The sequence below is a fragment of the Aeromonas sp. R4-1 genome, assembly GCF_040908325.1.
GTDB lineage: Bacteria > Pseudomonadota > Gammaproteobacteria > Enterobacterales > Aeromonadaceae > Aeromonas > Aeromonas veronii.
In genome coordinates this window covers 184152-226103 of the sequence record NZ_JBFODM010000060.1, presented here as the reverse complement: position 1 = coordinate 226103, position 41952 = coordinate 184152, and the positions used below count along the sequence as shown (strand labels likewise).

Here is a 41952-nt window from a genome sequence, read left to right as displayed (position 1 = left end):
CTGATCCCATGCCGAACTCAGAAGTGAAACGCGGTAGCGCCGATGGTAGTGTGGCATTCGCCATGCGAGAGTAGGACACTGCCAGGCACCCAATTAAACGGTGATGTGAAAACACATAGCCGGCTGCGAGGATGACAACTCACTGACGCGGCAAACAATTTAGCGCAAGCTAACCGAATGCGGAGCGGTAGTTCAGTCGGTTAGAATACCGGCCTGTCACGCCGGGGGTCGCGGGTTCGAGTCCCGTCCGCTCCGCCACTAATTTGAAGGCCTTCCCGATTGGGAAGGCCTTTTTGCTATGGGCTGTTTTTGCCAATTGACCCCGATGGTTGCACACCGGAACCAACACAAAGCCCGGCTTCATGACCGGGTTTTGGTATTTTTAGCCTGCTGGTGAGCTGCCGACATCCCACCACGATGCCAATACCTTCCCCTATTGGCGTTCTTGCTACTGTTTCCACCTCTGTATCGCAGCACATCCCATCTTGCGACGGTACGTCATCGCTTCCACTTGTTTGTATAATCCCCTTTTTTACTTATGGATTTATTCCATTAAAACAGTCTCTTATCAAGAATTCGCGATTCTGTGGCAGGAATACCACACGAATCAAATGATAATGATTACTGTTTGAATGATCCCGTCGGGGTCGTTACAATGCGGGCTGATTAATAAAGTGCTTTTCAAATGAGCCTTTTCTAATGCTGCGCCTGGCCGGATGCCAGGGCGTTGTAATGAGTGAAGTAAGGGAATACGTCACCTTCCTACCAAAAATGTTCAGGCTAAAACATGATAACAGTGAAACCGAACAAGTTTGCCTTGATGATCTGCTCCCTTCTTGCGAGCCAGGCCTATGCTGCCGAACAAGAGGTGATGGTCGTCACCGCTTCCGGCTTCCAGCAGAAGATTGAAGACTCTGCCGCCTCTATCTCCGTGATTACCCGTGAGCAGCTGGAGAAGCGTGCCTATCGCGATGTGACTGACGCCCTGAAGGATGTTCCCGGTGTTGTGGTGACTGGCGGTGGCAGCAGCAGTGATATCAGCATTCGCGGTATGGGATCGAAATACACCCTGATGCTGGTTGATGGCAAAAAGGTGGATAGTCGTGGTACTCGCCCCAATAGCGATGAAGCTGGTATCGAGCAAGGCTGGCTGCCGCCACTGCAGGCGATCGAGCGCATTGAGGTCGTCCGTGGTCCCATGTCATCCCGTTATGGTTCTGATGCCATGGGTGGCGTGATTAACGTGATTACCCGCAAGACCACCGGTCTGGCCTGGCAGGGCTCGGTTCACGCTGATTCCACCTTCCAGGAGAACAAGCATGCTGGCAACAGCTTCCAGACCAATGCCTATACCGCAGGTTCACTGATCGATGGCGTGTTGGGATTGCGTGTCAACGGTCAGCTTGCCCATCGTGGTGAAGACAAATTTATCCAGGGTTTTGCCGAGCAGGAGACTCGCAGTGGCACGGCGGTGCTCAGTTTCAAGCCTGATGAACAGAATCGCTTCGATCTGGAAGCCAGTCGTAGTCTGCAGGACCGGGATCGCACAGCCGGCAATTCGCTGGCTGCCAAGGCGAAAGATAGCCTTTATCGCTACGAGCGTACCAACTATGCGCTGACCCATGATGGTCAGTATGATTTCGGCTCCTCCAGCAGCTATCTTCAGCAGGAGACCAACACCAACCCCGTTCGCAAGATAGAGCTTACCAACACCATCGCCGATACCCACACCCAGTTTATTCTGGGGGATCACTACCTGAGCGTCGGTGGTCAGTATCGTTATGAGGAGTTGCACGATCAGCGCAATGCCCTGACAGTGGCCAACCCTGCCGAGCAGCTGACCCGCTGGAGCTGGGCAATGTTTGTCGAGGATGAGTGGTCACTCACCGACAGCTTTGCCCTGACCGGCGGCGCCCGCATGGATCGGGACCAGAACTACGGCTCTCACTGGAGCCCACGACTCTATGGCGTCTGGCATCTGGATGATAGCTGGACCCTGAAAGGGGGCGTATCGACCGGCTACCGCTCCCCGGACTTGCGGATGTCGGCGGCCAACTGGGGCCAGGCCACCGGCGGTAGCAGCCAGGATGGCATGCTGGTCGGCAACCCGGCTCTCAAACCCGAGACCAGCGTGAGTGAAGAGATTGGCCTGCTATGGAACGGTCATCAGGGTTTCAACGCCGGGGTGACCCTGTTCAACACCGACTTCAAGAACAAGATCTCCGAAGTGCGTCGCTGCACCAGCAAGAGTGATCCCGCCTGTACCCTCAATGGTCACAGTTATGACTTCATCAGTGATCGGGTCAACGTCGACAAGGCGAACATGCGCGGTGTCGAGGGGATGATGGATTGGGCCATCAATGAGGATTGGTCGGTCAGCTCCAGCTACACCTTTACCCAGTCCGAGCAGAAGAGTGGTCCACTGGCGGGTCACGCCCTCAACCAGATGCCCCGTCACATGTTCAACGGCAGTGTTGACTGGCAAACCACCGAGGATCTCAGCCTCTGGTCACGGGTAAACTTCCGTGGCGAGACCTCCGAGTACCTGAGCCGGGTCAAGATGGCGGAGGGGACTCCTTCCTACACCTTCTTTGACATGGGCCTGGTCTACAAGGCCAACAAGCATCTGGATCTTACCGCCGGGGTCTACAACATGTTCGACAAGACGGTGGATTACAGCAGCTATGGCACTGTACTGGATGGTCGCCACTACAACCTGGGCGTGACCTACAACTTCTGATAGGGAACCTGTCATGCGGCCGCCATCTTCCGATGGTGGCCGTTTTTATTGCGCGTCCGTTAGGGGGCTATACCTGATAGGAGGCGGCTTGCCAGGTATTGCGCCCCCGTCCCTTGGCCTGATACATGAGGGCATCAGCCTGCCGTAGTAGTTGGTCGGCATCAGCCTCTCTCTCTGCGGCTACCCAGACTGCCCCGGTGCTGATGGAGAGGGTCACCTCGCCGCTGCTGGTGTGCAGGGTTTGCCGGTTGCTCTCCAGGCAGATACGCTCGGCCCATTGTTCTGTCTCTGCCAGTGTGGCCAGCGGCAGCAGCAGGCAAAACTCCTCGCCGCCGATGCGGGCCAGCAGAGCCTCTTCGGGCAACAGGTTGGTCACAGTCGTGGCCAGCTTTTCCAGCAACAGATCCCCGATGCCATGACCAAAGCGGTCATTGGTCTCCTTGAAGTGATCCACATCGAACAGCAACAGGGCACAGGGCTCCCCGCTTGCCAGCCGCTGCTCCATGGCAGGCATGAATGCCCGTCGGTTGAGCAGGCCGGTCAGGGGATCGGTACTGGCCTGCTTCTCCAGTCTGGCGTTGGCGCGGCTTAACTCGGTGGTACGGCTGGCAACGGCGCGGCGCAATTGCACTATGTAGGCCACCATGATCAATGCACCGACCAGCAGTAGCCAGGGACCGAGATGGATGGGGTAGACGGTTTCGACATGCATCCATTTGCGGATGATCCGCTCCCGATCGCTCTCTTTGAGCTTGGCGAACCCCTCTTCCAGCCGGTTTAACAGGGCAAGGTCGCCCTTTTTCACTGCAAAGCGGATCTGGTCGGTATAGAGGTGGCGAACCGGAATAAAGCGGGTGGGATCGTCGGAGGTATAGATGTAGAAGTTGGCGACCTGCAGATCGGCGATAAAGGCTTTTATGTCACCCCGAAAGGCCGCCGCCAGCAGGGTGTCATTGTCATCGAAGGTCTGCAGTCTGGTGCCGGGGAAGTATCGTGTGGCGTAATACTCCTCGTAGCCACCGGCTACCACACCGACCGTTTCATGGAGCAGGTAGTAATGTACATCGGTGCCGCGCAGTTCGCTCGAGAAGAAGAGTTGGGAGTCGAGCTGGGCGAGAGGCCCGCCATAGTCGAACAGTTTGTCCCGCTCCGGTGACCAGAGCAGTCCGGCGTGAACGTCCGCTTTCCCCTCATGGAGCAGGTCGAGGGAGCCTTGCCAGTCGACCAGCCTGAACTCGATCTTCTGGCCGGTCACCCGGGCATATTCACGCCACAAATCGATCAGCAGGCCATCCGGCTGGCCCGACTCATTGATATAGGAGAAGGGCTGCCAGGCTTTGGAGTTGGTAATGATGATCGGCTCTTCCGGGGCTTTGGCCCAGGCAGGCAGGGCAAGGGCGAGTAGCAGGAGCCCCCATCCGATACTGACTATGACTCCTGTCCTGGAAGAGGCCATCCTTGCTCCAATCCGTTGCCGTATACCGTCCCGTGGTCACCGATTATCACCACCTTTCTCATCGAAGAACAAGCGCTCAAATGATGAAGTTTGCATGATGCAAACGGCGCCATGACAAGGCTGGCGGATAGAGTGACTACTTACAGCGGCAGGCTGATCCGCGCCTCCAGTCCCCCTTGTGGCCGATTGAGCAGGGTCAGTTCGCCACCGTGTTGATGCACCAGGGTACGGGCAATGGAGAGCCCCAACCCCACACTGCCCGACTCGGTATTGCGCGCTTCATCGAGCCGCACGAACGGTTTGAACACATCCTCGAGCCGCGCCGGATCGATCCCCGGCCCGTTATCGCAGACCCGGATCAACAGCTCCTCCTTGCGCCGCTCCAGCGACACTTCGGCGCTGCCGGCATATTTGATAGCGTTTCCGATCAGGTTCTGCAGCACTCGGCGCAGGGTGTTGGCCCGGCAGGCGTAGACCTCTTTGCCTTCCGCCAGACAGGTGACCGGCTGGCCGGTATCGGCATAGTCATCGCACAGGCTGACCAGCAGGCTGACCAGATCCAGCTCGCGGGTAGCCTCCTGCTGCCCCTCCTCGCGAGCAAAGCTGAGGGTGGCTGCCAGCATCTGCTCCATCTGTTGCAGGGTCTGCTGGATGCGCTCCTTGTCCTCGCTATCGGCCAGAAATTCGGTACGCAGCCGCAGGCTGGTGATGGGGGTGCGCAGATCGTGGGAGATGGCCGCCAGCATCCGGGTTCTGTCCTGCACGAAGCGGTCGAGCCGGGTGTGCATCCGGTTGAAGGCCTGAATCGATTCGCGGATCTCGGTCGGCCCCTCCTCTTTCAAGGGCTCGATATCCTCGCCCCGTCCGAGCCGATCTGCGTTGCCTGCCAGCTGCTTGAGCGGGCGAGTGGCACGGCGAAACAGCAGCACCATCAGCCCGATCACCAGACTGGCAACCAGCATAAGATTGAGGGTGGTTTGCCACGACCAGCTGCCGGCCTCCTTGTCGACCAGCGAGCTGAACTGCAGCCAGCCCCCCTGGGGCAGTTCGATGGAGCCATAGAGCCGCATGTCGCGTGATGGGGGCGGTGGCCCCTTGCGATCCCGCATCATGCGGGCGTGATGCTCCCAGGCTTTGCTGCGCTGGGCATCCTCTTTCAGTTCAGCGCTGATCTCTATGGTGAGACCCTGCGGGTAGCCGAGCCGAGAGCGCACCAGCTGCTCGAAGCGGGGGCTGCGATTATCCGGTTGCAGCGGTTCGTCTGAGAGGCGCAGCAGCAGGGTTTCGCTGCGGCTCGCCTTGAGGATCTCGTCATAGAGAGATGGGGGTGATAGAGAGAGCAGCCTGACCACAGAGATGATCCGCTGCATGGCGTTGCGGCTGTTGACGAAGCCGAGCGCCTCCTCCCGATCCGAGCGGTAGATCTGGATACTGAGCAGCTGGATCAGGATCAGCCCTGCCAGCGCCACCAGAATGATCTGGCCTGTCAGCCCCTTGGGCCATATTTTTGCCCACAGTCGTTTCAAAAAGGTCACCGCTTATGCCTGCGTCACGTCGGCGGAGAACATATAGCCGCCACCCCAGATGGTCTTGATCAGCTCCGGATTCTTGGGATCCCGCTCCAGCTTGCGGCGCAGGCGGCTCACCAGGGTATCGATGGCGCGATCGAAGGCTACCGCCTCGCGGCCACGGGCCAGATCCAGCAGTTGATCCCGGCTCAGCACCCGTTGCGGGCGTTCGAGAAACACCTTGAGCAGATCGAACTCGGCGGTGGAGAGGCTCAGGCCCACCCCATCCTCATCGACCAGCTCCCGGCGATTGACGTCGAGCAGCCAGCGATCGAAGCGCAGATCCCGGGTCAGGGTCTCGGTGGCGGGTTGGGTGTCGGCCTGGGTGCGGCGCATCACCGCCTTGATGCGCGCCAGCAGCTCGCGCGGGTTGAAGGGCTTGGCCAGATAGTCGTCGGCCCCCATCTCCAATCCGATGATGCGGTCGGTTTCTTCCCCCATGGCAGTGAGCATGATGATGGGCAGGTTCGATTTGACCCGCAGCTCGCGGCAGAGGGTCAGACCATCTTCACCCGGCATCATCAGATCCAGCACCAGCAGGTCGAACTCCCGCTCCTCCAGCAGTCGCTTCATCTCTTTGCCATCCCGGGCGCAGCTGACCCGCAGGCCGTGCTGTTCGAGAAAGCGCTTCAACAGATCGCGGATCTCGCTGTGGTCGTCGACCACCAGAATGTGGGTGTTGCCCTGGTTCATGAATACCTCCCCTGCTTGGCGTTGGCACGAGTATACGAAAATCCGCCCGGCGGTTTGTGTCAAAGTGTGCCAGATCCGCACGATGCCACACTCTGCTACAAAAAAGGGCGATGCTGGCAAAGTTCAGACACCGATAGGGTGTTTACTTGAGGGCAAGGCAAGAGCGCCGAACCAGAATCATCCCTACAGGAGATAGACCATGAAAAAGCTGACCAAAACCCTGCTGACCGCCACCCTGATCCTTGGCCTGCCGCTGGGTGCCTATGCAGCCAGTGAAGCAGCCCCCACCGGCCAGTCCGGTGCCATGGTGGATTGCCCGATGGACGGCGGCGGCATGATGGGTGGCAAACACCACGGTGGTCGCCACGACAAGATGGCCCGCATGCAGAACATGACCCCGGAGCAGATCCAAGCCAACTTGCAGCAACGTTATGATCGCATCGAGGATCCTGCCAAGAAGGCGGAGTTCATCAAAAAGCTCAACGAGCGTGCCGCCGGTATGACCAAGCACGCCGAAGCGATGAAGCAGTTCGCCGAAGCGAACCAGTAACAGCGCCAGCTGTTATCAACCCAAGGGTGGCCGAGGCCACCCTTTTTGTGTTTACTGCGTTGAGTAGCAGATTGGTTAAACGCTGGAGATTGCCAATAAAAGAGGGGAGCCTGATGCTCCCCCTCTTGCTATCTGTGCAACCGACTTCACCGGACGAGCGAACTTAGCCCTGAGCCTTGTCGGTCAGGTCTACTTTCTTGACGGTTTCGCCTTCGAACTTGATGACCACGTTTTTCTTGGCGGCGTCGGTATCTTTCAGCAGGGTTTTGGTGGTTTCTGCCAGCAGCGGAGAGGCCTTGTTCAGGGCATCCAGATCATAGGTCCACACTTCCAGACCGGATTCAGTCTTGGTGGTGGCAGGAGAGCCCAGCTTATCTTTGACTGCCTGCTTGTTGGAGCCGCCTTCCTTGATATCCAGTGCCTTTTTGATGGCTTCGTTGGATGCGCTGTCCATGGCACCGGATACGGCAGTGCTGGCCGCATCCTTGACGCTGCTGGTGACGCTGTCGGTCAGCGAGTCCATCAGGCCGGCATTGGCAAACAGGGGCAGGGTGGTGAGGGCAACCAGCAAACTCTTTTTCATTTTCTACAGCTTCCATGGGTTCAATGAGGCGGCTATGAAATCAGCAAAGATATTGGGCGTCAAGTGAGGCATGCAATTAACATTTCTGTTAACTGGATCTCATTTCTCACCAGTTGCAAATAGTTTTGGTATCTCCCGCACCAGCCAGCTTTTGGCCTTGCCCATGGTGTCTCGCCGCCAGGCCAGCACCACCTGCAATTGATGGCGATATTCGGGGCTGATCACCTTGAGTCGTCCGGCCCGGATGTCCTCCTCAATCCAGCTCTGTGGCATGGTGCCGACGCCGATCCCTGCCAGCAGGGCATCCCGTTTCTCCGTCATGGTGCTGACGGTGAGGCGCGGCTGCTTGTCCAGCAGGCGGTAGGTGAGCACCGGTTTGCGCAGGGCTGTGTCGGCCACCGCGATGGCGCGGTAGCGGCGCAGGGTCTCGTCGGCCAAGGGTTCGGGTTCCTGATGCAGCGGATGATCGGGATGGGCGACGTAGAGCATCACCTCGTCCTTGATCACCTGATGCTTGATGCCGGTCATCATGATGTCCGGGTTGATGGAGGAGATAAGCAGGTCGGCGCGACCATCTTCCAGACACTCCCAGCTACCCGCCAGCACCTCGGCCCGCAGCCGCAGTCGGGTATCGGTCTGCTCGGCCAGCTTCTCCACCAAGGGGTAGAGGGCCTGCACCGGGACCAGTGCATCGACGGCGACTGTGATGTCGGTCTCCCAGCCACGGGCCAGCGCCCGGGTCTCTCCCACCAGATGCTCGGCTGCCTCCAGCAGCACCCGACCGCGCTCCAGCAGCATGCGTCCCGCCGGGGTGAACTTGGTGCGGTGGCCGCTGCGGTCAAACAGCATGGCATCCAGTTCGTCTTCCAGCTTCTGCACCGTATAGCTCAATGCCGAGGGCACCTTGCCCAGCTCGTCGGCCGCCGCCGCAAAGCTGCCGCGGCGGTCGATGGCATCCAGTACCCGAATTGCCTCCAGGGTCAGCGCCCGCTCCTTGTTCGATTCTTTGGCCATTCCTCACCTTCAATTTTTTTGAATATGTTTGCCAGTTTATCTCGCTAACAAGTTAGGTCATGTCACTTTAATATTCAATCAACGCTTAGGCAGGAACGTCGAGCGGCCAAATATGCGGGTAGTTCCGCACTGTGACACACCAAATCGGTCTGTCTGATGTCGGTGAAAGAACAACACACTATTTGAATAACCTCTTGCATGGATGCATTGATTCTGGCCGAAAAGGCCTTGGCAATGACATATAAAACAAGAGAGTGAATGAACATGAAAAACGTAATCAAGATGCTGGCCGTTGCAGGCCTGATGACCACTGGTTTCGCCCAAGCTTCCGTACCGGCTGACTTCAATGCCATGCCCGGCGTGCTGTTTGTGAACTGGAACGCCACTGCCGCAATGGATGGCAAAGCCAATCCGATGCTGGAAGTGCGTGACGAGTCTGGCGATCTGCTGGCATCAGTCCACGCCAATCTGACAGGCACCCAGCAGGTGCGGATCCCGAGCCGTACCCAGGGCAACCTGACCGTCAGCCTGGCTGACCAGAGCAGCGAATACCGTATTCCGTTCGGTATCGGTAGCGGCAAACAGCGTTAATCAACCGTCCCGGTAGGTGAGGAGCAGACCATGATGCAATTGAGAGCCGCAGAAGCGCGGGGCAAGGCCAACTTCGGCTGGCTGGACGCGCGCCACAGTTTCTCCTTCGGTCACTACTATGACCCGGAGTGGATGGGGCACTCGGTACTGCGGGTGATCAATCAGGATCTGGTTGCGCCGGGTGGCGGATTCGCCACCCACCCTCACGCCAACATGGAGATCCTCACCTGCGTGCTGCAAGGCACCATAGAGCACAAGGACAGCCTCGGCCATGCCGAGCAGATCCCGGCAGGGGATTTCCAGCTGATGAGCGCAGGCAGCGGGATCCGCCACAGCGAGTACAACCCCTCGCAGACGGATCCTCTCTCCCTGTTGCAGATCTGGATCGAGCCGAACGAGTTCGGCACGCCACCCGGGTATCAGCAGAAGAAGATCGAGTCCAGACCGGGCATGACGCTGGTGGCGTCACCGGATGGCGAGGATGGATCGCTGCGGATCCGCCAACAGGCCCGCGTATGGCGGCTGGAACTGGCCCCGGGCGAGACGCTCGAATGGGCACTGGCTGGCCGACACGGTTACCTGCAGATGATTTCAGGGGAGTTGACCGCCAACGGTCTGGCTGCCCGACCCGGCGACGGGGTACTCAGTCGTGATGAATACCGGTGGGAGCTGGTTGCGACCAGTGCCAGCCAAGCTCTGTTATTTGACCTACCCTGAAGCAGTCAGCGGTGATGTGACACAAACGAGGAAGATGAAATGGACAAGATGAAAGATGTAGCGCTGCTGGCGGGTCGTGTACTGCTGGCGCTGATGTTCGTAATGGCGGGCTGGAGCAAGATCGGCGGCTATGCCGGTACTCAGGGCTATATGGAAGCGATGGGCGTGCCGGGCTTTATGTTGCCGCTGGTGATCCTGCTTGAGCTGGGTGGTGGCCTTGCCGTCGTGCTGGGTCTCTTTACCCGCAGCCTCTCCGTGCTGCTGGCCGGTTTCACCCTGATGGCTGCCTTTATTTTCCACTATCAGCCTGCCGAACAGATGCAGATGCTGATGTTTATGAAGAACGTCTCAGTGGCCGGTGGTTTCCTGGCGCTGGCGGCGGCCGGAGCAGGGGCTTTCAGTGTGGATGCCCGTCTCGGCAAAAACTGGTAATGCCCTGAAGAGTCAAGTTTTCCAATGCCTTTTGGCCGGTGCAACTGCACCGGCTTTTTTCTGTCTGCGTTTTCCGGATAGGTGAGGCGGTGCGTCAAATCTGCGGCGCCCCTCATGGTTCAGCGGTTTACCCGCCTGCTGGCCACAAGAGCCTTTTGCATCTTCCCCCCCGATCCCTGACAATTCCCTCTCTTGTGAAGTGACGGAAATGGCTCGCCTTTTCCCTCGCCCCCTCTCATCCACAGGCGGGAATTGCTCATGTTTACCCTCTACCACTCCAATCAGCTGGATCTGCTCAAAGAGCTGCTGGTGAGCCGCATCCGGCAGGCCCCTCTCTCTCACCCCTTAGATCGGGAGCAGATCCTGGTGCAGAGTCCGGGCATGGCCCAGTGGCTCAAGCTGGAGCTGGCCAAAGCGTTCGGCATCGCAGCCAATATCGACTTTCCGCTGCCCGCCAGCTTTATCTGGGAGATGTTCACCCGGGTGCTGGCGGATGTACCGCGCCAGAGCCCCTACAACAAGGGCTCAATGAGCTGGCAGCTGATGACCATTCTGCCCGCCTTGCTGGATCGCCCCGCCTTTGCCCCGCTCGCCGCCTATCTGGGCGGGGGAGATGAGGAGGAGCCTGCCAAGGAGCCCGAGCAGGTGCGGTTGTGGCAGCTCTGCCAGAAGGTAGCGGATCTCTTTGACCAATATCTGGTCTACCGGCCGGACTGGATCGCCCGTTGGGAAGAGGGGGAAGGATTGAGTCAGGAGCTGGCCGGGGTGAGCGGTCAGGATTGGCAGCCGGAGCTGTGGCGCGAGCTGGTGGCACGCACGTTGGCGCTCTCTCCGAGTGGCTACCACCGCGCCAACCTCTACGAGGAGTTTATCCACGAGCTGGAGCGCACCGCCGATCTGCCGGGCAAGCTGCCGCAACGGGTCTTTGTGTTCGGCATCTCGGCGCTGCCGCCGCGCTATGTGGAGGCGCTGCTGGCCCTCGGCAGCCGACCGGAGGTGGAGGTGCACCTGTTCGTCAGCAACCCCTGTCGCTACTACTGGGGGGATCTGTTGGATCGCAAGACGTTGGCACGGCTGGAGAACAAGCTCAAACCCGGCACCGATATCGAGACATTGCAGGGCCCCGCCAACCCGCTGCTCGCCTCCATGGGCAAGCTGGGGCGCGACTACCTGCATCAGCTGATGGAGCTGGAGGTGCCGCAAATCGAGGCTTTCGTCGATATCGACGAAGTGGATGGCAAGGGCAATGTCAGCCTGCTGCGCGCCATCCAGAAGGATGTGCTGGAGCTGGCAGAACGGGGCGCCGGTCAGTTCGATCTCGACAGCAGCCATCACAAGAGCCCGATCGATCCGGCGGATGGATCCTTGCAGATCCACGCCTGCCACGGTCCGATGCGCGAACTCGAGGTGCTGCACGACCGGCTGCTGGCGCTGTTCGAGCAGGACCCGTCCCTCACCCCGAAAGACGTGGTGGTGATGATGCCGGATGTGAACAGCTACGGCCCCTACATTCAGGCGGTGTTCGGGGCGCGCGGCCAGATCCCGTTTGCGGTCTCGGATCGGGCGGCGAGTCAGGAGAGCCCCCTGCTGCAGAGCTTCCTCGCCCTGCTCAGGCTGCCCAACGCCCGCTTCGGGGCAGGGGAGCTGCTCGCCATTCTCGAGGTGCCCGCCGTGCTGCGCCGCTTCGAGCTGGATGACGACGAGTTCAACCAGCTGCGGGTCTGGGTGCAGGAGACCGGCATTCGCTGGGGGCTGGATGACGGCTATCCCGTCCGTTTCGATCTTCCGCCCATGTCCGGCAACAGCTGGCTGTTCGGTCTGCGCCGCATGCTGCTCGGCTTTGCCATGGGGGATGGCGAGCCGGTGGCGGGCATTCTGCCCTATGCCGATATCGAGGGTCAGCAGGGCTTGGCGCTCGGCAAGCTAGCCTGGTTCGTCGATTCGCTGGCCGAGTTTTTGCCCCGCCTGCAACAGGCGCAGCCGCTGGCCGAGTGGAACGCCTGCCTGCTGGCGCTGCTGGAGCGCTTCTATCTGGCTGACGAGGATGAAGAGCGTCAGCTTCAGCTTATTCGCAGCCAGCTGGCCGAGTGGCAGACCCGGCTCGGCGAGGCCCGTTTCGAGCAGCCCATCACCGCCGATCTGCTGCAGGATTACCTCGGAAGCGTGCTGGGGGAGTCCCGCTCCAGCCAGCGCTTCCTCGCCGGTCAGGTCAACTTCTGCACCCTGATGCCGATGCGCTCCATCCCCTTCAAGCAGGTCTGCCTGCTCGGCATGAACGATGGCGTCTACCCGCGCACCCTGGCTCCCATGGGGTTCGACTTGATGGCGGTGGCGTCGCGGCGTGGGGATCGCTCCCGCCGAGATGATGACCGCTACCTCTTCCTCGAGGCGCTGCTCAGCGCCCAGCAGGGGCTCTATATCAGCTATCAGGGCTTCAGCGCGCAGGACAACAGCGACAAGGTGCCCTCGGTGCTGTTGGCGGAGCTGATCGACTATGTGCGGCAGGGCTTTGTGCTGGCGGGGGATGAGGATCTCGACGACGAAACCTCCGGCAAGCGGCTGCTCAACCACCTGATGGTGGCGCATCCGCTCACCCCCTACAGCCGCAACTACTTCTATCCAGAGGCGGGATCGCGCCTCTTTACCTATGCCGCCGACTGGCTGCCCGCCCTCAATCCGGTGCGCGGCGCGGCCAACTTCCAGAGTGGCGAGCTGCCTTTGCCCCCCGAATGGGGCAAGGAGCAGGGGCTGGAGCTGGCGGAGCTGCTGCGCTTCTATCGCCAGCCCACCAAATATTTCCTCAACCGTCGCCTCAAGGTGTGGTTTGAGCTGAACGAAGCCAACATCGAGGACAGCGAGCCGTTCGAGCTGGATGGCCTGCAACATTACCAGCTTAAAGATCTGCTGCTCGATGCCCATCTGGCAGAGGGGGATAGCCCAGAGCGGAGCCATAGCGTGAGCATACGGCGAGAGCGGTTACAGCTCACCGGCCTGCTGCCGCAAGGGTGGTTTGGCAGCCTGCTGCTGGACGATCTGGATGCCGAGATGGGCAAGCTGGCGGATCGGCTGCGGCCATGGGTTGCGGCCAATGAGACAGACAAGCAGGCGGTGGAGATCGATATCTCCCTGACTCAGGGTCAGCTGCAAGGGTGGATCGACACCCAGAAGGGGCGCTTGCTGGTGGTCAAACCCGGCAGCTTCAACGGCAAGGATCTGCTGCTGGGCTGGATCCAGCACCTCTGCCTCTCATTGAGCTGCGCCCCCGGCGACACCCTGCTGTTCGATGCCAAACAGAGTCTGCGACTGCCTGTACTCGCTGCCGACGAGGCGCGGCCCAAGCTGGCGGCGCTGGTGGCGTGCTGGGCGCAGGGGATGAAGCGGCCGCTGCCGTTTTTCCCCAACACCGCATGGGATTGGCTCAAGGCGATCGAGAAGGATCCCGACAAGCCGGAGGCGGCCGACAAGGCGGCTCTCACCCGTTTCAACGGCGGCTGGATGATCAATGGGGAGGGGCAAGATGTTTACGTCGCCCGCTGCTTCCCCGAACTCGATGACGAAGTGCTGGGGCAGTTGCAGGCGCTGGCCCGCGAACACCTGACCCCGCTGCTCAAGACCCTGGAGGAGCTGAAATAATGGCTAACCCGCTCAATACATTGCGTTTTCCCCTCCATGGTGAACGACTGATCGAAGCCTCCGCCGGTACCGGCAAGACCTACACCATCGCCGGTCTCTACCTGCGCCTGCTGCTGGGCCACGGCCCGCTCATTGAGGAGGGGGCCGATGCCGGTCAGCCGAGCGCCCATGAACGGCCGCTCTCGGTGACCGAAATTCTGGTGGTGACCTTTACCGAAGCGGCCACCGCCGAGCTGCGCGGGCGGATCCGCGGTCGCATCCACGAGGCTCGGCTCGCCTTTATGCGCGGCCATAGCAATGATGCCCTGCTGGCCCAGCTGCTGGCAGAGGTGGCGGATCACGAATTGGCGGCCCGCCGCCTGCTGGCCGCCGAGCGGCAGATGGACGAGGCGGCGGTCTTTACCATCCACGGTTTCTGCCAGCGGATGCTGAAACAGAACGCCTTCGAGTCGGGCGCCCTCTTTGAAACCGAATTTCTTACCGACGACAGCCAGCTCAGGCTGCAGGCGGTGAGCGACTACTGGCGCGCCGAGTTCTATCCGGTGGATAAAGCCCTCGCCAGCGCCGTGCGCGCGCTCTGGCCGAGCCCCGCCGCCCTGCTGCGGGAGATGGTCAGCTGGCTCGACAATAGCGAGCTGGAGATCCACCCCGTGCTGGGGGACGAGACCCTCGCCGCCCGCCATCAGGCCGCCATGAGTCGCATCGCGGCGGTGAAGAGTGAATGGCTGGCGCAGACGGACGAGATCCGCCGCCAGACCGACGGCCAGATCAGCCGCTACACCGGCAAGAACTACGAAGGGTGGCTTGCCAAGATAGCCGACTGGGCACAGGACGAGAGCAGTGGCTACGCCATCCCCAAGGAGCTGGAGCGCTTCGGCCAGACTGTGCTGGAGGAGAACCTCAAGAAGGGGGGCGCGGTGCCGACCCTGCCGCTGTTCAGCCAGATAGACGAGCTGCTGGCGAGCCGCCCCGGTATTCGGGATCTGATCCTGCAACGGGCCGCCAAAGTAGTGCGCAGCCGGATGCAGGCCAGCAAGCGCCAAGCCCATCAGCTCTCGTTCGATGACCTGCTCAAAGACCTCGACGGGGCGCTTGGCTCCAGCCTTGGCGAGCGGCTCTGCGAGCGCATTCGCGCCACCTACCGGGTGGCAATGATCGATGAATTTCAGGATACCGATCCCCAGCAGTACCGCATCTTCCATCGCCTCTACGGCGGCCACACAGACACGGCGCTGTTGATGATCGGTGACCCCAAGCAGGCCATCTACGGCTTTCGCGGCGCCGACATCTTTACCTACATTCAGGCGCGGCGAAATGTGAGCGCCCACTACACCCTCGGGCGCAACTGGCGCTCCAGCAGTGCGCTGGTGGGGGCGGTCAACGGCCTGTTCGAGCGGGCCAAGGATCCCTTTATCTACGAGGCGGATATCCCCTTCCTGCCGGTGGAGGCGCAGGGCAAGAGCAAGGCGCTGCTGCTCGATGGTGCTACCGCCCCTGTGCTCCACTGCTGGCAGCTGACCGGCCAGCCCACCTTCAACCGGGGGGATTACCAGAGCAAGATGGCGCGCGCCACCGCCGCCGAGATCCACCGTCTGCTGACCCTGGCCCGTGAGGGCAAGGCGCTGATCGGTGACAAGGCGGTGAAGGCCGGAGATATCGCCGTGCTGGTGCGAACCGGCGCCGAGGGCAAGCTGGTGCAGCAGGAGCTGGCGCGCCTCGCCATCGCCTCCGTCTATCTGTCGAACCGCGAGAGCGTGCTGGAGCAGACGGAGGCGCGGGAGATCCTGCTGATTTTGCACGCCTGCCAGAACCCGAGCGAGGAGCGCAGCCTGCGGGCGGCGCTGGCCACCGGGCTGTTTGATCTCGACGCCAAGGCGCTCGATGGGCTGGCCAGCGACGAGCGAGCGTGGGAGAGCGCGGTGCAGGAGTTTATGGAGTACCGCAAGATCTGGCACCGCCGCGGCGTGCTGGCGATGCTGCGGGCCCTGCTGCACCGGCGCAATCTCGCTTCTTCCCTGCTGGCGAGTCCCTATGGCGAGCGGCGGCTGACCAACTTCCTCCATCTCGGCGAGCTGCTGCAACAGGTGAGCAGCGAGCTGGATGGCGAATATGCCCTGCTGCGCTGGTTGGGGGAGGCGGTGAGCCGCCCCAACGGGCAAGATGCGGAGCAGGTACTGCGTCTCGAATCCGAGCGGAAATTGGTGCAGATCGTCACCATCCACAAATCCAAGGGGCTGGAGTACCCGCTGGTATTCCTGCCCTTTATCTGCAGCCACAGAACCGCCGAGACCCCGCTCTATCACGAGGCGGATGAGGCGGGCAATCGCACCATTCTCGATCTGACCGGCGCCGACTCGTCGCTCGCAGAAGCTGACAGGGAGCGCCTTGCCGAAGATTTGCGGCTGCTCTATGTGGCGCTGACCCGGGGCGTCTACGCCACCTGGCTGGGGCTGGCGCCGGTGCGGGCGGGAGCAGGCAAGTCGGAGAAGACTGACCTGCACCACACCGCCATCGGCTACCTGCTGCAAAAGGGCGAGGAGGGGGATGCGCAGACGCTGGCCACCGCCCTGACCGAGCTGGCACAGGCGCTGCCCGGGGTGGCCGTCGGTGAGCCCTCGCTCACTCGTCCGGCCCCGCTGCCGCCAGAGGAGGAGCAGCTGGGCGAGCCGCAGGTGCGCCATTTTAGCGGCTCCCTTGAGCGGGACTGGTGGATCAGCTCCTACTCCGGACTGGCGGCGCAGGGCCATGGTCACAGCAAAGGTGTCTTGGCCAACCCCGGCTTCGATGACGAGGTGGTGACCGAGGCGGCCGCATTGGCTTCCGAGCAACCGGAGGAGGCTCCCCAGCCCTCCATCTTCACCTTCCCGAAAGGGGCGCGCCCCGGCACCTTGCTGCACAGCCTGTTCGAGACCATCGACTTTCAAAGCGCCGCGGGCGACTCGCTGGCAGAGCATATCGCCGCGCTGTTGGCGCAGGATGGCTTCGACGAGAGCTGGGCCCAAGTGCTGCAACAGCAGGTGGAGGCGGTGCTCGATACCCCGCTGGAAACGGGCTTTGGTGAGCCGGTACGGCTGCGGGATCTGGCGCCCGAGCGCAAGCAGGTGGAGCTGGAGTTCTTCCTGCCCATGGGGCGGGTGACGGCACCGGCGCTGACCGCCCTCTGCCAGCAGTACGACCCGCTGTCGCGGGGCAACAAGCCGCTCAGCTTTGCCACCGTGCAGGGGATGCTCAAGGGCTTTATCGATCTGGTGTTCGAGTGGCAGGGGCGCTGGTATCTGCTCGACTACAAATCGAACCACCTCGGCATGAGCCCCGCCGATTACAGCCGTCCGGCGCTGGAGCGGGCGATGGCCGAGCACCGCTACGACCTGCAATACCAGCTCTACTCGCTGGCGCTGCACCGGCTGCTCACTTTGCGCCTGCCGGGCTACGACTTCGAGCAGCACTTTGGCGGGGTCTTCTATCTGTTCCTGCGCGGAATGCCGCAGGGGGGCATTTTCCATACCCGCCCGAGCCGTGAACTGGTGCTGGGGCTGGATAAGTTGTTTCGCGAAGGCAGTGAGCTGCCAGCAGCGGGATCCCAAGCATTGAACGAGGTAGAGGCATGAGCGGCACCATGATCAGCACCGCAACCAATGCAATGATGGTTGAACGGTTGAAAACACTGGCGCTGGCTGGCCGCATCCGCCAGCTGGATCTGCAATTTGCCCGGCTGGTGGCCGACCTTGGCGGCAGCCCCGAGCTGGTGCTGGGGGCGGCGCTCGCCTGCTTCGAGCTGGGGCGCGGCCATGTCTGTCTGCCGCTTGAAATGTTGACAGCCGGATCACTGCGCCCGTTCGGGCTGGATCCCCAGCAGAGCCGGGATCTGTTGGCTGATCTGGCGGATCCTTCCCGCTGGCCCGCCCTGTTTGCAGAGAGTCCCTTGGTGGGTACCGAACAGGATGAGGGGCTAGCCCCGCGCTGGCCGCTGCGGCTGTGGCGCGGGCGGCTCTATCTCACCCGCTACCACGATTTTGAACTGGGGGTGGCCCGCCATCTGCGCGCGTTGAGTGAACGTGCCGAATGGCCGGAGATTGCCCCGGCCCTGTCGCGGCTGTTTGCCCGCGACTACGCTCTGGTGTTCCGGGCGCTGCTCAACGCCCGCCTCGCCCCCGACTTCTCGGCCCGCCACTTTATCGAGAAGTATCTCGATCTGGTGTTCCCGAACGAGGTGGACTGGCCCGCCATCGAGGGGCTGCTGGCCAGTGCGCAGGCGGCGAGCGACTTGAGCAAACTGGATAAGCTGGTGCCCGAGGCGCTCTGCTGCAACGGCCAGAAGCTGGCGGCGGCCACGGCGGCGGCGCGCCCCTTTGCGGTGATCTCCGGCGGCCCCGGCACCGGCAAGACCACCACGGTCGCCAAACTGCTCGCCATTCTGGTGGAAACCGGGCTGCAAGCAGGCAAGGCACCGGCGATCCGGCTGGTGGCCCCCACCGGCAAGGCGGCGGCGCGCCTCACCGAGAGTATCGGCTCTGCCCTGCAGGCCCTCGATCTGCCCCCCGAGTGGGTCGAAGCGATCCCCACCGAGGCGGGCACTCTGCATCGGCTGCTCGGGGTCATTCCGGGGCGCAGTCAGTTCCGCCACCACGCGGGCAACCCGCTGCACCTCGACTTGCTGGTGGTGGATGAGGCCTCCATGGTCGATTTGCCGATGATGGCGCGCCTGCTCGATGCGTTGCCGAGCCACGCTCGCCTGATCCTGCTCGGCGACAAGGATCAGCTCGCCTCGGTGGAGGCGGGGGCCGTGCTCGGCGATATCTGCAGCTTTATCGAACAGGGCATCAGCCCGGCGCAGGCGGATTGGCTCTCCCGCCAGACCGGCTACCGTTTGCAGGGTACGCCCGCGGGGGCGCCGGTGCGCGACAGCCTCTGTTTGCTGGCCAAGAGCTGGCGCTTTGATCAGCATTCGGGCATCGGCCAGCTGGCACGCGCCTGCAACAGCGGCGATGCCACGGCGGTGGAATCAGTCTGGGGCATGGGCTTTAGGGATATCAGCCTGCACCCCTGGGCGGGGGAGGCCTACGACGCCCTGATTGCCCAGGGGGTGGCCGGTTATGGAGCCTATCTTAAGGCGGCCCGCGCGGGGGAAGCGCCCGCCGCCGTGTTCAAGGCATTCAACAGCTTCCAGATCCTCTGCGCCCTGCGCGATGGCCCGTTCGGGGTGCTGGGGCTTAACGAGCGGCTCGAACTCGCCTTGTCACGGGTCGGCCTGATTGCCCGCGATGGCGACTGGTATGCCGGTCGCCCGGTGATGGTGGTGCGCAACGATCACGGGGTCGGCCTCTACAACGGCGATATGGGGCTCTGCCTGCCCGATGAAACTGGGCGGCTCAAGGTCTGGTTTGAGCAGCCGGACGGCACCCTGCGGGCCCTGCTGCCAAGCCGTTTGCCGCCCGTTGATACGGTCTATGCCATGACCATCCACAAATCCCAGGGTTCCGAGTTTGCCCACACCGTGCTGGTGCTGCCCGACAGCCCCAGCCCACTGCTGACCCGCGAGCTGGTCTATACCGGTATCACCCGCGCCAAGGCGAAACTCGAGCTCTACGGCGATCGCGCCCTGCTGGCACAAGCGGTACGGAAAAAGACCGAGCGTTATTCCGGATTAGCGGAGAGGTTGGGGGAGTGAGCAATTGGACGGCGGTAAAGGGCGTTGCTGTTGACCCGTTACGCTGTGCTAATTGCACCAACAGTGTTGTGGCAATGAACGGTATGTTTTATGACCGTGACGCACGGTAATGGCGCTTGTCATTTTTGCTACTTAAGGTATTGATTTTTAAAGGGTGTTATCTCGGCGCGCTTTTTGTGGGTCGCTACATGTATTTTTGTTTTATAAATAGCGCAGCGTGACATGCCCAGTAGGGAGGAAGGTCGTGGTTGAAGAGGCACTTTCGTATAAGAATCTTGGCCCTTGTCTGAGCAGTGATTTGGCCGCATACCTTGTAGAGAAGCATGGATTAACACATGAAGCTGCTCGCCAACGGATCAGACGATCAAGTAATCGAGTAAAACAGCTAAGGAAGGTGCGAATAAGTCACCAAACATAAAAATGCGCCCTTGTAAGCATTTGAATTTAATAAACTAAATTTTTCAGTTTCGTTGTGGAGGGTGCTTATTCGCACCCTCCATAGGATGCGCGGTATGATTAATTTTGTTTGCTTATATATCCAAGCCATTTAAAAGATAGGTTTTTGGCGTTTTAAATAACTTTGCTATATTCGTTTTTATATTTTTCGAAGCTTTCCAAGCAAGCCATTTAAATATATTGAATGGCAATAACACGGTATTTATGATCGTTTAGGATACCTTGCCAGAGGGGGCGTGGTGGCTGGCGCATCAGTGGGCGGCGGGTGGCCGGTGACACTTCCCCTTGCCGGGGCCCTTGACCTGACCTGCGAATTCAGGGAAAAGAAAAGGGCGGTGCTATCAGCGCCGCCCAATGCCAGGAAAGAGAAAAAACCTTACGGTTTAAAAGATAAAAATTTGGAAGCAAACAATCGATTTCTCAACCAGGAAGGGTCTTGAATTCGATACGTTTCGATTATGCGCGATGTTCTATGCAGCACTAGCAAAATGTTTGCGGGTTGAAAGATATGCACTGTCTGGTGTCATATTTTGCGACCTCATCGTTCAACTGGTCTGTCCTGATGGGCGTTGTAGGCGATTTTTTCTCTAGGCTGTTTTTTCGGTGTCAATATCTGAGCCTTGAAGGTAAAAAACAGGTCAGAAGCTGACTCGGCATAACCATGCAATGAAAGTGCGATAACAAGGAAGAGTGGCATGACCTACAGCCAGACCCTGGCCAACAATATTCTCGACACCCTGAAGAAGACCCTGACCGACAAGGGGATCCGCTATCAGACCCTGGCAGAAGCCATGGGTGTCTCCATCGCGACCGTGAAACGGATGATGAACAAGCCCTCGCTGCCGTTCGATACCCTGCTGGAGATCTGCCATCTGGTGGGGCTCTCGTTCGAGGAGTTGCTGGATCGCACTCAGGACGCCCAGAGCCGCCGCGCCGTCTTTACCCAGGAGCAGGATGAGGCGTTTCACAACGAGCCGGGGCTCTACGCCTTTCTCGCTAATATCTTCTGGCGCGACAAGACGCTGATCGATCTCAAGCGGGAGTACGGCCTGACCGATGCCTCCTGCTACCTCTATCTGCGCAAGCTGGAGAAGCTTGGCATTTTGCAGCTCGGTATCGACAACAGTTACCACTTCCTGATCAGCGAGCGGATCAGCTTCGAGCAGCACAGTCGTTTCGCCCGCCAGCAGGCGCGGCAGGCGATGTCGGTGCTGGGGGAGTATCTGGTGGAGAACATGCACAAGTCGAACAACTATATGGCGCTCTGCCAGTTGCACCTCAACGAGGGGGAGGCGATGGCGCTGATCGACCGGATGAAGGAGTACTGGCATCAGGAGATCAAGCTCAACCGCCCCGCCATCGGCCAGCAGGAGCACGCCAAGACCTACACCATGTCGCTGCAACTGGCCGACTGCGGCTACCAGAGCTTCGACGACATGATCCCCAATATCGACAACTGATCCCGGCGGATCCTGCGGGATCCGCTCTGTTGGCTGGAGTCTAATCGGCGACCCGGGTTTGTTGCAGCTTGCCTGCGAGCGGCTGCAATGCTCGCGTATCCAGACAGATGCGGATCGCATCCGGCCGCCAGTGCTCGATATCGCAATCCACCAGAGCGCCCCGCTCGTCATAGTTGACCCGCACCAGCCGCAGTACCGCGCTCCCCTCCGCCAGATTGAGGGCGCGGGCGATGGCGCCCCGCGCCGCCGAGGGGGTGATCTCGAGACTCGCCCCGCCCTGGCCTATGCCATAGCGCTGCTGATAGAGCTCGGTGAGGGAGCTGGCCAGCGGCGCGCTGGCGATATCGGGAAAGCGGCTCGCCAGCAGGTGGTGGCTGACATGCAGCACCGGGCGGCCGTCGATCAGCCGCTGGCGGCGGATCTCATAAAGTGGAGTAAAGGGTTCCAGCCCCATCCAGCGGCACAGCTCGCTGCTGGCAAGCTCGCTGCCGTGGGCCAGCACCCGGGTTTCGGCGGTTCGTTGTTGTTCGCCGATCCACTGGTGAAAGTGAGTGTGGATGGCGGGATCGTAGGTGAGGCGGGGTGGTGCCACAAACCAGCCGCGCCGCTCGGCACGGTAGATAAGGCCGTCTGCTTCGAGGCTGGAGAGCGCCTCCTTGATGGTGATGCGGGTGGTGGCGAAACGCTCGCTCAGGGCCCGTTCGGCGGGCAGCTGCTGCCCGGCCCCCAATTGGCCGCTGCCGATATAGCGGCGCAGGGTCTGGCAAATCTGTTCGCACTTGGAGGCGCGGCCATCTGCCGCGACCCGTTCGCTCAATCTCGGTTCAATCACGATTATGTCCCTGTCACTCATTCTGGCTGTGCGGGCTGGCCTGGCCCTTGTTGGTTCAGTCCTTGCTGGAGTAGTCCAGCTTCACTTGGGTTCAGAGTTGTAACCGCAGTGGATGACAGCGACATGACAGGGAAATTGTCATCAAACTGCCATCAAAGCGCCCCGCGACCGTCATATTTCCCCTCTAGCATCCCTCTCGAACCTTAACTGACCTAGTCCAGAGGGATGGGATGATGAAAAGCGTGATCGCAAGTGCACTGGCTCTGGTGGCCATCAGTCAGCCACTGTTTGCCGCCGAAAATATCGCAGATCTTGAGAAGGCCGCTCGCGGCGAAGGGCAGCTCAGCAGTATCGGCATGCCCGACAGCTGGGCCAACTGGAAGGATACCTGGCAGCAGCTGGGCAACATCTACGGCATCAAGCATCAGGATACCGACATGAGCTCGGCGCAGGAGATCGCCAAGTTCGCCGCCGAGAAGGCCAACGCCACCGCCGACATCGGCGACGTGGGCGGCGCCTTCGGTCCGGTTGCGGTCAAGCAGGGGGTCACCCAACCCTACAAGCCCTCCACCTGGGCCGACATTCCCAACTGGGCCAAGGATGCGGATGGTCACTGGATGCTGGCCTATACCGGCACTATCGCCTTCCTGATCAACAAGGATCTGGTCAAGGCTGCCCCCACCAGCTGGCAATCCCTGCTGGGCGGCAACTACAAGGTGACCCTGGGTGACGTGGGCGTTGCCTCGCAAGCCAACAACGGCGTGCTGGCGGCGGCCTATGCCACCGGTGGCAGCGAGAAGAATCTCAAGCCCGCCCTGGAGTTGTTCGGCAAGCTGGCCCAGCAGGGGCGCCTGTCGCTGAACGACCCGACCATCGCCAACATCGAGAAGGGCGAGGTGGAAGTGGGTGTGCTGTGGGACTTCAACGCCCTCAACTACCGCGACCAGATCGACCCCAAGAAGTTTGAAGTGGTGATCCCGAGCGACGGCTCCGTCATCGCCGGTTACACCACCATCATCAACAAGTGGGCCAAGAACCCCAACGCCGCCAAGCTGGCGCGGGAATACATCCTCTCCGATGCCGGTCAGATCAACCTGGCCCGTGGCTACGCTCGCCCGATCCGCAGCAACGTTGCGCTGCCGGAGGACGTGAAGGCCAAGCTGCTGCCGGCCGAGCAGTACGCCAATGCCAAGCCGGTGCAGGATCACGCAGCCTGGGAGCAGAGCTCCAAGGCCCTGCCGCGTCAGTGGCAAGAGAACGTCATGATCTACATGCAGTAAGGAGCGGCCAGTGCAACACAAGGTGATAGTGGTACTTGTGGATGGCCTCTCTGCCGGGGTAGCCCATGGAATGGGCTACCTCGCAGGCATGGTGGAGGCGGAGCGCGGCCTCTATACGACCCTCAGCTGCGCCCTGCCATCCCTCTCCCGGCCTCTCTACGAGTGCATCCTGACCGGCGTACCGCCGGTGGCGAGCGGTATCACCCACAACGGGGTGAGTCGTCTCAGTCTGCATGACTCCATCTTCCATCTGGCCCGTGCCGCGGGTAAACGCACCGCAGCGGCGGCCTACTACTGGGTGAGCGAGCTTTACAACAAGAGCCCCTGGCTGGCGGCCCGTGATCGCTTTACTCACGACGAGCAACTGCCCATTCAGCACGGCTGCTTCTACTGGGATGACCACTATCCCGACAGTCATCTGCTGATGGATGGGGAATGGCTGCGCAGCCAGTACGATCCCGATTTTCTGCTGATCCACCCGATGGGGGTGGACGATGCGGGCCACAAGTTTGGCCTCGACTCCTGCCAGTACCGCAATCAGGCACGCCGGATGGACAGCCTGCTGGCCGATCTGCTGCCCCAGTGGCTGGCGGAGGGGTATCAGGTGGTGATCACCTCGGATCACGGCATGAACAACGACCTGAGCCACGGCGGCACCCTGCCGGAAGAGCGCACCGTGCCGCTCTGGCTGTTTGGCGATGCCTTTATCGAGCGCTGGCCGGATGGGGTGGCGATTGCCCAGACCCAGCTCTGCGCCCTGATGGCGGATCTGCTGGGGGTTTCCCACGACAAGCCGGCAGCGCCACCGCTGCTCAAGGCCGCCTTTATGCGCGAGGTGCACTGATGATGCCTGCAACCACCGAGATCCTCGTGGATCAACCCGTGGCAACCAAGCAGAAGGTGCGCCGTCACTGGCTGCCCGCGTTGGTGCTGCTGCCGTTTGTCCTGCTGATGATCCTGTTCCAGCTCGCCCCCATGGTGTGGGTGCTGGTGGGCAGTTTCCAGACCTCCGATGGCTGGAGCATCGACTACTACCGGGAGATTTTGAGCTCCCCCTTCTACCTGCAATCGTTCGGCAACTCGTTGCGCATTGCCGGTATCGCCAGTCTGGCGGGGCTTGTCATCGGCACCCTCGGGGCGGCGGCGCTGCGCCACAGCGGTGAGCGGGTCAAACGGCTGCTGCTGGCCTTTGTCACCATGACCGGCAACTTCAGCGGGGTGCCGCTGGCCTTCGCCTTTATCATCATTCTCGGCATCAATGGTGCGGTGACCCTGCTGCTGAAATCCTGGGGATTGATCGACGGCTTCAACCTCTACTCGGGCAGCGGCCTTATCCTCATCTACACCTACTTCCAGATCCCGCTCGCCCTGCTGCTGCTCTACCCGGCGTTTGATGCGCTGCAGGATGAGTGGCCGCAAGCGGCCGCGCTGCTCGGCGCGAGCAAGGGACAATATGTGTGGCATGTGGCGCTGCCGGTGCTGACGCCTGCGCTGCTCGGCACCCTGATCATCCTGTTTGCCAACGCGGTGGGGGCTTATGCCTCCGCCTACGCCCTCACCACCGGCAACTTCAATCTGGTGACCATCCGAGTGGCCAGTCTGGTCTCCGGCGATATCTTCCTCGAGCCCAATATGGCGGCGGCGCTGGCGGTGATCCTGATGGTGCTGCTGGGAGTGGTGACGGTCGCCAACCAGTGGCTGTTGAAAAAGAGCTATGTGAACAAGGGGCAATCCCATGCATGATTTGACGCCGCGCTGGCCCAAGTGGGTGCTGAGTGGGCTGGTTGCCACCCTGCTGCTGCCGCTGTTGGCTACCTTTCTCTACTCCATCTCCACCCGCTGGGGGGCGACCCTGCTGCCGGATGGCTTCACCCTCGACTGGTATCTCAAGCTGTGGGGTGACCCGCGCTTTTTGGCTGCATTTGGCCGCAGCCTCCTGGTCTGCTTCGCCACTCTGCTGCTGGGGACGCTGGTGCTGGTGCCGACCGTGCTGGTGGTGGCCTACTACTTCCCCAAGCTGGATCCCTGGATGAACCTGCTGATCCTGCTCCCCTTTGCGGTGCCGCCGGTGGTCTCGTCAGTGGGGCTGCTGCAGATCTACGCCGATGGTGTCCTGCCGATTATCGGCACGCCGTGGATCCTGATCGGCACCTGGTTCACCGTGGTGCTCCCCTTTATGTATCGGGCGCTGGCCAACAGCCTGCAAGGGGTACCGCTCAGGGATTTGATGGATGCCGCCCACCTGCTGGGGGCCAGTAGTCGGCGCGCCTTTCTGTTGGTGGTGATCCCCTGCCTGCGCAAGGGATTGCTGGCGGCGCTGTTTCTCTCCCTCTCCTTCCTGCTCGGCGAGTTCGTGTTTGCCAACATGCTGGTTGGCACCCGTTACGAGACCCTGCAGGTCTATCTCTACAACATGCGTTCAACCTCGGGCCACTTCACCAGCGCGCTGGTGATGAGCTACTTCCTGCTGACCCTGCTGCTCACCTGGGCGGCGAACAGATTTCATCGGTGAATCAACATGTTCCATCTAGAAGTGAATCAATTGCACAAATCCTACGGCGACACCAGAGTGTTCGAGGGGATTGAATTCGGCATCCGCAAGGGGGAGCTGGTGACCCTGCTTGGCCCCTCCGGCTGCGGCAAATCCACCCTGCTGCGGGCGCTGGCCGGGCTCACCCCGGTGGATGGCGGTCAGGTGCGGGTGGCCGGTGAAGAGATCACCTGGCAGGCGCCCCAGAAGCGGGGTATCGGCATGGTATTCCAGAGCTATGCGCTGTTCCCCAATATGACGGTGTGGGACAACGTCGCCTTCGGCCTCAAGATGAAACCCCAGCCGGGGCGGGAGCTGGCGGCCAGCGTGCAGGAGGCGCTTGAGCTGGTGGAGCTGACCGGTTTCGAGCGCCGCTATCCGGCCGAGCTCTCCGGTGGCCAGCGTCAGCGGGTAGCGCTGGCCCGGGCGCTGGTGGTGCAGCCGCGGATCCTGCTGCTGGACGAGCCGCTCTCGGCGCTGGATGCCCGTATCCGCCGCAGCCTGCGCCAGCAGATCCGCGAGATCCAGCAGCGCCTCGAGCTCACCACCATCTTCGTGACTCACGATCAGGAGGAGGCGCTCACCATGTCGGACAGGATCTTCCTGATGAACAAGGGATCCATCGTCCAGAGCGGGACGCCGGAGGAGATCTATACCCGTCCCGCCAGCGAGTTTGTGGCGAGCTTTATCGGCAACTACAACCTGCTCGGCGCAGAGCAGGGCAAGTCGCTGTTTGGCCCCCGTTTTCAGGGCAAGCTGGCGCTGCGGCCGGAGTCCATTACCCTGCTGCCCGCCGGGGCGAGCAGCAGCGAACCCAGCCTGCCCGGCATCGTTCGTCAGCAACAGCTGCTCGGCAACGTTATCCGCTATCAGGTGGAGTGCGAGGCGGGGCTGTTGACGGTGGATTGCCTCAACCGTTCGGCTGGCGATCTGCTGGCTACCGGCAGTGCCGTGACCCTGGCGGTGGCCCGGGATCAACTCTGTGAGGTAGCATGACGCCTCGTTTCATTTTCGTTGTTACCGCAAGGAGCCCTCATGGCACTGGCACTGTTTGATCTGGATGAGACCCTGATTGCCGGGGATTCCGCCAGCCTCTGGCTGGAGTACATGGTGGCCGAGGAGCTGGCCCCCGCCAGTATGATCGCCGAGGAGCAGGCCATGATGTCCCTCTACCATCAGGGCAAGATGGATATGCACCAGTACATGGCCTTCACCCTGCAACCGCTGGCGGGCAAGACGCGCCAGTGGCTCGACTCGCTCTGTGCCCGCTTTGCCGAGCAGGTGCTGCGCGAGCGCCTCTACCCCGAGGGGTTGGCGCGCATCGAATGGCATCGGGAGCGGGGCGACGAACTGGTGCTCATCTCCGCCTCCGGCGAGCATCTGGTGGCCCCCATGGCGAAGATGCTGGGGATGGATCACTGCGTCGCCATTTTGCTCGATGAGGAGGAGGGGATGCTGACCGGCCAGACCCGCGGCACCCTCAGCTTTCGCGAGGGCAAGGTGGCCCGCATCAACCAGCTCTTTGCCGGCAGGGACCACCTCTGGCAGGGGAGCTTTGGCTACAGCGACTCTCACAACGATCTGCCCATGCTGCGGGCGGTGAGCCATCCTCATGCGGTCAATCCCGCCCCCGCGCTGCGTCAGCAGGCCGGGGAGCTGGGTTGGCCGGTGTGGGAGTGGCAGCGCTGAGTCGTGCGTCACACAGGCTTAACGTGCGGCAAGAAGCACGTTAAACAAAGAGAGAGGCTGGAGCCTCTCTCTTTGTTTTTGCTGACGGCGTTGTGGTTGATGCTGGCGGCGGTGGCTACCCCTCGTTGGTTTGTTGCCGGGGCTCGCCAAAGGCGGGCACTTCCTCCTCGGCACTCTGGTGAGGGGCGTGGCGCAGCGGGAAGCAGATACGGTTTTTCCCCTCCCGCTTGGCCTGATAGACCCCCTTGTCGGCCAGCTCCACCAGCTCTTTGGCCGAGAGCCCGGAGCGGCTGAAGGCCACCCCGCCACTGATGGTGATGGTGAGGTCGGGTTCGCGCCACTCCAGCTGCTCCACCCCGAGCCGGAACGCTTCCAGCAGGGAGGGGAGCATCGGCTGCTCTTCGCCGTAACGGAAGATCAGCACCAGCTCCTCGCCGCCATAGCGGCAGAACCAGCCCCACTCGTGGAACAGATTCATGCCCAGCTTGCTCACCCGCTTGAGCACCACATCCCCCGCCTGATGGCCGTGGGTATCGTTGACCCGTTTGAAGTCATCCAGATCGAACATCACCACCCCGAAGGGAGCGCCACTGTTGAGCTGCTTCTGCAGGCACTCGTCGAAGAAGCGACGATTGTAGAGCCCGGTGAGCTTGTCCTGATGGGCTTGCAGGCGGATCTGGGCAAAGTCCTGGCTGGCGGCATCCATCTCTTCATAGACCTTGGCCAGCTCCAGCATGCGGCGGCCGTTGTAGGCGATACCGCCGGAGCGGCTGGCGCGGATCAGCAGGGTGATCTCCCCCAGCATGCGGCGGAAGTAGCGGGACCAGAGCAGGGCCAGCAGCAGATAGAGGATGCAGGCGACGGCAATCATCAGCTGCACGTTGATGGAGACGCTGTCGATCACCTGCTGCATGCTGGCAGTCGGCTCGACGCTGAGCAGGATCCAGCGCTGTTCGGGGATGCGGTAGTAGGAGACCATCAGGTCGCTGGCATTATCGAGGAAAAAGCCCTGCGGCAGTTGCATCCGGGCCAGCCAGTCGGGGTGAGCGAGGGGTTTGAATACCCGTTCGCGATCCGGATGGGCCAGCACCAGCCCGTCATGGTTGAGCAGGATCTGATAGCCATTGCCCAGATGGTGACTCTGATCATGCCGACTGTTTAGCCAGTTGGCGAGGGGGGTGAGCTGGGTATCCAGCGAGAGTACGCCAACCCGCTTGCCGTCAGGATCTTCAATTACCCGGGCCAGCGCCATGGTGAGGGTGCCCAAGGTGTAGTCGTAATAAGGATCGGTCCAGACAATCTGTCCGGGATGGCTGGATGCCAGCAGATACCAGGGGCGGGTTCTGGGATCGAACTTCTCGTCGGCCTGCCAGGAGGGGTGGATCAGCATCTTGCGATGCTCGGTGCCCACGTAGACGTAATCGAGCTCCATCACCTTGTGATAGGCCTGCCACTGTTGCAGGTAGCGCTCGCCGTTAAGGATCTCCGGGCCGCTGAAATCCTGATAATTTACCTGCTGATAAATGAGCGTAAACTGGCGTTTGAGGGTCGCCAGATAGGGTTCGATCAGGGTATGGAAATACTGGGTGTTGCGAGCAATCAGGTTCTGTTGCTGCTCGTGGCGCAGGGTGCGCTCCATATGCAGGTAGTAGATGCTGCCGAGCAGCAACACAGGGATAAAGAGCAAGAGGAGGCCCAGCCGCATGCGGGTGATCAAAGACCAAGTGTTCTTGGGCTTGGCGGGGGACATGAACAGATCCTTTTCGTCTCGGGTGACACCAGCATATATGATGCGGTGCGGCTCGTCTAAAGGCAGAAAATGAGATGTTTCCGATGCTGAACCACACTCTGCTCTCAATGATTCATTATGGCAGCATAGCGGTGCTGATCCTTGCCCTCTGTGTCGAGTATCTGATCTTTCGGCGCGGCCTGAACATGCTGCGAGTGCGCCGCCTGCTGCTGGCAGATGGGGTGGCGGCGCTGGCGCTCTTCTCCATCTTTGCGACCGGGTGTCTGCTGGCCCTCGAGCATGCCAGCTCGGTGGCAGAGATCTTTGCCCATCCTGCCCACGGCCTCAAGATGGGGCTGTTTCTGCTGATTGTTGGCTCCCTCGTTTATCCCAGCCGCCTCTTCTATCGCTGGCGTCGCGCCCTGCGTCTGGGCAAGGCGCCGATGATCTCCATTCAGCAGCACTTCCGGGTGGTGTGGATCCTGCGGGGCAATCTGCTACTGATTGCCCTGTTGGCCATGTTCACCAAGCCCTCGCTGCTGTAACACTCGCGGTGCTCAAAAGCAGTGCAATGCAGCGCGTGGAGAGCGAGAGCGAAGACAAAGAGTGGAGACAAGAGGATAGGGAGGCGGGTATCTTGGATCGGATAACCCGTCACGCGCCGATTTAAGGAAGAATCGCCATGCGCTCCAATCTGATGTTGCTGATGGCTGCCACCATCTGGGGTATGGGCTTTGTCGCCCAGCGCCTCGGGATGGATCACATGGGGCCCTATACCTTCAATGGCCTGCGCTTTCTGCTCGGCGCCCTCTCCCTGCTGCCGCTGCTCTGGTGGCTCAAATCCCGACAACCTGTTGCTATCTCGGGCGACCATCGCCAGCTGCTGATCGGTGGTGTGCTGGCCGGGTTGGTGCTGTTCTGTGCCGCCTCCCTGCAGCAGGTGGGGCTGCTCTATACCACGGCCGCCAAGGCCGGTTTCATCACCGGGCTCTACATCATTCTGGTGCCGGTACTGGGGCTACTGCTGCGCCACAAGAGCGGACTCAATACCTGGATCGGCGCCGTCATTGCGCTGGCCGGTCTCTATGTACTGAGCGTCACCGACGAGTTCACCATCGGCTTTGGCGATCTGTTGCAGGTAGTCGGCGCCCTGTTCTGGGCTGTGCATCTGCTGCTGGTGGATCACTACTCCAACCGTGTTGCTCCCATCAAGCTAGCCGGGGTGCAGTTTGTAGTCTGCGGCCTGCTCAGCCTCGCCAATGCTTTTGTCATCGAAACCCCGACTGTGGCTGGTGCAGTAGCCGGTTGGCAGGCGCTGCTCTATGCCGGGCTGGTGTCGGTCGGGGTCGGTTATACCCTGCAGGTGGTGGGGCAGCGGGGCGCTCATCCGGCCCACGCAGCCATCATCCTCAGTCTGGAGACCGTGTTTGCCGCCGTGGGTGGCGTGTTGCTGCTGGGGGAGACGCTGGACGAGCGCGCTATCGCCGGTTGCGCCCTGATGTTGGCGGGAATGCTTATCTCTCAAATCCGGCTGCGCTGGTGGTGGAAGTCGCGCCGAGACAAGGTGCCTGTGACCAAGTAAACCGCGCTCGCAGCATAACAAAACGCCCCGACTGTCGGGGCGTTTTGCATGGTGGCTGTTTGGATCAGGGGCGCTGATCCAGCTCGCGCTCCAGCTCTACCGCCTTCTGACGGGCCGGATGGGTATTGAGGCGCTGCCAATAGGCTTGCAGGTGCGGGAAGTGGGCCAGCTGACCACTTTGCGCCAGCAGATCCACCAGGAAGGAGTTCATGATGTCGGCGCCGGAGAGGCGATCCCCCACCAGATAGTGGCGACTCGCCAGTACCTCATTGAGGTAGCCCAGCACCTTGGCACACTCCGCCTTGGCGTAGTCCGGCAGGAAGCGCATCGGGCTGCCATCCTTGCGCACGAACATGTCGAGCAGCAGCGGCAGGATGCCGGAGCTCTCGGCAAAGTGGAGCCACTGCAGATATTCGGGATACTCCGGGCTATCTGGTGCCGGTGCCAGCCGCTCGGCGGCGTAGCGGGCAATCAGGTACTCGGTGATGGCGCCCGATTCCGCCAGCACCCGGCCGTCGAACTCGATGACCGGCGACTTGCCGAGGGGGTGGATGGCTTTTAGCTCGGGCGGTGCCAGAAAGGTGGCGGCATCGCGCTGATACGCCTTGATCTCATAGGGTTGACCCAGCTCTTCGAGCAGCCAGATGATGCGTTGGGAACGGGATTTGTTCAGGTGGTGCAGGACTATCATAACGACCTCGATTTGGTGGCAGGATGGGGTGTACGAACGGGCGAGGGGGGGCGGTTCACCGGCAGTAAAAAAAGAGCGGGCTGATGCCCGCTCCCTCGTTGACTGACTCAGGCCTCCAGCGCCTGATCCAGATCCGCCAGAATGTCCTCGATCGCCTCGATCCCGACCGACAGCCGGATCATCTCCGGTTTCACGCCTGCCTTGGCCTGCTCCTCCTCGCTCAACTGGCGATGGGTGGTGGAGGCTGGATGGCAGGCCAGCGACTTGGCGTCGCCAATGTTGACCAACCGCTTGAAGATCTTCAGCGCATCGTAGAAGCGCACACCCGCTTCATAACCATCCTTCAGACCGAACGAGAGAATGGCCGAGGGGCGGCCGGCCATGTACTTCTCTGCCAGCAGATAGTGAGGGTGACCCGGCAGACCGGCGTAGCTGACCCAGGCCACCTTGGGATGATGCTTGAGGTGGTTGGCGACCCGCAGGGCGTTGTCGACGTGGCGCTCCATGCGCAGGCTCAGGGTCTCCAACCCCTGCAGCAGCAGGAAGGCGTTCATCGGCGCCAGCGCTGCGCCGGTATTGCGCAGCGGCACTGTGCGTACCCGCCCGATAAAGGCGGCAGGGCCAAAGGCCTCGGTATAGACCACCCCGTGGTAGGAGGGTTCGGGTTTGGTCAGCTGGGGGAAGCGCTCGGGGTGATCCGCCCAGGGGAACTTGCCCGAGTCGACCACCACGCCACCCAGCGAGTTGCCGTGGCCGCCGACATATTTGGTCAGGCTGTGTACGACTATGTCAGCGCCGTGTTCGATGGGCTTGCAGAGTACCGGGGTGGCGACCGTGTTGTCGACGATGAGCGGCACACCACGGGCGTGGGCGGCCTTGGCCAGCGCGGCCAGATCGACGATGTTGCCCGCCGGGTTGCCGATGCTCTCGCAGTAGACTGCCTTGGTCTTGTCGTCGATAAGGGCGGCGATGGCCTCGGCGCTGTCATCCCTGGCGAAGCGCACCTCGACCCCGAAACTCGGCAGCATGTGGGCGAACAAGGTATAGGTGCCGCCATAGAGCTGGGGCGTGGAGACAATGTTGTCACCGGCGGCGGTCAGCGCCTGAATGGCGTAGGTGATGGCGGCGGAACCTGCCGAGACCACGAGCGCGGCAATCCCCCCTTCCAGCGCGGCCATCCGCTGCTCCAGCACATCATTGGTGGGGTTCATGATGCGGGTGTAGATGTTGCCCGGCACCGCCAGATTGAACAGATCCGCCCCGTGCTGGGCGCTCTCGAACTCGTAGGCCACCGTCTGGTAGATGGGCACGGCGACCGCTTTGGTGGTGGGGTCGTTGGAAAAGCCGTGGTGCAGGGCCAGGGTCGCATCTTTCATCACACACTCCTTGTTGGATGTTGCTTATGGCAGTTATAGATGGATAGACGTCCAATCTATCAGGCCCGTGGCCGATGTAAACAGCAAGATCCGGCAAAGCAGTGTCGCCCGCAGGGGATGCGCGTCCCGGGTGGTTGGCATGGCCCGCATTCAGAGGCGACGGCGATACTCCTTGTCATCGATCTGGTTCATGTCCCACTGCATCAGGCGGTTGAGCTGCTGCATGGGATCTTCGATAAGTGGCAAGGGGCGCGGCAGGATCCGCTTGAAGTAACGGCGCAAGGTCTGCTGGATCCGGTTCGGTTTGAGGGGGTTGGCGTGGATCATGATGGTGCTCCTCTACTGTGGTTCTCACGTTCATCAGCAGTATTGAGCTAAAATGCGGAAGTAAAAACTGATGACTTACAGCAACAGGATTTCCTCTTTTATGCCGACCGGCCGCCTCTACCAGCAATTTCAACGACTCGCCCAGCTGCTTGGCAGCGATGAGCGGGAGATCAGCCTCGCCGAGGTGGCGGATCTGCTCTGCTGCACCCCACGCAACGCCCGTCTGCTGCTGCGGCGGATGCAGGATCAGGGCTGGCTCAGCTGGTCGGCGGAAGCGGGGCGGGGGCGGCGCTCCCGGCTCACCCTGCTCGACAGTCAGGAGAGCCTGACCCGGCGCCGCTTGCGGGAGCTGCTCAGTCAGGGCCAGCTGGCGCAGGCGGTGCGGCTGGCCGAGGATCGCCTCGATCTGCTCACTCCGCTGCTGATTGAACAGCTCGGTCAGGCCACCCGCGAGGGACGCCAGATCCTGCGGGTGCCCTACTACCGGCCGCTGCCGCAGTTGCTGCCCACCGGCCCGATGCGCCGCTCCGAAATTCACCTGAGCCGCCAGATCTTCAACGGCCTCACCCGGCGAAATGAGGAAAATGGGGAAATCGAAGGGGATCTGGCCCACCACTGGGAGTGTCTGGGCCCCTGTCACTGGCGCTTCTATCTGCGCCCGGCGGTGCGCTTTCACCACGGCCGCGAGCTGGTGGTGGAGGATGTGATGGAGAGCCTGCTGGCCCTGCGGGATCGGCCGCTGTTTTCCCATCTGACCCGGCTGGAGAGCCCCTGGCCGCGCACCCTGGATCTCTATCTCGACAGCCCGGATCCCTGGCTGCCCCACCTGCTGGCGGAGCCGGTGGCGACCATTTTGCCGCGGGAGCTCAAGGGGGAGGCGGGCTTTGCCCTGCAACCTGTGGGCACTGGCCCTTACCGGGTGGCCGCCAACGATCCCCTGCATCTTTGCCTTGCGGCGTTTGACGACTACTTCGGCCTGCGCGCCCTGCTCGACGAGATCGATATCTGGATGCTGCCGGAGCTGGCGGAGCGGCTGGAGACCCACCTGCAGCTGGGGCGCGACAGCCCTGAGCTCGGCACCATGCGCGGCGAGTCGGAGCTGGAGTCGGGCTGCTATTTCTTGCTGCAGGACGATCGTTCCGGATCCTTGCAGGATCCCGCCCTGCGCCAGTGGCTGGGTCAACTGCTCAATCCGGTAGCCCTGATGGGACGGGTCGCCCCCGAGTTGCAACGGGGCTGGACCAGTGCCCTCGGCCTGTTGCCCCACTGGCGCGAAGCGTTGCCCGCGCCCTTGCCCACACCGGCGCAGTTGCCGACAACCTTGGTGCTTGGCTGCTTCAACCAGCATCTGGAGTTCAACGAGTGCGCCAACGCCATGAGCAGCCTGCTGGCCGAACAGGGGATCCGGCTCGAGGTGCGCACCCTCGATTACGGCCGCTGGGTGAGTGGCGATGATGAAGACGTGGATCTCTGGCTTGGCACCCTCAACCTCGAACATGCCGGCCCCTTTGCCCCCTACGCCTGGTTGCAGGGCACCCCGTTGCTGCGCAAGGTGTGGAGCAGTCAACGTGAGTTGTGGCAAGGGTTGATGCAGTGGCGCGCCAGCGGTGAGGAACCAGGCCCCCGCGCCCTGCTGGCAACCGTGCAGCAGCAGAGCTGGTTTGTGCCGCTGTTTCACCACTGGCTGGAGCTGGAGAGCCGGGTCGGCGTGCACGGGGTGCGGATGACGGCGCTCGGCTGGTTCGATTTTCGCAGCGCCTGGCTGCGGCCCGAGCCGACCCATCAACCCGCAGAGGCGCCATAGTTCGTCCAATTTCTGTCGCGGCTGACGAGTGCTCCGTGGCCGCTTGCGTGAAAGATCCGTAAATCGGCCGCTGCTGCACAGTTTGTGTCACGCCTCTGTGCCATGCTGTTTCAGGTTATGGACAGCAGAGCAAATGAGGAAAACGATGAGCAACAATTCAGACAGTTCCGCAGGAAAATGCCCGGTCATGCACGGGGGAACCACCTCCGTCGAGACGTCCAGAATGGAGTGGTGGCCGAAGAGCCTCAACCTCGACATTCTTCACCAACACGATACCAAGACCAATCCGCTGGGGGCCGGTTTCAACTATCGGGAAGCCTTGAAGGGGCTCGATATGGCGGCCCTCAAGCAGGATGTGACCGCCCTGATGACCGACAGTCAGGAGTGGTGGCCCGCCGACTGGGGCCACTACGGCGGCCTGATGATCCGCATGGCCTGGCACTCGGCCGGTACTTACCGCATCGCCGATGGCCGCGGCGGTGGCGGCAGCGGCAACCAGCGTTTTGCCCCCCTCAACTCCTGGCCGGATAACGCCAACCTCGACAAGGCCCGTCGCCTGTTGTGGCCCATCAAGAAGAAGTACGGCAACAAGATCAGCTGGGCCGATTTGATTATTCTGGCGGGCACCGTGGCTTATGAGTCCATGGGGCTCAAGACCTTCGGCTTCGCCTTTGGCCGCGAGGATATCTGGCATCCGGAGAAGGATATCTACTGGGGATCAGAGAAGGAATGGCTGGCGCCCAGCGGCAAGCCGGGCGGTCGTTACTCCGGCGAGCGGGATCTGGAAAACCCGCTGGCGGCGGTGATGATGGGGCTTATCTACGTCAACCCGGAAGGGGCGGATGGCCAGCCCGACCCCCTGAAAACTGCGCAGGATATGCGGGTCACCTTTGCCCGCATGGCGATGGATGATGAAGAGACGGTAGCGCTGACCGCCGGTGGCCACACCGTCGGCAAGGCCCACGGCAACGGCGACGCCAAACAGCTCGGGCCCGAGCCGGAAGGGGCCAGCCTCGAGGAGCAGGGGCTCGGCTGGATCAATCACCACAGCCGCGGCATCGGCCGCAACACTGTGACCAGCGGCATCGAGGGGGCCTGGACCACCCACCCGACCCAATGGGACAACGGTTACTTCGAGCTGCTGTTCAAGTACGACTGGTGGTTGCAAAAATCTCCGGCGGGGGCCCATCAGTGGGAACCGATCAATATCGCCGAAGAGGATATGCCGGTGGATGTGGAGGACCCGTCGATCCGCTGCAAACCCATGATGACGGATGCCGACATGGCGCTCAAATTCGACCCCGAGTACCGCAAGATTGCCGAGCGCTTCCGCGATGATCCGGCGGCCTTCTCCGACGCCTTCGCCCGCGCCTGGTTCAAGCTGACCCACAGGGATATGGGGCCGAAGAGCCGCTATGTCGGCCCCTATGTGCCGACAGAAGATCTGATCTGGCAGGATCCGGTGCCAGCCGGACGTGCCGATTATGATGTGGCGGCGGTGAAGGCCAGGATCGCCGCCAGCGGCCTCTCCATCAGCGAGCGGGTCACTACCGCCTGGGACAGTGCCCGTACCTTCCGAGGCTCCGACAAGCGGGGCGGTGCCAACGGCGCCCGCATCCGGCTGGCGCCGCAGAAGGATTGGCCGGGCAACGAACCGGCGAGGCTAGCGAAGGTACTGGCGGTCTATGACAAGCTGGCGGCCGAGTGTGGCGTCAGCGTCGCGGATCTCATCGTGCTGGGGGGCAACCTCGCCATCGAGCAGGCTGCGCAGGCTGCCGGGGTGACGGTGAGCGTGCCGTTTGCGCCGGGCCGGGGAGACGCCACTCAGGCTCAGACCGATGTGGCCTCGTTCGAGGTGCTGGAACCGCTGGCCGACGGCTTCCGCAACTGGCTCAAGCAGGACTATGTGGTGACGGCGGAGGAGTTGCTGCTGGATCGTGCCCAGCTGATGGGGCTCACCGCCTGCGAGATGACGGCGCTGGTCGGCGGGATGCGGGTGCTCGGCACCAACCACGGCGCTACCGGGCACGGAGTCTTTACCGATCGGGTCGGGGTACTCAGCAACGACTTCTTCGTTAACCTGACCGACATGGGCTACCAGTGGCTGCCGAAAGCGAGCAATCTCTACGAGATCCGCGATCGCCGCAGCGGCGCGCTGAAGTGGACGGCCACCCGGGTGGATCTGGTGTTCGGCTCCAACTCGGTGCTGCGCGCTTATGCCGAGGTCTATGCCCAGGATGACAACAAGGAGAAATTTGTCTGTGACTTCATCACCGCCTGGAACAAGGTGATGAATGCGGATCGCTTCGATCTGCTCGGCTAGTCCCCAAGCCGTTTGGTTATCTGCACCAGCCCCGCACAGCCAAGATGTGCGGGGCTTTTTACTGCCCGCTTTTCTGTGCAGCCCTACAATCCGCCGCGCTGCGACACCCGCTGGCCGGTCGCGCAGGGCCGCTGGCATCCCTGTGCTTGGGCCAGCAGTATCATGTAACATGCTGATCCGCTGGTGATGCCCGGCGGCCACCCATTGGCCACTGATGTCCCATGAACGGACAAGGACAGAAACAAAGAGACAAGGAGTCAACCCATGCTGGAAATGCAGATCCAACCCCGCTTTCAGGAGACGGATGCCCTCGGCCATATCAACAATACGGTGCCGGCGGTCTGGTTCGAATCGGCGCGGGATCCCCTGTTCCGGATCTTCTCCCCCGATCTGGATGTGCATAACTGGCATCTGATCATCGCGGGCTACACAGTGCAGTTCAAACGGGAGCTGTTCTACGGCCAGCTGGTCACCATCAAGACCGGCGTGCGCCGCATCGGCACCAGCTCCTTTACGGTCTGGCAGGAGGCCTGGCAGGGCGGCGAACTGGCCGTCACCGCCGAAACGACCCTGATCCATTTTAACTACCGGGCCCGCCAATCCCTGCCCCTGAGTGATGCTCACCGGGAAGGGCTGCGGGCCTGGCTGACAGAGAGTTAACCACGGGCCGGATGGCCCATCACAGGAGTGCTATGTACAACTCAATGCGCAACACAGCGATCGCGCTGACCCTGGGATTCTGCTCCCTCCCTTCTCTGGCCGCTTCTCTCGCCGAGCAGTTTACCCTGATGGAGAAGGGGGCCGAGAGTGCCCTCGATACCCGTCAATTCAGCCATGACGGCGTCGATATCAAGGCCTGGATCGATGGCGCCCCCGTCATCATTGCCGTGCCCATCATGAACGAGCTGGGCAAGCTGGAAGGGGAGAGCCGCTACTACTTCAAGGGCGGCAAGCTATTCGGGGTCAAAGAGCCTGCAGCCCAGTTTGCCTTTGACGACAGCGGCAAGCTGACCCAATGGCTGGACGAGAAGGGCCAGCCCGCCGAGTTCGTCAGCAAAATGAGCATGCAGCAGCGTCAGGAGTGGCTCACCAAGCGGGCCGCCGAGCTGAGCAAGCTGTTTGTGGTGAGCGCGGCCGAGCAGAAGGCGGCCAAGGGTGGCGTCAAGCTGAAGGGGGCGGATCTCGCCCACTGGCTCTGCAACGGCAAGCTGATGGAGCTCGCCCACGGCGACAAGGTGATCTTCGAGCAGGAGAAGCTGAAGATTGGCGAGCAGGGGATCGAGGGGGAGGTCTCCCTGCGTCAGGATAAGGGGTGGCAAGAGCTGAGCCTCAAGTGCGAGGTGCAGGGCACTCAGGTAACCCGCCTCACCTGGCAGCCGCTGCCGGGGGCCAACAAGCCGCAATAAGCGCAATAGCAAGGGGGCCCATCACGGGCCCCTTTCTCATTCGGCTTGTGGCTCCCCCAGCTTGAGCCGGGTGAGCGCCTCGACCCGGCGCCACTGCCCGGGCTCGAACCAGCGGGCCAGCACCTCCTGCTGCTGTTCGGCCCTGGCCTCGTTCGGTAGTTGCCTGAGCTCGGCCAGAAAACCGCTGAGCTGCTCCTCGAACCCTTGCCGGTTCTGCTCCAGCTGGCGCATCCGATCCACCGCTTCCGGCCCCCCTGTCTCCAGCAGCAGAGCCTCCAGTTTGGCCGGGTCCATCTGCGCCAGCCCTTGCAACTCCTCAAGCAGACGGCTGTTGGCCTCCGCCTCGCGAAACCAGCCCGGTTGCTCCACCAGCCAGAGATCCAGCTCGCTGGCCAGCTGCGACTTGTCGCTGTCTCTTGCCTCCGCCAGCGCCCTGCGGCGCAGGGTCAGCTGCTCCATCAGCCGATCCTCGGCAAACAGCTGGGCCTGCTCGGCCGGGGTAAAGCACTGCTGGCGCAGCTGCTCCCGCTCGTCAAACAGGATCTGCAGGCTGGCGAGGGAGATCTCGGTGGGCACCGTCAGGCTGCTCTGGGCGGAGACAAAGGTGCGATAGCGCGCCTGCAGGGCATCGGCGGCCTCTTGCTCGGGATCGTGCGGGTGGCTCTGTGCATGCTGGCTGGCTTGAGCGGGGGATGAGTCTGCCGTCGGAGCCGTGGGCCAGAGCAACACCCCGCCAAGCATCAGGGTGATGGCGCAGGGCACGACGAGCAGGGTGGCTATCTTCATAGTCCCAGCTCCTTGAGACGGTTGGCATGCTGGCGATAGAGGGTGACCGGATCGGTCTCGAACAGATGGTGGATGCCGAAGGACTGGTTCACTTCGTCCAGATGGTTCATCCGGTAGCCGGTGCCGATCACCTTGCCGAGGTGGCTGCTGCAGACCCCGACCAGTCCGTCATTGGGCTCCTTGAAGAAGGCACCGGTCAGCGCCAGCGCAGGATCCACCGGATCCAGCAGATTGGTCAGGTTGCCGCGCCCGCTCCAGGAGAAGTAGTAGACGCCGTTGCTGGCCTGCATCGGCCCCTCGCCGCAATAGCGGCTGGGCAGCCCCTCCGGGTAGCGCTGGTTGAACTGGCTGGCCCCCTTGCTGGTGAGGGCATCGAGGGCGGCTACCGGATCTTGCGGCAGCTGGCTCCCGCCCGAGAGCAGTGAAATCATGCCGGAGAGGGCGTGGGCCGCGGCGGCAGCCAGCTTCTCGGCGGCGCTGCCGGGGGCGGCATTGGCCCGCACCAGATCGGCAATCTCTGAGCCGTAGTTGACCCCGCCGACGCTGGTGGCGGAGGCGACCAGCTCGGGGGCGACCGAGGCGACATAGCGGATGGTAGGGCCGCCGTGGGAGTGGCCGATCAGGTTGACCTTCTCGGCGCCGGTGGCAGCCAGCAGCAGCTCAACCTGGGCGAGCTGCTGCTCCCCCCGTTGTTCCGAACTGGCGGTGGCTGACACCTGGGCCACGTAGACTTTGGCACCATCCCGGCTCAGGGCCTGGGGAATGCCGTAGAAGTAATCGACCCCGAGCAGCTTGTCGAAACCGAACAGGCCGTGCACCAGCACTATGGGGTAGCGGGTCTGGGTGTATCCGCTGGCGTGTGCCAGCATGGGCAGAGTGCAGAACAGCACCAGAAGCCATCTCTTCATCATCAGCATCCTTGTTGAATCGTGAGGAACAGATTGTGTGGCGTACTCCATGTTCGCCGGTGCCAGTATGGTGGCTGCTGACGGGAGAGGCTGTGAGGGGGATCGCAACTCGGGATTCAAAAGGGGTTCAGGGTGTGGGCGGGGAGGTTGTGCTCCCCGCCCTGTGGCTTATTGCCACTCCACCAGGTGATACTGCTTCTTGCCCCGGCGCAGCAGCAGGTAGCGACCAAATAGCCGATCAGTGGCGCTCAGCTGATCATCTTGCTTGAGCACACCATTGAGGCTGATGGCGCCCGCAGCCAGCAGTTCGCGGGCGATACGCCTGGAGTTCGCCAGACCGCAGCTGACCAGCAGGCTGACCAGATCCGTCTCGCCGCTGACGGTGCTGCTCGGCATGCCATCCTGCGCCAGCTGGGCCAGATCGCTCTCGCCGAGGCGAGCTACATCGCCGCTAAACAGCAGTTCGCTGATGCGCTGCACCGCAGCCAGCGCCGCCTTGCCGTGTACCAGCTCGGTCAGCTCGTCGGCCAGCACCTGCTGGGCCTGCTTTCGCCCCTGCCGCTTCGCGTCTTCCGCCTCCAGTGCATCAATCTCGCTCAGCGACATAAAGCTGTAGTAGCGCAGGAAGCGGTAGACATCCTCATCCGCGGTGCCGAGCCAGAACTGGTAGAAGGCGTAAGGGGAGGTGAGCGCCGGATCGAGCCAGACCGCGCCACCCTCGGTCTTGCCGAACTTGGTGCCGTCTGCCTTGGTGATGAGGGGCAGGGTCATGCCGTGCACCTGCGCCTGATGGAGGCGACGGGTGAGATCCATGCCGCTGGTGATATTGCCCCACTGGTCGTTGCCGCCAATCTGCAGGGTGCAGCCGAGCCGCTGGTGCAGCACTGCAAAGTCGTAGGATTGCAGCAGAGCGTAGGAGAACTCGGTGAACGAGATGCCCTGATCCGGACGGGCCAGCCGCTGGCGCACCGACTCCCGCGCCAGCATGGCATTGACCGAGAAGTGCTTGCCGATATCCCGCAGAAAGTCGAGGGCGGACATCTGACCCATCCAGTCGCCATTGTTGACCAGTTGCGGGGCCGACAGGCCCTCATCGGCGGGCAGCAGCGCCCTGATTTGGGCCGACAG

General features: G+C 61.9%; 34 protein-coding genes and 1 tRNA gene (1 of these 35 cut by a window edge). 22 read left to right on the top strand and 13 right to left on the bottom strand.

Going from position 1 to position 41952, the window contains the following annotated elements:
* The first annotated feature begins 181 nt into the window (after positions 1-181).
* Positions 182-258 (top strand) — tRNA-Asp (locus tag AB5Y90_RS10615).
* A 529-nt stretch (positions 259-787) separates the two neighbouring features.
* Positions 788-2740: a ligand-gated channel protein gene (locus tag AB5Y90_RS10610; RefSeq protein WP_368166861.1), complete on the top strand. Its 1953-nt coding sequence runs from the start codon at positions 788-790 to the stop codon at positions 2738-2740.
* A 67-nt stretch (positions 2741-2807) separates the two neighbouring features.
* Here AB5Y90_RS10610 and AB5Y90_RS10605 read toward each other — a convergent pair whose 3' ends face one another.
* The 3 genes from AB5Y90_RS10605 to AB5Y90_RS10595 form a co-directional block, all read right to left on the bottom strand.
* The gene (locus tag AB5Y90_RS10605; protein ID WP_307896015.1) at positions 2808-4196 is read right to left on the bottom strand and encodes a sensor domain-containing diguanylate cyclase; all 1389 of its coding nucleotides are present in this window, start codon (positions 4194-4196) and stop codon (positions 2808-2810) included.
* A 140-nt stretch (positions 4197-4336) separates the two neighbouring features.
* Positions 4337-5731, bottom strand: coding sequence for an ATP-binding protein (locus tag AB5Y90_RS10600; RefSeq protein ID WP_216979695.1), 1395 nt, complete (start codon positions 5729-5731; stop codon positions 4337-4339).
* A 3-nt stretch (positions 5732-5734) separates the two neighbouring features.
* Complete coding sequence (locus tag AB5Y90_RS10595; protein ID WP_307896017.1) at positions 5735-6457, bottom strand: response regulator; 723 nt, start codon at positions 6455-6457, stop codon at positions 5735-5737.
* Positions 6458-6656: 199 nt separating this feature from the next.
* Between AB5Y90_RS10595 and AB5Y90_RS10590 the strand changes: the two genes are divergently transcribed.
* Entirely contained in the window at positions 6657-7007 is a 351-nt protein-coding gene (locus AB5Y90_RS10590; protein WP_005336531.1) for a hypothetical protein, read from the top strand.
* 163 nt (positions 7008-7170) lie between these two features.
* Here AB5Y90_RS10590 and AB5Y90_RS10585 read toward each other — a convergent pair whose 3' ends face one another.
* Together AB5Y90_RS10585 and AB5Y90_RS10580 are read right to left on the bottom strand one after the other, a co-directional pair.
* A complete protein-coding gene (locus tag AB5Y90_RS10585) occupies positions 7171-7590 on the bottom strand; it encodes a hypothetical protein (protein ID WP_216952673.1) in 420 nt (139 codons plus the stop codon).
* Between the two features lie 99 nt (positions 7591-7689).
* Positions 7690-8604 carry a LysR family transcriptional regulator gene (locus tag AB5Y90_RS10580; protein WP_043821788.1) on the bottom strand — a complete coding sequence of 305 codons (915 nt, stop codon included), beginning with the start codon at positions 8602-8604 and terminating at the stop codon, positions 7690-7692.
* Positions 8605-8862: 258 nt separating this feature from the next.
* Here AB5Y90_RS10580 and AB5Y90_RS10575 point away from each other — a divergent pair, with 258 nt between their 5' ends.
* The 7 genes from AB5Y90_RS10575 to AB5Y90_RS10545 all read left to right on the top strand — a co-directional run bounded on the left by AB5Y90_RS10575 (position 8863) and on the right by AB5Y90_RS10545 (position 21561).
* On the top strand, positions 8863-9195 hold the full coding sequence (locus tag AB5Y90_RS10575) for a hypothetical protein (RefSeq protein ID WP_013723379.1): 333 nt from the start codon (positions 8863-8865) through the stop codon (positions 9193-9195).
* Between the two features lie 30 nt (positions 9196-9225).
* Positions 9226-9912: a pirin family protein gene (locus AB5Y90_RS10570; RefSeq protein WP_005355292.1), complete on the top strand. Its 687-nt coding sequence runs from the start codon at positions 9226-9228 to the stop codon at positions 9910-9912.
* A gap of 39 nt (positions 9913-9951) precedes the next feature.
* Positions 9952-10344: a DoxX family protein gene (locus AB5Y90_RS10565; protein ID WP_005336513.1), complete on the top strand. Its 393-nt coding sequence runs from the start codon at positions 9952-9954 to the stop codon at positions 10342-10344.
* A gap of 258 nt (positions 10345-10602) precedes the next feature.
* Complete coding sequence (gene recC / locus AB5Y90_RS10560; protein ID WP_368166860.1) at positions 10603-13977, top strand: exodeoxyribonuclease V subunit gamma; 3375 nt, start codon at positions 10603-10605, stop codon at positions 13975-13977.
* Positions 13977-17585, top strand: coding sequence for an exodeoxyribonuclease V subunit beta (gene recB, locus AB5Y90_RS10555; RefSeq protein WP_368166859.1), 3609 nt, complete (start codon positions 13977-13979; stop codon positions 17583-17585). Before recC ends, recB begins: the two co-directional genes overlap by 1 nt.
* On the top strand, positions 17582-19645 hold the full coding sequence (recD, locus tag AB5Y90_RS10550; RefSeq protein WP_368166858.1) for an exodeoxyribonuclease V subunit alpha: 2064 nt from the start codon (positions 17582-17584) through the stop codon (positions 19643-19645). Before recB ends, recD begins: the two co-directional genes overlap by 4 nt.
* A gap of 1151 nt (positions 19646-20796) precedes the next feature.
* Entirely contained in the window at positions 20797-21561 is a 765-nt protein-coding gene (locus AB5Y90_RS10545; protein ID WP_005336490.1) for a helix-turn-helix transcriptional regulator, read from the top strand.
* A 40-nt stretch (positions 21562-21601) separates the two neighbouring features.
* Here AB5Y90_RS10545 and AB5Y90_RS10540 read toward each other — a convergent pair whose 3' ends face one another.
* Positions 21602-22414, bottom strand: coding sequence for a UTRA domain-containing protein (locus AB5Y90_RS10540; protein ID WP_368166857.1), 813 nt, complete (start codon positions 22412-22414; stop codon positions 21602-21604).
* Between the two features lie 212 nt (positions 22415-22626).
* Between AB5Y90_RS10540 and AB5Y90_RS10535 the strand changes: the two genes are divergently transcribed.
* The 6 genes from AB5Y90_RS10535 to AB5Y90_RS10510 are packed head-to-tail and all read left to right on the top strand — an operon-like array spanning position 22627 to position 27892.
* A complete protein-coding gene (locus AB5Y90_RS10535) occupies positions 22627-23673 on the top strand; it encodes an ABC transporter substrate-binding protein (RefSeq protein WP_071913232.1) in 1047 nt (348 codons plus the stop codon).
* Between the two features lie 10 nt (positions 23674-23683).
* On the top strand, positions 23684-24517 hold the full coding sequence (locus AB5Y90_RS10530) for an alkaline phosphatase family protein (RefSeq protein WP_257124162.1): 834 nt from the start codon (positions 23684-23686) through the stop codon (positions 24515-24517).
* Positions 24517-25416: an ABC transporter permease subunit gene (locus AB5Y90_RS10525; RefSeq protein ID WP_257124163.1), complete on the top strand. Its 900-nt coding sequence runs from the start codon at positions 24517-24519 to the stop codon at positions 25414-25416. The genes AB5Y90_RS10530 and AB5Y90_RS10525 overlap by 1 nt, the downstream gene beginning before the upstream one ends.
* Positions 25409-26185, top strand: a complete 777-nt coding sequence (locus tag AB5Y90_RS10520) for an ABC transporter permease (protein WP_257124164.1) — start codon at positions 25409-25411, stop codon at positions 26183-26185. Before AB5Y90_RS10525 ends, AB5Y90_RS10520 begins: the two co-directional genes overlap by 8 nt.
* A 6-nt stretch (positions 26186-26191) precedes the next feature.
* The gene (locus AB5Y90_RS10515) at positions 26192-27199 is read left to right on the top strand and encodes an ABC transporter ATP-binding protein (protein WP_257124165.1); all 1008 of its coding nucleotides are present in this window, start codon (positions 26192-26194) and stop codon (positions 27197-27199) included.
* Between the two features lie 39 nt (positions 27200-27238).
* On the top strand, positions 27239-27892 hold the full coding sequence (locus AB5Y90_RS10510) for an HAD family phosphatase (RefSeq protein WP_257124166.1): 654 nt from the start codon (positions 27239-27241) through the stop codon (positions 27890-27892).
* Positions 27893-28007: 115 nt separating this feature from the next.
* Here AB5Y90_RS10510 and AB5Y90_RS10505 read toward each other — a convergent pair whose 3' ends face one another.
* The gene (locus tag AB5Y90_RS10505; RefSeq protein WP_307896033.1) at positions 28008-29642 is read right to left on the bottom strand and encodes a sensor domain-containing diguanylate cyclase; all 1635 of its coding nucleotides are present in this window, start codon (positions 29640-29642) and stop codon (positions 28008-28010) included.
* 83 nt (positions 29643-29725) lie between these two features.
* On the opposite strand from AB5Y90_RS10505, the gene AB5Y90_RS10500 reads away from it, so the two are divergent.
* Entirely contained in the window at positions 29726-30166 is a 441-nt protein-coding gene (locus AB5Y90_RS10500; RefSeq protein WP_257124168.1) for a DUF2214 family protein, read from the top strand.
* Between the two features lie 137 nt (positions 30167-30303).
* On the top strand, positions 30304-31203 hold the full coding sequence (locus AB5Y90_RS10495) for a DMT family transporter (RefSeq protein ID WP_257124169.1): 900 nt from the start codon (positions 30304-30306) through the stop codon (positions 31201-31203).
* Between the two features lie 64 nt (positions 31204-31267).
* Here AB5Y90_RS10495 and AB5Y90_RS10490 read toward each other — a convergent pair whose 3' ends face one another.
* The 3 genes from AB5Y90_RS10490 to AB5Y90_RS10480 all read right to left on the bottom strand — a co-directional run bounded on the left by AB5Y90_RS10490 (position 31268) and on the right by AB5Y90_RS10480 (position 33597).
* Positions 31268-31894: a glutathione S-transferase family protein gene (locus AB5Y90_RS10490; RefSeq protein WP_160880561.1), complete on the bottom strand. Its 627-nt coding sequence runs from the start codon at positions 31892-31894 to the stop codon at positions 31268-31270.
* A 107-nt stretch (positions 31895-32001) separates the two neighbouring features.
* Positions 32002-33270, bottom strand: coding sequence for an O-acetylhomoserine aminocarboxypropyltransferase/cysteine synthase family protein (locus tag AB5Y90_RS10485; protein ID WP_257124170.1), 1269 nt, complete (start codon positions 33268-33270; stop codon positions 32002-32004).
* Positions 33271-33420: 150 nt separating this feature from the next.
* Complete coding sequence (locus tag AB5Y90_RS10480; RefSeq protein ID WP_108613440.1) at positions 33421-33597, bottom strand: hypothetical protein; 177 nt, start codon at positions 33595-33597, stop codon at positions 33421-33423.
* Between the two features lie 100 nt (positions 33598-33697).
* On the opposite strand from AB5Y90_RS10480, the gene sgrR reads away from it, so the two are divergent.
* From sgrR to AB5Y90_RS10460, 4 genes are all read left to right on the top strand, one after another.
* On the top strand, positions 33698-35401 hold the full coding sequence (gene sgrR, locus AB5Y90_RS10475; protein ID WP_368166856.1) for an HTH-type transcriptional regulator SgrR: 1704 nt from the start codon (positions 33698-33700) through the stop codon (positions 35399-35401).
* A gap of 145 nt (positions 35402-35546) precedes the next feature.
* On the top strand, positions 35547-37724 hold the full coding sequence (gene katG, locus AB5Y90_RS10470; RefSeq protein ID WP_307896036.1) for a catalase/peroxidase HPI: 2178 nt from the start codon (positions 35547-35549) through the stop codon (positions 37722-37724).
* Between the two features lie 264 nt (positions 37725-37988).
* Positions 37989-38384, top strand: coding sequence for an acyl-CoA thioesterase (locus tag AB5Y90_RS10465; RefSeq protein WP_368166855.1), 396 nt, complete (start codon positions 37989-37991; stop codon positions 38382-38384).
* A 44-nt stretch (positions 38385-38428) separates the two neighbouring features.
* Complete coding sequence (locus tag AB5Y90_RS10460) at positions 38429-39130, top strand: hypothetical protein (RefSeq protein ID WP_307896805.1); 702 nt, start codon at positions 38429-38431, stop codon at positions 39128-39130.
* 36 nt (positions 39131-39166) lie between these two features.
* On the opposite strand, the gene AB5Y90_RS10455 is transcribed toward AB5Y90_RS10460, so the two are convergent.
* The 3 genes from AB5Y90_RS10455 to tyrS form a co-directional block, all read right to left on the bottom strand.
* Positions 39167-39916, bottom strand: a complete 750-nt coding sequence (locus AB5Y90_RS10455; RefSeq protein ID WP_368166854.1) for a lipase secretion chaperone — start codon at positions 39914-39916, stop codon at positions 39167-39169.
* Positions 39913-40824 carry a lipase family alpha/beta hydrolase gene (locus AB5Y90_RS10450; RefSeq protein WP_368166863.1) on the bottom strand — a complete coding sequence of 304 codons (912 nt, stop codon included), beginning with the start codon at positions 40822-40824 and terminating at the stop codon, positions 39913-39915. Before AB5Y90_RS10450 ends, AB5Y90_RS10455 begins: the two co-directional genes overlap by 4 nt.
* A gap of 168 nt (positions 40825-40992) precedes the next feature.
* Positions 40993-41952 carry the 3' portion of a tyrosine--tRNA ligase gene (gene tyrS, locus AB5Y90_RS10445; protein ID WP_069528506.1) on the bottom strand. The gene runs 306 nt beyond the window's last position, so only the last 960 of its 1266 coding nucleotides appear in the window; the start codon falls outside the window, past its right edge; it ends in the stop codon at positions 40993-40995.

Bases quoted from the DNA above. Each gene is read 5' to 3' on its own strand.
- recB (WP_368166859.1), top strand. From the start codon at position 13,977: ATGGCTAACCCGCTCAATACATTGCGTTTTCCCCTCCATGGTGAACGA.
- AB5Y90_RS10590 (WP_005336531.1), top strand. From the start codon at position 6,657: ATGAAAAAGCTGACCAAAACCCTGCTGACCGCCACCCTGATCCTTGGC.
- AB5Y90_RS10455 (WP_368166854.1), bottom strand. From the start codon at position 39,916: ATGAAGATAGCCACCCTGCTCGTCGTGCCCTGCGCCATCACCCTGATG.
- AB5Y90_RS10565 (WP_005336513.1), top strand. From the start codon at position 9,952: ATGGACAAGATGAAAGATGTAGCGCTGCTGGCGGGTCGTGTACTGCTG.
- AB5Y90_RS10525 (WP_257124163.1), top strand. From the start codon at position 24,517: ATGATGCCTGCAACCACCGAGATCCTCGTGGATCAACCCGTGGCAACC.
- AB5Y90_RS10515 (WP_257124165.1), top strand. From the start codon at position 26,192: ATGTTCCATCTAGAAGTGAATCAATTGCACAAATCCTACGGCGACACC.
- AB5Y90_RS10580 (WP_043821788.1), bottom strand. From the start codon at position 8,604: ATGGCCAAAGAATCGAACAAGGAGCGGGCGCTGACCCTGGAGGCAATT.
- AB5Y90_RS10520 (WP_257124164.1), top strand. From the start codon at position 25,409: ATGCATGATTTGACGCCGCGCTGGCCCAAGTGGGTGCTGAGTGGGCTG.
- recC (WP_368166860.1), top strand. From the start codon at position 10,603: ATGTTTACCCTCTACCACTCCAATCAGCTGGATCTGCTCAAAGAGCTG.
- recD (WP_368166858.1), top strand. From the start codon at position 17,582: ATGAGCGGCACCATGATCAGCACCGCAACCAATGCAATGATGGTTGAA.
- AB5Y90_RS10545 (WP_005336490.1), top strand. From the start codon at position 20,797: ATGACCTACAGCCAGACCCTGGCCAACAATATTCTCGACACCCTGAAG.
- AB5Y90_RS10575 (WP_013723379.1), top strand. From the start codon at position 8,863: ATGAACATGAAAAACGTAATCAAGATGCTGGCCGTTGCAGGCCTGATG.
- AB5Y90_RS10495 (WP_257124169.1), top strand. From the start codon at position 30,304: ATGCGCTCCAATCTGATGTTGCTGATGGCTGCCACCATCTGGGGTATG.
- AB5Y90_RS10535 (WP_071913232.1), top strand. From the start codon at position 22,627: ATGAAAAGCGTGATCGCAAGTGCACTGGCTCTGGTGGCCATCAGTCAG.
- AB5Y90_RS10585 (WP_216952673.1), bottom strand. From the start codon at position 7,590: ATGAAAAAGAGTTTGCTGGTTGCCCTCACCACCCTGCCCCTGTTTGCC.
- AB5Y90_RS10460 (WP_307896805.1), top strand. From the start codon at position 38,429: ATGCGCAACACAGCGATCGCGCTGACCCTGGGATTCTGCTCCCTCCCT.
- sgrR (WP_368166856.1), top strand. From the start codon at position 33,698: ATGCCGACCGGCCGCCTCTACCAGCAATTTCAACGACTCGCCCAGCTG.
- AB5Y90_RS10505 (WP_307896033.1), bottom strand. From the start codon at position 29,642: ATGTCCCCCGCCAAGCCCAAGAACACTTGGTCTTTGATCACCCGCATG.
- AB5Y90_RS10490 (WP_160880561.1), bottom strand. From the start codon at position 31,894: ATGATAGTCCTGCACCACCTGAACAAATCCCGTTCCCAACGCATCATC.
- AB5Y90_RS10480 (WP_108613440.1), bottom strand. From the start codon at position 33,597: ATGATCCACGCCAACCCCCTCAAACCGAACCGGATCCAGCAGACCTTG.
- AB5Y90_RS10570 (WP_005355292.1), top strand. From the start codon at position 9,226: ATGATGCAATTGAGAGCCGCAGAAGCGCGGGGCAAGGCCAACTTCGGC.
- AB5Y90_RS10450 (WP_368166863.1), bottom strand. From the start codon at position 40,824: ATGAAGAGATGGCTTCTGGTGCTGTTCTGCACTCTGCCCATGCTGGCA.
- AB5Y90_RS10465 (WP_368166855.1), top strand. From the start codon at position 37,989: ATGCTGGAAATGCAGATCCAACCCCGCTTTCAGGAGACGGATGCCCTC.
- AB5Y90_RS10605 (WP_307896015.1), bottom strand. From the start codon at position 4,196: ATGGCCTCTTCCAGGACAGGAGTCATAGTCAGTATCGGATGGGGGCTC.
- AB5Y90_RS10610 (WP_368166861.1), top strand. From the start codon at position 788: ATGATAACAGTGAAACCGAACAAGTTTGCCTTGATGATCTGCTCCCTT.
- AB5Y90_RS10485 (WP_257124170.1), bottom strand. From the start codon at position 33,270: ATGAAAGATGCGACCCTGGCCCTGCACCACGGCTTTTCCAACGACCCC.
- AB5Y90_RS10500 (WP_257124168.1), top strand. From the start codon at position 29,726: ATGCTGAACCACACTCTGCTCTCAATGATTCATTATGGCAGCATAGCG.
- AB5Y90_RS10540 (WP_368166857.1), bottom strand. From the start codon at position 22,414: ATGAGTGACAGGGACATAATCGTGATTGAACCGAGATTGAGCGAACGG.
- katG (WP_307896036.1), top strand. From the start codon at position 35,547: ATGAGCAACAATTCAGACAGTTCCGCAGGAAAATGCCCGGTCATGCAC.
- AB5Y90_RS10595 (WP_307896017.1), bottom strand. From the start codon at position 6,457: ATGAACCAGGGCAACACCCACATTCTGGTGGTCGACGACCACAGCGAG.
- AB5Y90_RS10510 (WP_257124166.1), top strand. From the start codon at position 27,239: ATGGCACTGGCACTGTTTGATCTGGATGAGACCCTGATTGCCGGGGAT.